Annotated in this window: 48 protein-coding genes and 1 pseudogene (1 of these 49 running past the window's edge); 21 read left to right on the plus strand and 28 right to left on the minus strand. The window is 55.8% G+C overall.

The features are described 5' to 3' along the window. Positions 1-131: 131 nt before the first annotated feature. The 11 genes and pseudogenes from ACZ3HH_RS10470 to ACZ3HH_RS10520 all read right to left on the minus strand — a co-directional run. The gene (locus tag ACZ3HH_RS10470) at positions 132-1,061 is read right to left on the minus strand and encodes a DMT family transporter (protein ID WP_465804348.1); all 930 of its coding nucleotides are present in this window, start codon (positions 1,059-1,061) and stop codon (positions 132-134) included. 32 nt (positions 1,062-1,093) lie between these two features. Beyond that, positions 1,094-2,107, minus strand: a complete 1,014-nt coding sequence (locus tag ACZ3HH_RS10475; protein WP_465804350.1) for a GlxA family transcriptional regulator — start codon at positions 2,105-2,107, stop codon at positions 1,094-1,096. A gap of 102 nt (positions 2,108-2,209) precedes the next feature. Continuing rightward, positions 2,210-3,208 (minus strand): 4-hydroxyproline epimerase, encoded by a 999-nt coding sequence (locus ACZ3HH_RS10480; protein ID WP_465804352.1) that lies wholly within the window; start codon positions 3,206-3,208, stop codon positions 2,210-2,212. 12 nt (positions 3,209-3,220) lie between these two features. Next, on the minus strand, positions 3,221-4,069 hold the full coding sequence (locus ACZ3HH_RS10485; protein WP_460146033.1) for an ABC transporter permease: 849 nt from the start codon (positions 4,067-4,069) through the stop codon (positions 3,221-3,223). After that, positions 4,066-4,914: an ABC transporter permease gene (locus tag ACZ3HH_RS10490; RefSeq protein ID WP_465804354.1), complete on the minus strand. Its 849-nt coding sequence runs from the start codon at positions 4,912-4,914 to the stop codon at positions 4,066-4,068. The genes ACZ3HH_RS10485 and ACZ3HH_RS10490 overlap by 4 nt, the downstream gene beginning before the upstream one ends. Next, on the minus strand, positions 4,911-6,029 hold the full coding sequence (locus ACZ3HH_RS10495) for a quaternary amine ABC transporter ATP-binding protein (protein WP_465804821.1): 1,119 nt from the start codon (positions 6,027-6,029) through the stop codon (positions 4,911-4,913). Before ACZ3HH_RS10495 ends, ACZ3HH_RS10490 begins: the two co-directional genes overlap by 4 nt. A gap of 74 nt (positions 6,030-6,103) precedes the next feature. Then, positions 6,104-6,955 (minus strand): glycine betaine ABC transporter substrate-binding protein, encoded by an 852-nt coding sequence (locus ACZ3HH_RS10500; protein ID WP_465804356.1) that lies wholly within the window; start codon positions 6,953-6,955, stop codon positions 6,104-6,106. A gap of 68 nt (positions 6,956-7,023) precedes the next feature. Next, positions 7,024-8,370 carry an NAD(P)/FAD-dependent oxidoreductase gene (locus tag ACZ3HH_RS10505; RefSeq protein ID WP_465804358.1) on the minus strand — a complete coding sequence of 449 codons (1,347 nt, stop codon included), beginning with the start codon at positions 8,368-8,370 and terminating at the stop codon, positions 7,024-7,026. After that, positions 8,367-9,884: an aldehyde dehydrogenase gene (locus tag ACZ3HH_RS10510; protein WP_465804360.1), complete on the minus strand. Its 1,518-nt coding sequence runs from the start codon at positions 9,882-9,884 to the stop codon at positions 8,367-8,369. The genes ACZ3HH_RS10505 and ACZ3HH_RS10510 overlap by 4 nt, the downstream gene beginning before the upstream one ends. Then, positions 9,877-10,788 (minus strand): dihydrodipicolinate synthase family protein, encoded by a 912-nt coding sequence (locus tag ACZ3HH_RS10515; protein WP_465804362.1) that lies wholly within the window; start codon positions 10,786-10,788, stop codon positions 9,877-9,879. The genes ACZ3HH_RS10510 and ACZ3HH_RS10515 overlap by 8 nt, the downstream gene beginning before the upstream one ends. Beyond that, positions 10,785-10,961: pseudogene (locus tag ACZ3HH_RS10520) on the minus strand (GntR family transcriptional regulator); the annotation flags it as partial. The pseudogene ACZ3HH_RS10520 and the gene ACZ3HH_RS10515, both read right to left, overlap by 4 nt. Positions 10,962-11,288: 327 nt before the next feature. On the opposite strand from ACZ3HH_RS10520, the gene ACZ3HH_RS10525 reads away from it, so the two are divergent. Then, entirely contained in the window at positions 11,289-12,524 is a 1,236-nt protein-coding gene (locus ACZ3HH_RS10525; protein WP_465804366.1) for an aromatic ring-hydroxylating oxygenase subunit alpha, read from the plus strand. A 114-nt stretch (positions 12,525-12,638) separates the two neighbouring features. On the opposite strand, the gene ACZ3HH_RS10530 is transcribed toward ACZ3HH_RS10525, so the two are convergent. After that, positions 12,639-13,592, minus strand: a complete 954-nt coding sequence (locus ACZ3HH_RS10530) for a LysR family transcriptional regulator (RefSeq protein ID WP_465804368.1) — start codon at positions 13,590-13,592, stop codon at positions 12,639-12,641. Between the two features lie 450 nt (positions 13,593-14,042). Here ACZ3HH_RS10530 and ACZ3HH_RS10535 point away from each other — a divergent pair, with 450 nt between their 5' ends. The 6 genes from ACZ3HH_RS10535 to ACZ3HH_RS10560 all read left to right on the plus strand — a co-directional run bounded on the left by ACZ3HH_RS10535 (position 14,043) and on the right by ACZ3HH_RS10560 (position 20,962). Next, complete coding sequence (locus ACZ3HH_RS10535) at positions 14,043-15,080, plus strand: quaternary amine ABC transporter ATP-binding protein (RefSeq protein ID WP_465804370.1); 1,038 nt, start codon at positions 14,043-14,045, stop codon at positions 15,078-15,080. A 48-nt stretch (positions 15,081-15,128) separates the two neighbouring features. Then, on the plus strand, positions 15,129-16,094 hold the full coding sequence (gene proW, locus ACZ3HH_RS10540) for a glycine betaine/L-proline ABC transporter permease ProW (RefSeq protein ID WP_056741621.1): 966 nt from the start codon (positions 15,129-15,131) through the stop codon (positions 16,092-16,094). Between the two features lie 67 nt (positions 16,095-16,161). Then, the gene (gene proX, locus ACZ3HH_RS10545; RefSeq protein WP_465804372.1) at positions 16,162-17,205 is read left to right on the plus strand and encodes a glycine betaine/L-proline ABC transporter substrate-binding protein ProX; all 1,044 of its coding nucleotides are present in this window, start codon (positions 16,162-16,164) and stop codon (positions 17,203-17,205) included. Between the two features lie 86 nt (positions 17,206-17,291). Further along, positions 17,292-18,641, plus strand: coding sequence for an MmgE/PrpD family protein (locus ACZ3HH_RS10550; RefSeq protein ID WP_465804374.1), 1,350 nt, complete (start codon positions 17,292-17,294; stop codon positions 18,639-18,641). Between the two features lie 48 nt (positions 18,642-18,689). Beyond that, positions 18,690-19,724, plus strand: coding sequence for a GlxA family transcriptional regulator (locus tag ACZ3HH_RS10555; protein WP_465804376.1), 1,035 nt, complete (start codon positions 18,690-18,692; stop codon positions 19,722-19,724). A gap of 86 nt (positions 19,725-19,810) precedes the next feature. After that, a complete protein-coding gene (locus ACZ3HH_RS10560; RefSeq protein WP_465804378.1) occupies positions 19,811-20,962 on the plus strand; it encodes an MFS transporter in 1,152 nt (383 codons plus the stop codon). A gap of 125 nt (positions 20,963-21,087) precedes the next feature. Here the strand turns inward: ACZ3HH_RS10560 and ACZ3HH_RS10565 are convergent, their stop codons facing one another. Together ACZ3HH_RS10565 and ACZ3HH_RS10570 are read right to left on the minus strand one after the other, a co-directional pair. Further along, positions 21,088-21,528 (minus strand): CBS domain-containing protein, encoded by a 441-nt coding sequence (locus ACZ3HH_RS10565; RefSeq protein WP_465804380.1) that lies wholly within the window; start codon positions 21,526-21,528, stop codon positions 21,088-21,090. A 104-nt stretch (positions 21,529-21,632) separates the two neighbouring features. Next, positions 21,633-22,640: an AraC family transcriptional regulator gene (locus ACZ3HH_RS10570; RefSeq protein ID WP_465804381.1), complete on the minus strand. Its 1,008-nt coding sequence runs from the start codon at positions 22,638-22,640 to the stop codon at positions 21,633-21,635. A gap of 240 nt (positions 22,641-22,880) precedes the next feature. Here ACZ3HH_RS10570 and antA point away from each other — a divergent pair, with 240 nt between their 5' ends. Genes antA through antC form a run of 3 tightly spaced genes read left to right on the plus strand, consistent with a single transcriptional unit; the run spans position 22,881 to position 25,806 of the window. After that, positions 22,881-24,266, plus strand: coding sequence for an anthranilate 1,2-dioxygenase large subunit (gene antA / locus ACZ3HH_RS10575; protein WP_465804383.1), 1,386 nt, complete (start codon positions 22,881-22,883; stop codon positions 24,264-24,266). A 1-nt stretch (position 24,267) separates the two neighbouring features. Further along, complete coding sequence (gene antB, locus ACZ3HH_RS10580; protein WP_095054953.1) at positions 24,268-24,756, plus strand: anthranilate 1,2-dioxygenase small subunit; 489 nt, start codon at positions 24,268-24,270, stop codon at positions 24,754-24,756. Positions 24,757-24,774: 18 nt separating this feature from the next. Further along, the gene (antC, locus tag ACZ3HH_RS10585) at positions 24,775-25,806 is read left to right on the plus strand and encodes an anthranilate 1,2-dioxygenase electron transfer component AntC (protein WP_465804386.1); all 1,032 of its coding nucleotides are present in this window, start codon (positions 24,775-24,777) and stop codon (positions 25,804-25,806) included. 81 nt (positions 25,807-25,887) lie between these two features. On the opposite strand, the gene ACZ3HH_RS10590 is transcribed toward antC, so the two are convergent. The 7 genes from ACZ3HH_RS10590 to ACZ3HH_RS10620 form a co-directional block, all read right to left on the minus strand. Next, positions 25,888-27,435: a methyl-accepting chemotaxis protein gene (locus tag ACZ3HH_RS10590; protein ID WP_465804388.1), complete on the minus strand. Its 1,548-nt coding sequence runs from the start codon at positions 27,433-27,435 to the stop codon at positions 25,888-25,890. A gap of 100 nt (positions 27,436-27,535) precedes the next feature. Then, on the minus strand, positions 27,536-28,483 hold the full coding sequence (locus ACZ3HH_RS10595; protein ID WP_465804390.1) for a SphA family protein: 948 nt from the start codon (positions 28,481-28,483) through the stop codon (positions 27,536-27,538). Positions 28,484-28,526: 43 nt separating this feature from the next. Then, positions 28,527-29,069: a flavin reductase family protein gene (locus ACZ3HH_RS10600; protein ID WP_465804392.1), complete on the minus strand. Its 543-nt coding sequence runs from the start codon at positions 29,067-29,069 to the stop codon at positions 28,527-28,529. Between the two features lie 25 nt (positions 29,070-29,094). Continuing rightward, positions 29,095-30,333: a styrene monooxygenase/indole monooxygenase family protein gene (locus ACZ3HH_RS10605; RefSeq protein ID WP_465804394.1), complete on the minus strand. Its 1,239-nt coding sequence runs from the start codon at positions 30,331-30,333 to the stop codon at positions 29,095-29,097. Between the two features lie 79 nt (positions 30,334-30,412). Further along, positions 30,413-31,198 (minus strand): SDR family oxidoreductase, encoded by a 786-nt coding sequence (locus tag ACZ3HH_RS10610; RefSeq protein ID WP_465804396.1) that lies wholly within the window; start codon positions 31,196-31,198, stop codon positions 30,413-30,415. A 10-nt stretch (positions 31,199-31,208) separates the two neighbouring features. After that, the gene (locus ACZ3HH_RS10615) at positions 31,209-32,453 is read right to left on the minus strand and encodes a dienelactone hydrolase family protein (protein WP_465804398.1); all 1,245 of its coding nucleotides are present in this window, start codon (positions 32,451-32,453) and stop codon (positions 31,209-31,211) included. A 17-nt stretch (positions 32,454-32,470) separates the two neighbouring features. Beyond that, a complete protein-coding gene (locus tag ACZ3HH_RS10620; protein ID WP_465804399.1) occupies positions 32,471-33,013 on the minus strand; it encodes a lecithin retinol acyltransferase family protein in 543 nt (180 codons plus the stop codon). Positions 33,014-33,433: 420 nt separating this feature from the next. Between ACZ3HH_RS10620 and ACZ3HH_RS10625 the strand changes: the two genes are divergently transcribed. The 4 genes from ACZ3HH_RS10625 (at position 33,434) to ACZ3HH_RS10640 (ending at position 40,690) form a co-directional block, all read left to right on the plus strand. Beyond that, on the plus strand, positions 33,434-34,459 hold the full coding sequence (locus ACZ3HH_RS10625; protein ID WP_465804401.1) for an AraC family transcriptional regulator: 1,026 nt from the start codon (positions 33,434-33,436) through the stop codon (positions 34,457-34,459). Between the two features lie 352 nt (positions 34,460-34,811). Beyond that, complete coding sequence (gene mexE / locus ACZ3HH_RS10630) at positions 34,812-36,065, plus strand: multidrug efflux RND transporter periplasmic adaptor subunit MexE (RefSeq protein WP_465804403.1); 1,254 nt, start codon at positions 34,812-34,814, stop codon at positions 36,063-36,065. A gap of 15 nt (positions 36,066-36,080) precedes the next feature. Then, the gene (locus tag ACZ3HH_RS10635; RefSeq protein ID WP_465804405.1) at positions 36,081-39,272 is read left to right on the plus strand and encodes an efflux RND transporter permease subunit; all 3,192 of its coding nucleotides are present in this window, start codon (positions 36,081-36,083) and stop codon (positions 39,270-39,272) included. Further along, positions 39,269-40,690, plus strand: a complete 1,422-nt coding sequence (locus ACZ3HH_RS10640) for an efflux transporter outer membrane subunit (RefSeq protein ID WP_217854848.1) — start codon at positions 39,269-39,271, stop codon at positions 40,688-40,690. Before ACZ3HH_RS10635 ends, ACZ3HH_RS10640 begins: the two co-directional genes overlap by 4 nt. Positions 40,691-40,898: 208 nt before the next feature. On the opposite strand, the gene ACZ3HH_RS10645 is transcribed toward ACZ3HH_RS10640, so the two are convergent. From ACZ3HH_RS10645 to ACZ3HH_RS10655, 3 genes are read right to left on the minus strand one after another with little or no spacing between them, the layout of a single operon-like run. Further along, a complete protein-coding gene (locus ACZ3HH_RS10645; protein WP_465804407.1) occupies positions 40,899-41,864 on the minus strand; it encodes an HlyD family secretion protein in 966 nt (321 codons plus the stop codon). A gap of 4 nt (positions 41,865-41,868) precedes the next feature. After that, positions 41,869-42,069, minus strand: a complete 201-nt coding sequence (locus ACZ3HH_RS10650) for a DUF1656 domain-containing protein (protein ID WP_038983381.1) — start codon at positions 42,067-42,069, stop codon at positions 41,869-41,871. Beyond that, positions 42,059-44,206 (minus strand): FUSC family protein, encoded by a 2,148-nt coding sequence (locus tag ACZ3HH_RS10655; RefSeq protein ID WP_465804409.1) that lies wholly within the window; start codon positions 44,204-44,206, stop codon positions 42,059-42,061. The genes ACZ3HH_RS10650 and ACZ3HH_RS10655 overlap by 11 nt, the downstream gene beginning before the upstream one ends. Before the next feature lie 210 nt (positions 44,207-44,416). Between ACZ3HH_RS10655 and ACZ3HH_RS10660 the strand changes: the two genes are divergently transcribed. Continuing rightward, entirely contained in the window at positions 44,417-45,316 is a 900-nt protein-coding gene (locus ACZ3HH_RS10660) for a bestrophin family protein (RefSeq protein ID WP_465804410.1), read from the plus strand. 76 nt (positions 45,317-45,392) lie between these two features. Next, complete coding sequence (locus ACZ3HH_RS10665; protein WP_465804412.1) at positions 45,393-46,448, plus strand: tetratricopeptide repeat protein; 1,056 nt, start codon at positions 45,393-45,395, stop codon at positions 46,446-46,448. Between the two features lie 148 nt (positions 46,449-46,596). Here ACZ3HH_RS10665 and ACZ3HH_RS10670 read toward each other — a convergent pair whose 3' ends face one another. The 4 genes from ACZ3HH_RS10670 to ACZ3HH_RS10685 all read right to left on the minus strand — a co-directional run bounded on the left by ACZ3HH_RS10670 (position 46,597) and on the right by ACZ3HH_RS10685 (position 52,775). Then, on the minus strand, positions 46,597-46,974 hold the full coding sequence (locus ACZ3HH_RS10670) for a response regulator (protein WP_038983388.1): 378 nt from the start codon (positions 46,972-46,974) through the stop codon (positions 46,597-46,599). A gap of 44 nt (positions 46,975-47,018) precedes the next feature. Then, positions 47,019-48,233, minus strand: a complete 1,215-nt coding sequence (locus tag ACZ3HH_RS10675; RefSeq protein WP_465804414.1) for a hybrid sensor histidine kinase/response regulator — start codon at positions 48,231-48,233, stop codon at positions 47,019-47,021. A 76-nt stretch (positions 48,234-48,309) separates the two neighbouring features. Beyond that, positions 48,310-49,125 (minus strand): CheR family methyltransferase, encoded by an 816-nt coding sequence (locus ACZ3HH_RS10680; protein ID WP_465804415.1) that lies wholly within the window; start codon positions 49,123-49,125, stop codon positions 48,310-48,312. A 158-nt stretch (positions 49,126-49,283) separates the two neighbouring features. Continuing rightward, positions 49,284-52,775 carry a response regulator gene (locus tag ACZ3HH_RS10685; RefSeq protein ID WP_465804417.1) on the minus strand — a complete coding sequence of 1,164 codons (3,492 nt, stop codon included), beginning with the start codon at positions 52,773-52,775 and terminating at the stop codon, positions 49,284-49,286. Between the two features lie 260 nt (positions 52,776-53,035). Between ACZ3HH_RS10685 and ACZ3HH_RS10690 the strand changes: the two genes are divergently transcribed. The 5 genes from ACZ3HH_RS10690 to ACZ3HH_RS10710 form a co-directional block, all read left to right on the plus strand. Further along, positions 53,036-53,401: a response regulator gene (locus ACZ3HH_RS10690; RefSeq protein ID WP_465804418.1), complete on the plus strand. Its 366-nt coding sequence runs from the start codon at positions 53,036-53,038 to the stop codon at positions 53,399-53,401. Between the two features lie 56 nt (positions 53,402-53,457). After that, a complete protein-coding gene (locus tag ACZ3HH_RS10695; RefSeq protein ID WP_465804420.1) occupies positions 53,458-54,750 on the plus strand; it encodes a glycosyltransferase in 1,293 nt (430 codons plus the stop codon). A 165-nt stretch (positions 54,751-54,915) separates the two neighbouring features. After that, positions 54,916-55,773: a phospholipase gene (locus ACZ3HH_RS10700; protein WP_465804422.1), complete on the plus strand. Its 858-nt coding sequence runs from the start codon at positions 54,916-54,918 to the stop codon at positions 55,771-55,773. Positions 55,774-55,929: 156 nt separating this feature from the next. Beyond that, positions 55,930-56,835, plus strand: coding sequence for an AraC family transcriptional regulator (locus tag ACZ3HH_RS10705; RefSeq protein ID WP_052963349.1), 906 nt, complete (start codon positions 55,930-55,932; stop codon positions 56,833-56,835). A gap of 318 nt (positions 56,836-57,153) precedes the next feature. Then, on the plus strand, positions 57,154-57,671 hold the 5' end (the start) of the coding sequence (locus ACZ3HH_RS10710; protein WP_465804424.1) for an ABC transporter substrate-binding protein. It continues 793 nt past the right edge of the window; only the first 518 of its 1,311 coding nucleotides appear in the window; its start codon is at positions 57,154-57,156; the stop codon falls past the right edge of the window.

A 57,671-nucleotide genomic window follows, 5' to 3' on the forward strand; every position in this document is an offset into this window, starting at 1 on the left:
AATACAAAACGCCCGATGCGGTGCATCGGGCGTTTTGAGACTGAAACAGGTGTAAACCTATTTCAGGACTAGACACCGTGCTCATCCAGGAAACCAACCACACATTGATTACTTCATACACTCAGGTACGTTCACACCTTTGCTTTAATCGCATACAGCCCACCGATAATCACCAACGTGGCTCCGACAACCACCCAGGTATCAGGGCGCTCGGAAAAAACGATCACACCAATCAACGTGGCGAACACCAGAAGCGCATAGTTGAAAGGCTGCAAGGTAGATGCGGTCGCATATTTCAGAGCTTGAATAAGCAGTATCTGAGCGACTACTCCCGTCAATGACAGGATCCCCATCAAGAGGCCCTGGACCGGAGTCGGAGAAACCCATGCGGGCAGCCCCACAAATGTGATCGTCAGGGCACCCACACTTGCCATAAAAAGCATGTTCGTCGCAAAGGAATCGTGCTGGCTAATCCGGCGCGTCAGTACATTGAACGCTGCGAACCCCAAAGCAGACAGCAGGGGAATCAGCGCCGCGAGTTCAAAGACGCCCGCGCCTGGTCGGAGGATGATCAGTGTGCCGGCAAACCCTATGGCAGCCGCTACCCAACGTCGTAGCCCGACAAACTCTCCTAGCAGCCATCCCGCCAATGCCAAGGTCATCAAAGGGAACACCGCATAGAGAGCGTGCATTTCAGCCAGGCCTAAATAACGCAGCCCGACTCCGAACAGTACTATTTCACCCACGGCTAACAACGCTCGAATGATTTGGAGCCAAGGGTGCTTGCTCCGGAACTGTTCCTTGACACTACCTTGGTAGGCGGCATATCCGAGGGCAAAAATGACAAACACCCAATAGCGCACCATGACCAGTTGGGCAACCGGGAAGTCTTTGACAAGTACCTTGGTTATTCCGTCCTGGCTCGCAAAGATAAGCATTGAGAGCAGGCACAGGAAAATCCCGAGTTGGGGCCTTGCGACCCCAGGACCAGCGGCAACGGTGGGCGTAGTTAAGTACGCCGTGTTTTTTGTTTGATCGTTCTTCAATCGCACTTCGGTCATGCCCTCCTCCTTAGCGTGTGAACAGGCGTTCTTTACTTCACCAGCCGCGTTTCTCTCGAAGGCCGGTAACCAAAATACGAGCTGTAGCATTTGCTGAAATGGCTCGGTGAAACAAAGCCGCATGCGACCAGCACATCAACCTGAGACAGCTCTGTGTGCTGAAGCAATCGCCGTGCTTCGGTAATGCGTAATTCCAGGTAATACCGTTGCGGTGTGCTACCCAGTTGTTCTTTGAACAAACGCTCTATTTGTCGACGGGAACGTCCGGCATAGGCCGCCAGTTGTTCCATTTGCAGCGGCTCTTCAAGGTTGGCGTCCATCAGCTTGACCACCTCTTTAAGGGGGGCGCTCAACGAGATGTTCTGCGTCGGTTTGATGCGCCGATACCGCGACTCTTCGAAAGAAAGAATATCCTCGATGCCCTCGACGAGTGCCTTGCCGTGCAGCCCCTTGATCCACTCCAGGGCCATGTGAAAAGCACCCGCTGGACTTGAAGCCGTGAGCCGGTCTCGATCCACGACAAATGCTTCGCTGGTGACATGCGTGACTTTTGAAATTTCTGCGAGCGCGGGTCGGTGCTCGGGATGAATCGCACAACGATACCCTTCCAGCAAACCTGACACGCCCAAAAACCACGCCCCATTCCACAGCCCGGCCAGTGTGATACCAAGCTCTGATGCTGTTTTGAGGAGGCTGATCAGCTCGTGATTAACTTTGAGTTCCGTGCGGTAGCCGCCGCATATGACCAACAAATTGAGGTCTTTAAGTGCTGCGACCTCCAGACGCGCATCAGGCCGAATGACCAGGCCAAGGTCGCTGGTGACCTCACCGTCTTGCAACCCGAAGGTTCGTGAAGAAAACGATGTGGGATGCAAAAGGTTGGCTGTGACAATCGTATCGAGCGCTTGCGTAAATGCAGGCAGCGAGAAGTGCTCGAGCAGTAAAAAACCGGCCCGCGCATGAGACGTCGGCGCTACCCGAATCTCCCCCAGATAACGGAGGTTTTTACCCTTCATGCACCCGCTGAAATCTCGTCGCTCGATCACTTTACGCCTCGCTTCTTTACTCTAACGAACGCAGACCTTATACAAATCACGGTTGAGTCCTCGCCGCCGAAGAATCAACCGCCGACGCCATGACCAAGCTGTTTATGCGAGCTGGAATCCGTGAGCCAGAGGGTCTTTGTCATCTACGAAAATGGTGTTATGGCCTATCACCTCAGCCCAGCCGCTGACACTTGGCTTCATGCCGTCGAAGCTTCCGACTTTCACCGACGCCTCAACCTTTCCTTCGTAGATCGTACCGATCAGACTTTCAAGTCGATAAATATCGCCGACGTTCAGTCGTCCCTTTCCAAAGAGCTGAGCCATCCGGGCCGAGGTACCGGTACCACCGGGAGAACGATCAATCGCTTTATCACCGTAGAACACTGCACAGCGGCCATGCACGGTTCTGCTTTGTGGTTTGTCACACCAGATAATGTGGTGAACACCACGGATTCTGCTGTTCTCCGGATGCACAGGGTCACAAATGTCCGAGAGCGCTGCGCGCAGTTTCTGGCTCAATCCCACGATGTCGGCCGTCGTCTGCCCTTCTAGTCCAGTCCAACATTCCTGTGGTTCGACCACCGCGTAGAAATTCCCGCCGTAGGCGATGTCCACCGTAAATGTTCCGACACCAGGAACTTCCACCACCACATCAGCGCTGTGCAGGTAGCTGGCGACATTGAACAAGCGAATCGACTCAACAAATTCGCCGCCCAGGGTGTATTCGACATCGACACGTCCTGCCGGTGTTTCAATGCCGAGTTTTCCCGCCTCGCGAGGTGTCACCAAGCCCTCTTCAATGACCACGGTCGATAACCCGATCGTGCCTGCTCCACACATCGGCAGGCAGCCGCTGACTTCAATAAACAACGCACCGAAGTCGCAGTCATCACGTACCGATGGATAGATAATGACGCCGGACATGATGTCGTGCCCCCGAGGCTCGAACATCAGTGCGGTGCGTACCCAGTCGTGGTCACGCACAAAAATATCGCGTCGCTCTGCCATCGATACGGAGGGCATCAGCGGTGCTCCGCCCGCTACAACCCGAACCGGGTTGCCACACGCGTGCGAATCAATGCAAAAAAAGCTGCGTCTCATGCTGATGCCCTTTCAAAGGAGTTTGCTGGGGGAGTGACGCTGCAACGCGCCCCGTGACAGTCGATCCAACAGCAGCGCAATAGCGACAATGGCCAGGCCCGCTCGAAGCCCCAAGCCCATCTCCATCCTGGAGAGGCCACGGGTCACTTCAGCCCCCAGACCGCCCGCCCCCACCAGACCTGCCAACACCACCATTGCCAACGACATGAGGATGCATTGGTTCAGGCCTACCAACAGCGTGGGTGCGGCAGTCGGCAGTTCAATTTTGAACAGAATGTCTTTAGGTGAAGCACCGGATGCCTGGCCCAGTTCAAGGAGATCCTTGGGAAGCTGTTTGAAGGCCAGGGTCGTCAATCTGAGCATCGGCGGGATGCCGTAAACAATCGTTGCGATGATCGCGGGCACCCGTCCCAAACTGAACAACATCACGGCGGGGATCAGGTAAACCCAGGGTGGCACCGTTTGCATGATGTTCAGAATCGGCAGCAACGCTTCATCGACACGCTTCACCCGGGCAGCCAGAACCCCCAGCGGGAAAGCGATGGACACCGAGATCAGGACGGCCACACTGACGAGCGCGATCGTCTGGATGGACGCAACCCAAAGGCCCGCGAACAAACAGAAAGCCAACATCACCGCGGCGAAAACAGCGACCCGCTTATTGGCAAAAAAGAACGCCGCAACGACGACAATACCGATGAATAAATACGGATGGGGAGCAAGCAGCGCTCCCTCCACTGCACCGAGTACCGCCTCAACGACCTGACTGATCCCTTTGAACAAGCCATGTAAATTCGTGTTCAGCCAATCAACGGCAGGCGCCAGGTAATCGCCTGGAGAAAATTGAATGTGCGTTGTCATTGAGAGGCTCCCACCCGCGTCTGTGCAGCGCTCTGCGCCAGACGATCCAGAATCATGGTCAGAATGACGATAGCGATGGCTGCGTTGATCGACTTGGCGATATCCAATGTACGAACGGACCCGTAAATCGCCTCGCCCAAACCGCCCGAACCTACAATGCCGGCAATGACGACCATGCCAAATGCCATCATCAGGCTTTGGTTAACACCGGCCATGATGCTGGGCATGGCGAACGGTAAGCGGATCTTGAAAAACATCTGCATTCCAGTCACGCCGCTGGCGTCTCCCAACTCGATGAACTCCTTGGGCGTCATGCGAATACCCAGGGATGTCAGTCGTAGAGCAGGGGGAAGCGCGACGATAAAAGTCGCCAACAGCGCCGTGGCGGGGCCATAGCCGAGCAGCGCAATGGCCGGTAGCAGGTAGATGTAGGGCGGCATCGTCTGGATCAAATCCAGACAAGGATCAACTACACGATCAAAGGCCGGCGCCAGACCCGCGACGACTCCCAGCGGAATGGCGACAGCCAGTGCCAACACGGTAGCGGTGAGCACCAATGCAAGCGTACTGACTGTTTCTGGCCACAAACCGATGATGTCGCAAAGCAACAATGCCAGACCTGAGAGAATCGCGAAGCGGACGCCAACAACTCGCCAGCCAATCAACGCCATGACAATCGCTACGACGTAATGCGGTGGATAAGCGATACACCACAGGACGCCTTGGTAAATGCCGTTCAGCACCGCATTGAAGGCATCGAACACGAACTCGCCATTATCCGAAAGCCATTCCAGCCCTGTATCAATGGATGCATCAAACTGACTGGAGAAGTCCGGCGTGCTCATGCGAACGCCTCCATCGCATTGGCAGCTGTTACGGGCGCCAATTCATTGGGAATACCTTGCACGCCCCGCAGTAGATCACGGGGGGTAATAACCCCCACCACTGTTCCTTTATCGACGACCGCAAGTGCGTCGCGCTCGGACTTCATCGTCAATCCGATAAGTTCATTGATGTCGGCGTCAAGCGAGGTTTTGCTGAGCCTGGAGATTTCGCACGTCGGGTGTGCTGCCTTGTAGGCCTGGACCGACGTCATGACCGAGTGAGCCTTCACCAGATGCAGTCGGGAAATGCCGGCGACAAATTCCGCCACGTAATCGTCAGCCGGATTGAGCACGATCTCCTCGGCGGTGCCGACCTGAATGATGGCGCCATCCTTCATGATCGCAATGCGGTCACCGATGCGGATGGCCTCGTCCAGGTCGTGTGTAATAAACACCGCGGACTTGCCCAACTCCTTGGTCAGCTGGCGGAACTCATCTTGCAACTGTCGGCGAATCAGCGGATCAAGTGCGCTGAAAGGCTCATCCATCAAAATGACTTCTGGATCGGCTGTCAGTGCACGTGCCAGTCCGACCCGTTGCTGCATGCCCCCGGACAGCTCGCTCGGATAGCGCGAAGTCCACTCGCTCAATCCGACCTTCGCCAGCGCCTGCTCGGCCACTTTGTAACGCTCAGCCTTGCCCACGCCTTGCACTTCCAGGCCAAACGCGGTGTTCTCAAGAACCGTACGGTTAGGCAGCAAGGCAACGCTTTGAAAGACCATACCGATGTGACGCGCCCTCACCTCCCGCAGTTGTGCCGGCGACAAGGATGAAACATCCTTGCCTTTGACCAGCACTTTCCCCGAGCTAGGGGTGATCAGCTTGTTCAGCAGCCTTATAAGGGTGGATTTGCCACTGCCGGACAAACCCATGATACAAAAGATTTCCCCCCGGCGAACCTGGAGACTGACATCGGAAACCCCGACCACGCAGCCGTAGTTTTGCAGGATCTGGGTCTTTGAAAGCCCCTGCTGGACAACCGCATCCATGGCTGCCGGTGCACTTTTACCGAAGATTTTCCAAACCGACTGGCAATCCACCAGCACTTCGTCAGTATTAATTGTGGCCATTGTCATTTCGCAATCCATCGAACCAGTTGTTTGCTGGTTTTTTAATTAATCAAAGGGCGGCAGTGGCAAACAAACAAAACTTAATAGTTCTTGATATTTCCCCAACGGTTTACAAGATCTGTATGGCTATCAATCCAGCCCTTGATAGCCTCGTCCATGGTCTTGCCATCCTTGACTTCAGCATTCATCGCGGTGATGTCCGTGATGGGTACATAAACACTGGCCATCAATTCACGCGCACGCGGATTGGCTTCAGCGAAGCCTTTGTGTCCGATCCAGTAATAACCCTGCAATGGCGGGAAGACCCCTTTTGGATCTTTCAGGAATTTGAGATCAAACTTCTTGGTCATCCACGAAGGATCCCAAACGGTTACCGCCACCCATTCCTTGCGGTCGACTGCCGACTTTAAAGCCGCGGTCATTGCGGAGGTACTGCCTTCCACCAGCTTGAGCTTGATGTCGTACGCTTTGACCACGTTGTTCGCGTCACTCATCAAACCCGAACCAGGCTCGATGCCGATGATTCTGTCACCCAACTTGTCCGCGTTTGCGTTCAGCTGTTCAATGGAGTCGATGTCCACGTAACTGGGTACTGCCATGCCCTGATACAGACCAAAGGAGACCGGTGACAGCTTCTCGATTTTGTTCTTGTTCTTTTTCCAATAATCGGCGGCGGCGTAATCAATCTGGGAGGCCAATACCTGAATATCCCCTTTGCTGAGTGCAGCATAGGCGATACCCCACTCGGAAAACTCCACCACTTTTACGGTATACCCAGCGTTCTCAAGTACCTTCTTGGTTATACCGGTAATGGGCACCAAATCCTCCCAAGACATGGTCCCCATTACGATGTTTTTTTCTTCTGCCTGTGCCTGCAAACTCATCATGCCTACAAGCGCGAGCGCGCAGAATGCCTTCCAAATATTCTTCATGGATTGTTCCGTTCTTATTAGTAACTTATTAAACGGCCTTAATAGGAAAAGCCGACAACTTAAACTTGTTAACCTTCTCGCCCGGCCCAAAATTCATGCCAACGAATGACCGAACTGACGCCCAGCTTCGTTATTATCTTGGGGGGTAGCCTGCTGGGTCCTGGTGCGTGACTGAGACTATCCAGAAAATCAGAACGTATACCCGAAGCCAATTCCGCCGCCATTACACCTGCCAAGGTGCTCTTGACTGTCCCCAACCCATTTTCGCAGCAAGCCGAATACAGGTTTTCTTCGATCTCGCCAAATGCAGCGGCGCTGTTACGACTCAAACACAGACGGCCGGCCCAGCTGAACTCCAACGCAGTGGATTTCAATTCGGGAAAGCGTGCATCCAGGGAATGTCGCTGTTCTTTGGCAACCGCAGCTACACGCTCCGGGGTGACCTGAATACTCGGGTCATAGGTGAACTTTGTCCGGATGACGATACGTGAGAGACCGTCTGAAGAAATCTTGCGAACAGTCGCTCCCATTGGATCCGCCGGCAACAATGCCCACCTGGCTTTGCCCGGTACATCCTTCCTGAATTCATCTTCTCTGTACGCAGCCGTCATGGAGGCGTAGGTAAACACGTGCAGCAGGCGTCCTTGATAATGACCGAAGTCTTCAATGTGGCCGTTGACCGCCAGAATGACCTTGGGTGCGCGCACCACCCCGTTATGAGACCGAGCAGTCCAACTGCTACCCTGCCTGGACAACTCGATAATGGGAGAGCGCTCATAGAGAGTGATTTCCCCTTCCAGCCCCGCTGCCAGGTCTCTGATGTATTGCGCAGGTTGAATCAACACTGCGCCGGGGGTATAGATCCCACCGTGGTAATAGGTGGACCCGGTGATTTCGCGCATTTGCGCTGCACCCAACATCTCGAACTTTTCGCCAATGCGCTCAAGGGATTTGGCGTAATTGACGTTCAGCTTCAATCCCCGCTCAGTGGCGGCAGCGTTGATCTTCCCTGAAGGATCGAAGGTGTCTGCGGACATGCCGTACTCGCGTGCCGCTTGTGCAGCGAAATCGATCGCAAAACGATTTTGCGTGATTTCCAGCGCCGTTGCAGACTCACTCGCCACGGAATACTCCCCGGACGACAGACTGTGCGGCACATCGATCATGAAGCCAGAGTTTCTGCCTGCCGGCCCCTTGGCGACTTCATGAGCATCGACCACGACAATGCTGTCACCAGGGTGTAACTGTGAAAGTCTGCGAGCGGCGGAAAGGCCGGCAAAACCGGCACCGATAATCAGCCAATCCGCCGTCACGTTTCCATCAAGCATGCGGACAGGCGCAGTGCGTGTGGAAATCGCCTCCCAACCTGAAACCCCGGTGTCTACCGGCAGACGCTTGATGGTATGGGTACTCATTTTTCGGTCTCTTCATCCGACCGATCAGACACATCGATCCAGATGGTTTTGATTTCGGTGTACTGGTCGTGAGCAAAAATGGATTTGTCCCGACCGCCGAACCCTGATTCCTTGTAGCCGCCGAAAGGCGTCGACGCATCGCCCTCGCCAAAGCAGTTCACGGTGACGATGCCGGCGCGGATTTCTCGCGACAATTTGATCGCCCGACGCAGGCTGCCGGTATAAACAGAGGCCGCCAGGCCGTACACCGTGTCATTGGCCAGCGCAATGGCTTCGGAGATCGTATTGAAGGTGGTCACCGAAAGAATCGGGCCGAAGATCTCTTCCTGGAACAGCCGGTTGTCTCGCCCGACACCGTCAATCACGGTAGGTTCTACGAAGGCACCGTCTTTGGTCGCGCCACCGTAAACCACTTCAAGCTTCCCGGCGGTGGCGTGCTCAAGGTACGACTTCACTTTTGCGAAATGCTCAGGGCTGACCAGCGACCCTACGCGGTTTTCCGGATCAAGTGGGTCGCCCATCTTCCATTCGCGGATGTAGGCACCCATGCGCTCCAGCAGCTCGTCTTTGACCGACGCATGGACGATCAGACGTGAAGTCGCGGAGCAGTTTTCGCCCATATTCCAGAACGCGCCATTGACGACATGCTGAGCGACGAGATCCAAATCCTGGGCATCGTCCATCACCACCGCAGGATTTTTCCCGCCGCACTCAAGGACGATGCGTTTCAGGTTCGAATCGGCTGCGTAATGCAGGAAGCGGCGGCCGGTCGCGGTGGAACCGGTGAAGCTCACCATGTCGACGTCATTGTGCAAGCCAATCGGCTCACCGACCTCTTTGCCCGTGCCGGTCACAATGTTCAGTACACCAGCGGGTATACCGGCTTCAAACGCCAGCTGAGCAACGCGCAACGTGGTCAGCGACGTTTGTTCAGCAGGTTTGACGATGACCGAGCATCCTGCGGCGAGCGCCGGGCCGATTTTCCAGGCCAGCATCAGCAGCGGGAAGTTCCAGGGCAATACGCAGCCCACCACGCCGATCGGCTCCCGAACTACCATCGTCAGCGCGTCGCTGCCCACTGGGGCGGTGTTGTCATAAATCTTGTCGATCAGTTCCGCGTGCCAGCGCAAGGTGTGGATCGTGTCCGGCACATCGACCAGCTGACACTCACTCACAGGCTTGCCGCTGTCGAGGCTTTCGAGGACGGCCAGTTCGTATTGATGACTTTCAAGCAGGTTCGCAAACTTCTGCAGAACAGCTTTGCGCTCCCTGGGAGAAATCGATCTCCAGCGTCCATCCTCGAAAGCCTCCTTGGCGTTACTCACCGCAAAGTCGACATCCTCGGATGAACAGGCAGCAACGTTAGTCAAAAACTCACCCGTCGACGGATTGTTCGTGGCGAACGTTTTGCCAGAGATCGCGGGCTTGAACGCGCCATTGATGAACGCCTTGGATGGCAACGAAATATCTTTGGCCAGAGCGGCATACTCGGCCTTGCTCAGAAGATCACCCATGGCTGGCTCCCGAAGTAATGTTGGCTACGTTGCGTTTCAGTTCGGCGATGACCGATTCAAGGCTTTGCTTTTCTTCTGCTTCAAGTGGCTGAAGCGGCAAGCGCACATCCCCTACTTTCAGTCCGGCAACTTCGCAACCGTACTTGATCGACTGCACGAACTTGCCGCCATCCAGGGCATTCATCAGCGGCATCATCGCCGACATGATTTGACGGCCTTTGTCGAAGTTCTTTTCGATCACGCAAGCTTCATAGAGCGCTACGTGTTCCTTGGGCAGGAAGTTGGACCCTGCACACACCCAGCTTCTGGCGCCCCAGGCAAAGAATTCGAGGGCCTGGTCGTCCCATCCGCAGGACAAGGCGATGTTGGGAAACTGCCGGGCCAGCATATGCACCTGGCCCATGTCGCCGGAACTTTCCTTGATGGCGATGACGTTTTTCGATTGGCTGACACGCGTGAAATATTCTTCATCCATCGAAACGCACATGCGCCCCGGATAGTTGTAAAGCATGATCGGCAAGTCCGCTGCGCGATCGATAGTGAGCGCGTGAATCGCGTTTTCCTGCGAGGTTGGCAACGCGTAAGGTGGGGACGTGACGAGAATGGCGTCCGCTTTGATCGATTTGGCATCCTTGGCGTACTGAACCGCATCTTCGGTGCGAATCGCCCCGGTGCTGACGATCAGTTGCACCCGAGTGCCGATCACATCTTTGGCGTAGGCCGCCAACTCGGTGCGTTCTTCCGAAGTCTGCGCATAATACTCACCGGTCGACCCACCGATAATAATGCCGTGCACCTTCGCCTCAATCAGCGACTCCAAAACTTCCGAGTACACATTCCAGTCAATCTCCCCATCAGAGTTATAAGGAGTTACTGCTGGCGTATAAATACCTTCAAATTTCAAGATAAATGCTCCGAATGCGAGTTAGGTGGAAGGTCAACTAGCGCGTCAGCTTTAATGCCTTGAGGCACGATAAAAATCTCCATGTTTTCACGGAACAGTTCCCAATGCTCAAACACCAGATCAACTACGGCACTTTCATCACGCCGTTCAATGGCTTCAATAAAAGCGTCATGAATTGAATCCAGACTGGCATGGGGCAATAGAGTGGTCAATAGCGTGTATTCCTCACACCTACATCTTTAAAGCGATATAGCGCGCAGGAGTGAAAATAATTTTCCATTTAGATTCAATTAGTTACGAACACTCGCTTAACGCCGAGTCATCAATCGATAACATTTGTTTATGCATTGATAAGCGTAAAAGTTTCTTGTTGAGGTGCGATTGCAGACGTAGTCTTTACAACAGCGATATTTTACCGGCGAAATGGCGTTACCCAATATCGAGATTGATGCAAACAATGGTCTTTTGTCGTCCCTTTGGTATTTTGGAGTGTGTTGACCGTGAGCACTAAATCGGCAGTTTCAAATCTTGTTGCGCAGCGCAAGCCTGACCATGCGCTGCCAGGTGCCCTCTACAGCGACCCAGATGTTTACAGGCAGGATCTGGAACAGATCTGGCACAAAAGCTGGATCTTCGCAGGGCACACATTTGAGCTGGAGAAGTCGGGTCAGTACCTGTCGCTGCAAGTCGGCGACTACCCCGTCGCGATCGTCCGCGGCGCAGATAAACAGATTCGGGCATTCCACAACTCCTGCCGCCATCGCGGCTCCAAGGTATGCCCGGAAGCAAGCGGCAAGGTCGCCAAGCTGGTGTGCCCTTACCACAAATGGACATTTGAGCTGGATGGCAAGCTGCTTTTCGCAGGGAACATGGGGGACGATTTCGACAAGTCTCAGCATGGTTTGAAACCCGTGCATTGTGAGGTCGTCGAAACCTACATCTATGTGTGTGTCGCTGACGTCGCCCCTGACTTTTCTTCATTCAGAAATTCCGTCACCCCTTTCGTTGCGCCTCATAACCTGGATGACTGCAAAGTCGCCTTTGAGTCGAACATCATCGAGAAAGGCAACTGGAAACTGGTTTTCGAGAACAACCGCGAGTGCTACCACTGCGACTGCACTCACCCGGAGTTGATGCACTCATTTGTGGACAACCCATCAGTGGGCGGCGCGGGCGGTGATGAGGATCTCGAACTCAAAGAGCATTGGGACCGCTGCGAAGCGGCAGGCTTGCCTAGCCGATTGGTCATGGACGAGGATGGTCGCTTCCGAATGACGCGCATCCCACTGTTTTCAGGGGCCGTCAGCTACACAATGGATGGCAAGCCTGCGGTATCAGGCCGGTTGGACACAACCGGTGAAGCGAACATCGGTGCTCTGCTTTATTTCAACTACCCATCGACCTGGAACCACTTTCTGGGCGATCACGCGTTGAGCTTCCGCGTACTGCCTATCGGCCCGAATGAGACACTGGTCACGACGAAGTGGATCGTTAATAAAGCAGCACAGGAAGGTGTCGATTACGATATCGAGCGTCTGACGAAGGTTTGGCTTGCAACCAATGACCAAGACCGCACCTTGGTGGAAGGTGCGCAGGTAGGGGTTAACTCTCCCGCTTACGAGCCAGGCCCGTTATCGGTGGCCAGCGAAATTGGCGTGTGCCAGTTTGATGATTGGTACTGCAAAACGATGCTTGAGCAGCTCAATGACACGATCCCGTTAAGGTCTGTCGGCTGAGTGCAAAACTGCCGGTGGTGAGAACCACGAATGATCACCACCGGCACACCCAAACCTCTCCCCTCCTCGCAGCCCGAGTCACTGCTCAGTCAGTACTCCTATCTTCTAAACAGCTCAGGAAAACTGGGCGAGAATCCAGTCGCGTAGCCGGCAACAGGCGTCGTCATTGATCCGGTCTTCTCGAAATGTCAGATAGTGCTGACTTTCATGGAGAACCACTTCCTCTTCGATCGGCCGAATCAACGTGCCGTTTTCGATCAGGTTTGCAACCAAGTGATTCCATCCCAGCGCTACGCCTTGGTGGGTTAACACCATGCTAATCACCAGGTTGTAGTCGTTCGCGTTGAAAACGTGAGGGCTGTCGTGGGGGCGTTTCTCGATATCAACATCGTGATAAGCCAGCCAAACGCCCCAGTCAACGTGCTCCGCTACCTGGGATCTGCCATAGGGACTGAGGTTTAGCAAAACCCCGTCGCGTATGCCTTCCAGGCTGGACAGTTCAGGGTGCTCCTCTTTGTAACGAGGCGTGCACACCGGGTAGATGACGTCATGAAACAACGGATAACTGCGGTAGCCATCCTGAACCCTGGCCATTTTGGTGATGAAGATGTCCGGTGTTACCCCAGGTTCCATCGACAAGAAATTTTGAGTGGTTACCAGATTAAGGTCGATGTCTGCGTTCTTGGTAAAAAAACCCGGCAGCTTCGCTGCGAGCCAGAGGGCTGAAAACGCGGGAGAACAGCAAAGTGTCAACGTGCGCTTGCCTGCATTGTTGGTGCGAATGCGCTCTGCCGCCTGGGAAATGTTGACGAAAGAAATCTGTGCAGCATCAAAAAAGATGGATCCGGCTTCCGTCAACTCGACTGCTCGTCCTACCCTCTTGAAGAGATCCACCCCAAGGTACGCCTCAAGTTCCCGAATCTGACGGCTAATTGCCGCTTGAGTAACGCACAGCGCTTCAGCCGCACGCGTAAAGCTCTGATATTTGGCGGCGGCTACGAATGACTTTACTGCTTTCAGAGACGGCATTTTCAGCAGCGTCATGTCTGGATCGATGTGCTTAACCATAACCTAGAGTATTGAATATCCGGTTCGGGGCCCTTTGGAGGGCCGTTAGGGACGAGATCGGCAAGAGGGTTTCCACCTAGAGCCTAGGCTGGAGCGTAGCTGAAACAGAGGGTCTAAGACAGGGCCAGCGGCAGTTGCCTTCGCAACCAGCACTGTCGCAGTCGTAAATTGATACGACTAATTAATTGATAACATGACGTTATTGATTGGCCGGAAGAAATGTTGTTAGACGCTGACTCTATAAGGTAATAACTTGGGTCTCAAGGAACTGATTAATTCAGCGCCGAAAAAAACAAGAATAATAAACATCACATAATAAAGAGGATGGTCACAATGACTAACTCCCAACCTTTCTCCCAGCTTGACTGCCCCCATAAGCACCGTCTTAACTGATTAAGATACGTATATCTAAACTCTTGATCTTACGTCGTATTTGCAGCAGGAGGGGTTATGAGTCTTGGTGACGAGATACTCTCGGTAAAAAACATTTACAAAGTCTTTGGTACTCAGCCAAAGCTCGCGATGGAGATGCTGGCTCGCGGTGCTGATAAAAGTGAAATTTTCAGCAAAACCGGTCAAGTCGTTGGCGTTTTTGATGCCAGTTTCTCCGTAAAACGTGGAGAGATTTTCGTCATCATGGGGCTTTCCGGTTCAGGGAAGTCGACGATGGTCCGGTTGTTCAATCGACTGATCGAGCCAACCTCCGGAACGATCCATCTGAACGGACAAGAAATCACTGGTCTGTCGGACGCCGATCTTCTCAGCGTTCGTCGCAAAGACATGAGCATGGTGTTTCAGTCGTTTGCCCTGATGCCCCACATGAGTGTTATCGACAACGTTGCTTTCGGCCTGGAAATCTCGGGTGTCGAGGAAAGTGAACGGCATAAACGTGCACTCGAGGCACTTAAACAGGTGGGGCTCGATGGCCACGCCTACAGCTATCCGCACCAACTGTCCGGCGGTATGCAGCAGCGGGTAGGCCTGGCCCGAGCGCTGGCCAACGACCCCGCCATCCTGCTGATGGACGAAGCCTTCTCGGCACTTGACCCGTTGATCCGCCACGAAATGCAGGGCGAGCTGATCCGCCTGCAGGCAGAACAGCATCGCACCATCATCTTCATCTCCCATGACATTGACGAGGCGATTCGCATCGGCCATCGCATTGCGATCATGGAAGGTGGCCGGGTAGTACAGATCGGTACCCCGCAAGAGCTGCTTTGCAACCCCGCGAACGATTACGTCAAAGCGTTCTTCAAAGGTTTTGATGCCTCGAAGATCCTCAAGGCTGGTGATGTTGCCAAAATCTGCGCAGAGCACCCGTACGCCATGGATCAATCCACGCCTACGCTGCGCGACGATGTACTCCTTCAGGACGTCTTTCACATCGTTGCGGATGCAGTTAATCCGGTTGCCGTGCTGGATCGCCAGGGTGTGTTCAAAGGCACGATATCCAAGAGCCTACTGCTCCAGACAATGAGCCGTCACTAATAGGCTCTACTCGCTGGCTTGCCAGGCTCGGACATTCAGGTGATTAGCATGAACGAATTCAGTTTTTTAGACCCGTTTCAATCCATCAACGTCCCTTTGGGGCAATGGGTAGAAGTTGCCCTGAATTATATGGTCCATAATTTCCGCGAGATATTTCGCTCGATAAGATGGCCTATCGACCAGGTACTTAATGGTATTCAGTACGGATTGCTGGCTATTCCTCCGTCAATATTCATTATCATCGCGACGCTCTTTGGCTGGCAGGTAGGAGGGAGAAAAATAGGTATCCTTTGCTTCGTTACTCTCACTTTATTAGGCGTGATCGGTGTGTGGAATGACGCCATGATTACCCTCGCCCTGGTGCTCACTTCACTGTTTTTCTGCGCAGTTATTGGCATACCGCTGGGTGTCCTGTGTGCCCGTAGTGACCGACTGGAGATGCTCCTGCGTCCGGTACTCGACGCCATGCAAACACTGCCTGCATTTGTTTATCTGGTACCCGTCGTGATGCTGTTCGGTATCGGCAACGTACCGGGTGTACTGGTCACGATCATCTTTTCGGTAGCCCCACTCGTCAGACTCACTAATTTGGGAATTCGCCAAGTGCCGGAAGATAAGGTTGAGGCCGCCCGGGCTTTCGGATGTACCCCACGCCAGATGCTGAGGCGAGTTCAACTTCCTTTAGCTGCACCGACAATCATGGCGGGTCTGAATCAGGCGTTAATGTTGTCGCTTTCCATGGTGGTGATCGCGTCAATGATTTCGGTTGGCGGGTTGGGGATGATGGTACTTCGCGGGATTGGCCGCCTTGATATGGGCTTGGCAACCGTCGGTGGTTTGGGCCTGGTATTGCTGGCGATTTTCCTCGACCGGTTGACTCAGGCAATGGGCGAACGCAGTAACAGGGCAACCAAAGGTGAGCATTGGTATCAGACCGGCCCGGCGGGTGTCATTTATCGCCTGAAGAGAAAAAACACAGTTACAAAAATAGAAGTTAGTCCCAAAGAAAGTTAACCCGCCTAGCGGCGTGTCGGGAATCAAAAGAACTGCCAACATCTTAACCAAGCCAAGGTAAACGATAATGAACTTCACAACATTCGGAATAAAACAGAAATTCATTCATTCTGTGGCGCTTTTAGTTTTAGCGGTATCACCTGTGTTCGCATCGGCTGCAACGACGCAGGAGCCCGGAAAAGGGGTATCAATCACCCCGATCTTTCCGTCAATCGCCGAAGAGCGATTCCGCGGAGAGATTGCAATGGCGGGTCTCAAGGAATTGGGCTACGACGTTGAGACACCCAAGGAAACCGAGTACTCCACCATGATGGTAGCGATTTCCAATGGTGACGCTGATTTCTCGGTACATCTGTGGGAGGAGCTGCACAAATCTTTCTACGAGAAGGCCGGCGGCGATGAGACGATGGTGAAAACCGGCGCTATCATGCCGGGCGTGTTGCAGGGCTACATGATTGACAAAAAAACGGCCGATGAACACCACATCACCAATATCGATGATTTGAAAAAGCCAGAAATTGCCAAGCTGTTCGATAGTAATGGCGACGGTAAAGCCGACCTGACAGGTTGCAACCCCGGTTGGGGCTGTGAGCTGATCATTGCCCACCATATGAAAGCCTATGGCCTGGAAAAAACCGTCACAAATAACCAGGGCTCCTACTTTGCATTGATGGCGGACACCATCGCTCGTTATAAACAAGGTAAGCCGATTCTCTATTACACCTGGGTACCTCAGTGGATCTCCGGTGTTCTGGTCGAAGGTAAAGATGTTGTGTGGTTGACCGTGCCGCGTACGGATCTTCCAGGTGGCAAAAACGATACCAACACGACTTTCAATGGTAAAAACCTTGGCTTCGCGGTAGACAGTGTCAGAGCGGTTATCAATAAAGAGTTCGCCGAGAAAAATCCGGCTGCGGTGAAGTTCCTGTCTGAAATGCAGATCACTACCGACGATGAAAGCGCGCAAAATCTCAAGATGCACAATGGTGAAAAAAGTGCAGCTGACATTACTCGTCACGCCAAAGAATGGATTGCGGCCCATCGTGCGAAATACGACAGCTGGCTGGCAGACGCACGAGCCGCGGCTAATACAGCCACCGCAAAAAAATAGTCCCTTCATTTAAATCTGCATAAAAGGTTGCCCTGCCCCGGGCAACTTTTTATCCGTTTCGGCGTTCATTATTCAGGAATCATGAAATGCAGTTGTATTCATTCGTCCAGAATTTCAGTTACAAGGACGCGCCCCTGCATACACGCGAGTTGGTTAAAACTTGCCTGCTCGACATCATTGGCGTGGCCGCCGGAGCCCGCAACAATCAAACCAGCGTTATGCTCAAAACTTACGCTGACGCCCACTACTCTGCCAATAAACTGTCCAGCCGCCTTTGGTTCGACGGCAGAGCCGTACATCCATTGGGCGCCGCGTATGCAGGCGGTTTCAGCGTAGATAGTCTGGATGCACATGAAGGTCACTTCACATCCAAAGGGCATGCGGGTGCAACCGTTGTCCCGGCCATTGTTGCATTGGTAGACGCGTATCGCAGTCAAGGCAAAGACATCAGCGGCGAGGAGTTCCTCAGCGCACTGTGCATTGGTTATGAGACGGCATTGCGTGCAGGCCAGGCATTAATGGCCACTGCCCCGGAATATCATGCCTCAGGTGCATTTTCCGGAATCGGGGTCGTTTGTGCGGGAGCCCGTCTGCTGAAACTGGACGAAACGACGTTTCGTCACGCGCTGGGTATCGCGGAATATTTTGGCCCGAGGTGCCCGATGATGCGCCTGGTGAGCTTTCCTACGATGTTGCGTGATGCCCATGGCGCCGGAGCGTATGCCGGACTGAACGCACTACTGATGGCACAGACAGGTGTCACTGGCGCTCCAGCCGCCACTGTTGAACCTTTGGAGATTTCAACTTTCTGGCAGGACATCGGAACCCGCTGGGAGATCGATGAGCAATATTTCAAACCGTGGCCGGTATGTCGCTGGGCGCAACCGGCACTCACAGCCATGACCGATTTGATGCGAGCGCATCCAGTCATCACTGCTGAGTTGATCGAAGCCATAGATGTCGAGACATTCCACGAGTCTGTGTGCTTGCAGGGGCATTTCCCGAAGAATGCGGACGAGGCCCAGTATGCGCTAGCGTTCCCACTCGCTGCTTTGATCGTTCGCGCAAAGCTGGGTCCTGACGAAGTCACCGGGGATTCCATTCATTCGCCAGACATTTTAAGCATCAGCGAAAAAATAACCCTTCATGAGGCGCCTGACCTGTCCGCCAGATTCCCGGAGGAAATTCTCTCTCGCGTGACCGTTACCCTGAAAGACGGCACACGCCTTACCAGTCCAACTGCGACAGCCAAGGGCGACCCCGGTAATCCCATGTCGAGTGACGAACTCACCGCTAAATACCATTTACTGGCTGATGACAGCTTGGGCATTACGCTCAGCAATGCCATCAAGAACAATATTGAAGCACTGCCTCTCTGTGACGATTGCCAATCATTCTTTGATTTGCTGCTGTCCGCTCCAAAAAGCGCTGTCTAGATTGCGCAGCGGTTTTTTAGCTATTCGTTCAGGTGTCAAAGAGGATTTATGCCATTCGTATTCGAGAGCGTGCTTAAAGACAAGAATATGGGGTACTCCTATACGGCCGAGAAACCACTGAAGCCACAAGCGGTGACTCGTGTAGCTTTCGTGCTTTTAAACAATTTCTCGATGATGTCATTCACCGGCGCTATCGATGCGCTGGTGACCGCAAACCTGATTAGCGAGACACCAGCGTTTGAGGTGTTGACTGCCGGCATCAAGAGCCGCCTGGTAATGAGCGATCTGGGAATTGCGATTTCAGCAGACCTGGAGCTATCACAACTTCCGGATCGTATCGACGTTCTCATCGTCGCCGGTGGTTTACGGGTCAAACTTATCAGCGACCCGCTATTACGGCGCAAGCTACGTAACGTCGCCTCTCTCGGCGCGACCATGGGGGGATTGTGGAACGGTGCATTTTTCCTGGCGGAAGCTCAGCTAATGGACGGTGTCGAGTGCGCCTTCCACCCAGATGGGCGAGCAATGATGGAGGATGTTTTCCCCAAAGTCCTGGTCTCTTGTCGAACTCACGTAATAGACAAAAACCGTATCACGTGCGCCGGCGCCAGCAGCTCGCTACGAATGATGCTGGAGCTCATCACCGCTAAACAAGGGGTGTCACTTACCCATGCTGTCGAGGAAATACTCAGTTGCGATCAGAGCTCTGAAGTTTCTGGGATATCGACTGTCATCGTTGACTCTGACCCCACCTTGCCACAAACCCTAAAGCTCGCTTTAGAGCTGATGCAAAAGAACATCGAAGAGCCGTTATCGATCGATGAACTGGCTGAGTGTGTGAACATTTCCCGACGACAATTGGAGCGTCGCTTCTGTCGTTTCGTGGGCGCCACGCCCACACGTTATTACCTTGAGCTGCGCTTGACTCGAGCGCGACAGCTTATTTTGCAGAGCAATCGACCGATCACCGATATCGCGATTGCGACCGGCTTCTGTAGTTTCGCCAACTTCCATATGCGCTTTCGTGACTTCTTCGGCGTAGCGCCGAGTAGTTATAGAGCGACGTATGAGCGCAGGCGTTAGTTTTCCGAAACGCAAGCACGCAAAAAACCAAAGAAATCCGCCAGGTCTAAGCCGGACAACATCATCGATAAGGATTACCGAGAATTATGAATGCTCCATCGTCAGTGTTAATACCGACGGCTAACTACAGCGAACGGATGTCTACACGCATTGCCTTCCTCATCGCGGGCTTACTCATGTCCGCTTGGGCACCTCTGGTGCCATTGGTAAAGGCACGTGTCGGTTTGGACGATGGTGGCTTGGGGTTGCTGCTTCTCGGCCTTGGCGGTGGATCTATTGTAGCCATGCCCTTTGCTGGATATCTCACTGCGCACTATGGGTGCCGACCGGTCGTCATCTGGGCAACTATTGCACTGTGTGCCGTTCTTGTGCTTTTGAGCACCGTGGTGTGGCTGCCTGGCCTGGTGATTGCTGTCATTATCTTCGGCGCCAGCATGGGCATGCTTGATTGCGCCATGAACATACAGTCCGTCATCGTCGAGAAGAACAGCGGGCAGGCACTTCAGTCTGGCTTCCATGGCCTTTACAGCGTCGGAGGTATATTGGGCGCCGGGGCGATGACCGCTTTACTGACCTTCGGCCTGGATCCACTGATGGCTGTGCTCTGCATCGTTGCCACGGTTTTGGGATCACTTTACAAGGCTGCACCTGCTTTGCTGACTTATGGCACTGAACGGGGTGGGCCATTGTTCGCGGTGCCCAGGGGTATCGTGCTGTTTTTAGGGACGCTCTGTTTCATCGTATTCCTCACTGAAGGTGCAATGCTTGACTGGAGCGCGGTCTTCCTTGTCTCGAACCGAGGGTTAGAGCCGAGCATCGCCGGATTGGGCTATGCATCCTTCGCCGCTGCAATGACAGTGGGCCGTCTGACAGGGGACGCCATCGTCAGCAAACTAGGCGGCGTGCGCGTAGTTGCACTAGGCGGGCTCTGCGCAGCCGCAGGCATGTTCGTTTCACTTGGAATCGATGGCTGGCCCGCGTCCCTGATCGGCTACGCCCTGGTCGGGGCTGGCTGCTCGAACATTGTCCCAGTGATCTTTACCGCTGTAGGCCGGCAGCAACGTATGCCACAGGCGGTAGCCATCCCCGCTGTCATCTCAATGGGCTACGCAGGAATTCTGATAGGTCCCGTATTTATTGGGGCGGTTGCCCATCTAAGCACCTTGTCATTCGCACTGGGCTGCCTGATTGTTCTGCTGGTTTTTGTCAGTGCAACAGCTCGATTACTTCGCAATTAACCGAATCTTTTCAGGCGCGATATCGCTCCACTTCATCCTGGAGAGACCCAATAAGAATTGCTTCAGCGTCACTCTGGATCTTGTTACGCGACGCGCCAGGGCAACTGGTAGAACTCGAAGCGTCTTTAATGCCCGCGGATATAGCTTTCCAATTGCTGTATCAGGTCGGCTTGTTCTGCAATAGCAGCCTTTACCAGATCACCAATTGATAGCAAACCAAGCAATTCTTCGTTTTCCACGACTGGCAAATGACGAAGATGACTATCGGTCATAATGCCCATGCAATCCTCAATGCTCTGCCGAGAATCTACCGTTATGACGGGAAAACTCATGATATCCCTCACGGCAGTACCCGCCGAAGAGCGGCCCTGCAGTACCATCTTCCGTGCATAGTCTCGCTCACTGACAATACCGATAACACGCCCACTCTCTACGACAGGAAGAGCACCGACGTTTCGCTCGGCCATAACTCTGATCGCTTCCAACACCATTTGATCGGGTGCAACGGTGTGAACTTTTTGATTATGCACGGGCTTTAAACACAGTAACTGGGCAACTGTTTTCATGATAATTCTCTCTTATTTTATTTGAATACAAGCGCCTGCTAACCAGCCCAAGATCTTTAACCCTGCACTTCAATAAAAGCTTAGCGCCAAGTTTCTACCAAACCTCAATGACTGCGACTTTGTTCAACCGTCTTCGATGGAACTTCCAAGAACATTTTTTTGTAATCGGAAGAGAAACGTCCCAGATGATTAAACCCCCACCGCATCGCTACCGCCGTGATGTTTTCATTACAACCACCCTCCAGCAGCGCCTGTCTGACCGCTTCCAGCCGGAATCGCTTCAAATATAAAGCGGGGGAAATACCGAAGTACTTCTTGAAGTCCTCAGCCAGTTTGAAACGCGATACGCCGGCCGCCCGACTGATATCATTCAGATTCAGTTCCTCGCTGGCATTTTCATGCATGAACTGCTTGGCCTTCAACAAATACGTAGGGCAGCGTGTTTGCGCACCACCCTCCAATTCACTTGAGTAATTATTGGACTGCGACAAAATCAAACCTTTTATCAAGGCCCGCTCAATATCACGAACAATGGAAACATGACCAAAAAAGTTTCGCGCCTGATCCAACTCCATTAGCAGATATTTTACCAGCCGCCACCATGCGGCGGAGGCTCCCTGATTGGTACTTATCCGTGTTTCGAAGACAATCGGTTGTTCGGCGGACCGCTGTAGTAACTCCTCCAATACCTGACGCATTGCTACACACTTGATCGCCACCTGTATCTTCCGGCAGTTACCGGCAATGGTGAGTTCTTGCTGATCGTAAGGCGACACAATAAGTCCGTTACTGCTATCGGACATCAAACAACCATTTGGCTTTCGCAGTTCCTGTTGCCCGCTGACGGGAAGACTGATGCTGTAACTGCTGAGTACCGACGCATCAATATCGATCGTGACATCGGTACCGTATTCGATATACCCAATCACCGTAGACATCGACTTCAGGACGTTTGCGTCATGTTGAAAATGAAGACGTTGAGGAGAAGAGGTCTTTAGTTCGTGGGGACCGCAAATGTTCTCCATCCAGGCCTGCGCACTCTGCAGGTCATGACGTACCGCATGGATGTCTTGAAATTCAGCATCAGCCCGAGCATGAGTTTGCAGATTCATCACAGCACCACAAGGGTTACAGATTAGTTGTAACCATACTTTTTGCCCCCACACGCCCGCTATCCACATAGTGCAAAAACAATCAAAAAAACGCGAAAAGAAGCTTGCCTGCGCAGCGCTCAACCAAATCGATCCCCTCCCCCAAGAAACGGACAGATATCGCCTCGAATCCGGATAGCTGCACTGCACAGAAAGGCTTTCAATCGGGTTGTGCCAAAAACTACAAAAAGGGTGTACCTGATGAACAGCACTAGAAGCATTGCACAGTGGCAAGAATACATTCAGGGCTGCCTGGATTTCCGGCCGGCTGAAGGCATCTATCGTATCGCCCGTGACATGTTCACAGAGCCGGAACTGTTCGACCTGGAGATGGAGCTGATCTTCGAAAAGAACTGGATCTACGCCTGCCACGAGAGTGAAATCGCCAACCCCAATGACTTCCTGACGATGCGCGCAGGTCGTCAGCCGATGATCATCACCCGGGATGGAAACAATCAGCTCCACGCGCTGATCAACGCTTGCCAGCACCGGGGCGCGACGCTGACTCGCGTCAGCAAAGGTAACCAGTCAACCTTCACCTGTCCGTTCCACGCCTGGTGTTACAAAAGTGACGGCCGCCTGGTCAAGGTCAAGGCACCGGGGGAATACCCGGAAGGTTTCGACAAGGCAACCCGCGGCCTGAAGAAAGCTCGGATCGAAAGCTACAAGGGCTTCGTCTTCATTAGTATGGACGTCAACGGCAGCGACTCGCTGGAAGACTACCTCGGTGATGCCAAAGTGTTCTTCGACATGATGGTCGCGCAGTCTCCCACTGGCGAGCTGGAGATACTGCCCGGCAAGTCGACCTATAGCTACGACGGCAACTGGAAACTGCAGCACGAAAATGGTCTGGACGGTTATCACGTCAGCACCGTGCACTACAACTATGTCTCCACGGTACAGCATCGCCAGCAAGTCAATGCCGCTAATGGCGGCGGCTCCGACACACTGGACTACAGCAAACTGGGCGCCGGCGATGCCGAAACCGACGACGGCTGGTTCTCGTTCAAGAATGGTCACAGCCTCTTGTTCAGCGACATGCCCAACCCGGCTGTACGCGCCGGTTATGCCACCGTCATGCCGCGTCTGGTAGAAGAATACGGCCAGCAGCAAGCCGAGTGGATGATGCACCGTTTGCGCAACCTCAACATCTACCCCAGCCTGTTCTTCATGGATCAAATCAGCTCACAGCTGCGTATCGTGCGCCCGGTGGCCTGGAACAAGACAGAGATCACCAGCCAATGCATCGGCGTCAAAGGTGAGTCCGACGCGGACCGCGAAAACCGGATTCGCCAGTTCGAAGACTTCTTCAACGTTTCAGGAATGGGAACCCCCGACGACCTGGTGGAGTTTCGTGAAGCCCAGCGCGGATTCCAGGCACGCCTGGAGCGCTGGAACGAAGTGTCCCGCGGCAGTGAAAAATGGGTCGAAGGCCCCACTCCCAACAGCGAGGTTCTGGGCATCAACCCGGTACTGACCGGCACCGAGTTCACCCATGAGGGGCTCTACATTAATCAGCACGGTTCCTGGCAGCGCTTCCTTCTGCAAGGCCTGGAACAAAAAGCCCTGAAGTTGAAGGAGGTGTGAAATGAGCGCACTACAACATTCCGTCGAGCAGTTCCTTTACCGTAAATCCGAGCTGTGTGATCAGCAGGACTGGGACGCCTACATCGCTCTCTTCGATGAGCAGAGTGAATTCCATCTGCCGCAATGGGAGTCGGAGCATGTGTACACCACCGATCCCAAGCGCAGCATGTCGCTGATTTACTACTCGAACCGGTCTGGCCTTGAAGACCGGGTGTTTCGCCTGCGCACCGGTAAGTCGGCGGCCTCAAATCCGATGCCGCGCACCCTGCATCAAATCAGCAATGTACGAATCAAGGAGCTCGATCATGGCTTGCTTGAAGTCAAGGCAGCCTGGGTCACGCTTTACACCCGTCAAGGATTGTCCGAGCAGTTTTACGGCCATGTGACCTACCACCTTAAAGCGGTCGCAGACAGCTGGAAGATCACTCGCAAGCACATCGTGTTGCTCAATGACACGATCAATTCTGTGCTTGATTTCTATCACCTGTGAGCTGCGGGGCACCTTGTCATGAACCATAAAGTCGCTTTCAGCTTCGCAGACGGCAAGACCTCGTTCTTCGAGGTCAAACCAAACGAACTGCTGCTCGACGCCGCGCTGCGCAATGGCGTGAACATTCCGCTGGATTGTCGCGAAGGCGTCTGTGGCACCTGCCAGGGCCGCTGCGAATCAGGTCAATTCACTCAAGATTATGTCGATGACGAGGCTTTGTCCGAACACGATCTGGCGCAACGCAAGATGCTCTCCTGCCAGACCCGAGTGCAATCGGATGCCTCGTTCTATTTCGACTTCGATTCGAGCTTGTGCAACGCTGGGGCAACCCAATTATTGCAAGCGGTGATTACCCGTGTGGAGCAGGTTTCAGCCACTACCGCGATACTTCATATCGACGCTGGCGCCAGCCCGCAGCAACTGGATTTTCTTCCAGGGCAATACGCACGACTGCATGTACCGGGAACCAGCGAGTGGCGCTCCTACTCATTCGCCAACCGGCCCAATCCCACTAACCAGCTACAATTTCTCATCCGGCTGCTGCCTGACGGAGTGATGAGTAACTTCATCCGTGAGCATTGCCAACCCGGTCAACTCATCGAGTTCGAGGCCCCTCTGGGTAGTTTCTATCTACGCCAAGTGACCAAGCCTCTGGTATTGGTGGCAGGTGGAACCGGTCTATCGGCTTTTCTCGGGATGCTGGATAACATCGCGGAAAAGGGTGGCTGCGGACACCCGATCCAGCTGTTCTATGGTGTCACGCAGGACAATGACCTCTGCGAAACCCAACGGTTGGCGGGCTATCGCGAACGCATCGCTGATTTCGACTACCACCTTATCGTGTCGAAGCCATCAGAGCAGTGGAAAGGGAAAACCGGATGGATTCCTGATCACTTTGATCGGAATGCGTTTGAGGCTGATCCATTCGACATTTATCTGTGCGGCCCTCCTCCAATGGTCGAAGCGGTCAAGACCTGGTTTAACGTGCAGCAAATCGAAAAATTCCAGATGTTTTACGAGAAGTTCATCGAGAGCAATTCAAAACATTAAGAACCCTGGGGAGTATCTGGAATTAACCAGATACTCCCCTGCTGTTTTATCACCCCCGCTCAATTCCCCTTCCCTAAAAACTCAACGATCAAAACGCTCCGCCAGATTTCGCAGCGCCTCGGCCTGAGTTTTCAAGTCCTCACCAATTCTTTGACCATCCAATGCCTTGTCGACACTTTGCGTCGACAGCTCAGCCACTTGCAAAACCTGCTGTGACAAGCTCTCTACTACTTGAGACTGCTGCTCCATGGCAGAGGCGATCTGCATGCTCATGCCCGATATCTGGGTCAGTGAAAAATTCACACCAGCCAGGTTGCCCTGGACAGACTCCACTTCACGAGTGCTGTGTCGCGCGAACTCTCGGCCCTCATCGGTCAGTTGAACGGTGCGTTCAGTGGCATTACGCAGTTGCAGCAAGAGCGGTTGTATTTGCTGGGTTGCTTCCTGAGTGCGTGTTGCCAGTTGCCGTACCTCGTCGGCAACAACACTGAACCCCCTGCCCGCTTCGCCGGCGCGAGCAGCCTCAATGGCAGCGTTCAACGCCAGCAAGTTAGTTTGTCCAGCAATCGAACTGATAATGTTGGTGATTGCGCCGATGGACTCGGTGGAACTGGCCAACTGTTGAACCGCCACTGCAATATCCCCGACGGATGTGCTGAGTTGCTGCATCGCATCAAGACTCTTGCCGGACAATTGCTCGCCATGATTGGCGAGCCTGACAGCTTCTTGGGTGGCCAGATTTGTTGCCTGAACATTACTGGCGACCTCTTGGATAGTGGCTGCCAATTCGCTGAGGGCGGTTACTGATAAATCGGTTTCATCACGCTGACGTTCAAGACGCTGAGTCTCGGCCTGGATCAACTGCGCAAGCTCGACCACCCGCTGCTCAACGACGCCTCCGGTCGTCCCGATTCGCGACAACGCGCTTTGCAAGCGGCTTTCTTCCGCAATCAGGGCCATTTCCATTAACGCTGCAGCACCAGGCGCATTACTGTAAATATTGGCGGTTAACGCGTCGGCAAAGGCTTTGGGATGGGCAACAAAAATCTGCTTGACGGCACGGGACTGTCGCCAGTCCTGGATACCCGCCATCACGGCCAATCCCGCCACCACAACAGCACTCTGGGCCCAAAAAGAATCCAGCTGCCAAAGACCTGCCGACAACAATAATCCAAGAGGCAGGCTCGGTAATGCAGACCCCAGCAGTCGATTGAGACGAGAGCCCCAGTGAAGAATTACCCCACCAGAAACTAACCGCGAATAGAGCTTCTCTGCACGCTTGGTTTGCGCTTGCGATGGTGAGCTATAGACAGCCCCATAGGCCTCAATCCCATCGACGCCGAACACCGGTTTTATGTAGACATTCAACCAATAGGTTGAGCCATCCTTGCGCCGATTCTTCAACAGCCCCATCCAGGGCTTTCGTTGTTGCAGCGCACTCCACAGGCTACTGAAAATGGGTGCGGGCATATCTGGATGTTTAAGAAGACTGCTTGATTGTTGCAGCAGTTCCTGACTCGTATACCCGCTAAGTTTGATAAAAGCTTCGCTACCGTGGGTGATGCGCCCCTGTAGGTCGGTTCGACATATCAAGACAGCATTGCCAGAGGAAGTACGAGGTACGGACATGACTAAAAGGTTCCAAAAAGGAAAAAAAAAGCCTGCCCCATAAGGGCAGGCAGAAGACCAAAGTAGAAGGAAGCTACGGAGCACGATGACTGCGGCGGTCTTAAAAGTGATGGACGTAGCGCATTTGCACGCGACTACCCTCTGGACGGTTCTCGACGTCCTGTTCGAAGTAGGCGTTCAAAAAAACATGATCGTCCTTGGAGAAGCTGTACATCGCCCCCGGTCCTATGGCCCATACCTTTTCACGACGGCCGGAAACCTCATGACCATCGACTTTGGTATCGGTGATTTGTTTTAGCCAATAGCCGTTGATCCCCAGCCGCAGCTTCGGTGTCACTGCATACTCGGTCGCAAAGTTTGCATGCAGGGCCTGGCCAGCTTGAACATCATCGGCGCCACCAAACGCCGGGCCCGGATCATCATTCTTGCCGTTATAAAGATAGTGAGCTCGAACCGACGCCGTCCACTTTGGGGTAAACCAATAAGTGGCCGCCCAATAAGGGTCAAACGACCAAGCGTTAGCGCCCGGGTTGATGTCATGCTTATTGTCGTATTTGCCGGTCGGCACATTGACCTGTAACTCGATGCGGTGAGCGAAACGCGGCCCATCCGGCCCCATGATCGGATCAAACTGGATCATCGGGCCTAACAGAAGATCACCCAGACCGCTTTGAGCCTTTATCGCCGCATTATTCAGCCCGTCATCAACATCCATGCTGGTCACAAAAGGCAGCACAGCGTTCATGCCCAGAGTTGCATTACCCAAGCGAAGATCGGAAAAATAGCTGACTTGAGTCACTGCGACCTGATAATCCAGTTCTTGTTTGGGCAAACCCAGTGCCTTGCCATTTTGATCTCGAAAACGATTAGCGCTGTAGTTCTGGAAGTATTCCTGAAAGTACCAACCCGGTCCGGCTGGCGGGGCGCCGTCGAGGAAACTGGTCAACCCCAGATTGACCACCGGCAAGTCATACGCCTGCGCCGGTTCAACTCCCAAGAGGCCAGGGCCCAGCACGCACACCGATAGCAGTTTTATTTTTGTTTTCATAACGCTCTCCACTTGCAGCAAGGCTAAAGGCAAGACTCCTGACTTATCGACTCAACCCGGGATGCTCTGCGGCCACTCGATACTGCCCGCAGTGAAACACCAGCGGTTCCCCTGCACCGTGGCGGTAGTGTTCGATTTGCCCAAGGAAAATCAGATGGTCACCGCCCTCGTACTGAGTGACATTGCGGCAGACCAGCGTGGCGATTACACCCTCGAGAAGCGGTACCCCGGCCTCTCCGGCCGTGAAGGCCACACCGGAGAACTTGTCGGGTGCAGGTCGTGCAAAACGTCCGGAAATATCGTGCTGATCAGCCCCCAAAACATTGATCGCAAAATGGCTGCACGACAGGTAATCGACCAGACTCGGAGCGTTGCGAGAAATGCTCCAAAGTATCAGGGGAGGATCGAGCGAGACCGACGAAAACGAATTAGCAGTCATGCCAACATTGCGCCCATCGGTGGTGCGCGTAGTGATTACGGTAACACCCGTGGCAAATTGCCCGAGGAGATTACGCAGTTCACGTGGATCGCAATCCTGCGCGTTGACCAGATCATGCTCGATGGATTCTGCGGTAAGTGCATTCATGATGAACTCCTGGCTCGATGGCGGCTCAAGCGGCCTGACGAGTCTTTTTCTGAATAAAGGCCTGGCAAGACTGGGCGTCGAACCACCAAGGTGCAAAAGTGCGCGGGTCATCGAAACCATTGGCGATGGCCGATGCCAGAGGTTGTGACTGGCTCGCGGCACCCAGCAGTTCCAGCAGATGCTGAGGCGGTGGCGTCAGCATGGTGTTGGTCCACTTGACCACATGCTGGGCATAGCTCCAGTACTGCTCGAACGTGTCGTGCATCCAGTCAGGACCAAAGTCTTGCGCGCCACGCGCGACAATCGCGTCCAGGTAAACCTTGCTGCACTTGGCGGCATTGTTCGAACCCTGGCCGGTAATCGGGTCGTTGACGACCAGGGCATCGGCCATGCCAAAGACCTTGCGGCCAGACGGCAGCGTCAATACCGGTTTGCGCACCATCGGCGTGAATCTGCCGGACAAGAAGCCCTTGTCATCGGTCATTTCCACGGAGCGGCAGCGTTCGGCTTCCCAAGGGACGTAGCGATTGACCAGCTCCAGGCTTTTCTCGAGATGTTGCTCGGCAGATGTAATCCCCTGCCAGCAGTCCATCGGCCCGCCCGGAATCCCTTCGAAGACCATGATTTCGCAAGGTCCGGTGGTTGTCAGGCACGGAAACACAAAGTACTCACCTACACCGGGAATCAGGTTGAAGCTGACCCGGGAAAACGGCGACATCGGTGTCATGCCCTTCACATAGGTCAATGACAGCGCCCTTTGCGGTTGCTGAAACTGAGTCCGCTCGGCATCTTTTTCAAACAGATTGACGATTTCGCCCTTACCCGCCGCCAGCAGTACCAGGTCATGGCTGGTCGACAGAAGCTCCAACTCGGCCACACCGACATCCTGGATAATGACCTCGCCGCCACGCTTCACGACCTCGTCCATCCACACTGGCATTTTCAGACGCTGATCAACTGATTGGGCGTAGCGATCCAGCCGGGTACTCCAGCTGAACAGTGGTTCATTCGGCTTTTCTGGGTCAGGCACTGCCAGACCAATACCTTCTACGGCCGGGCACTGGTCTTCCCAAAAGTTGAGGCCCAAATCACGCTCACTTTGCAGAGCAGCGTTGAACATGCACTGACTGGACATCACTTTACCGTTGCGAATGTCCTCGCCATTACGATTAGTGGCCAGGGTCACATGGTAGCCCTTGGCGAGCAGGCCTAGAGCGAGTTGCAGGCCGGCTTGACCGGCTCCGACGATGGCGATTCGACGCATTGTTATTCTCCTGGTTATCGACGGTTACAGGTGCAGCATTCGGCAGTCGCCGAACAGGGTTTCTTGTTAGTGTTCTGTGTTATTCAGCAAGCCTTGGTATCGCCGGCAGGTTCTGTTCCGGCCCCATGACCGAGTAGCCTCCATCGACGGCATAATCCGCACCCGTCACAAAGCTGGCGGCTGGCGAACATAGAAACGCCACCACATTGGCCACTTCGCCGGGTTCTCCCAGGCGGCCCAACAGGTGATAGGAAGCGGCGACCGCATCAGCCTTTACGCGGTTACCGCCACTGGCTTGGTCGATCACCCGCGACCAGGTCCAGCCAGGCGACACCGAATTAACGCGGATACCGTCGGCGGCCAGGTCCATAGCCATGCAGCGAGTCAGCTGCACCATGGCGGCCTTCGAAACGGGGTAGAGCCAACGACCGGTCTGGGCACACTTGGCCGAGATGGAAGTGAAATTGACAATCGCCCCACGTCGGGCTTTAAGGTCCTGATGCACCGCTTGAGTCAATGCCACGGCCGAAACCAGGTTCACATCAAGCGCCTGCAACCAATCCTGGCGACTGGAAGCAAAGCCTTGGTCGCTGTAAGTGCAGGCCAGATTAATCAACAGGTCGACCCCACCAAAACGTGCCCGAACTTCTTCGACGGCATGCGCAATGAGTTCGTCATCCGTTACATCGAGATGAAAAAATGCGGCTCGCTCACCGAGCTCGGAAGCGGCCCTGAGACCTGCTTCTCGATCGATATCGAACAGCGCGACGCTAGCGCCGGCATCCATCAGCGCTCGAGCGACGGCGGAACCAATCAGGGTTGCGCCACCGCTGATCACGGCGACCTTATTCTGTAGATGAGACATGTCGTTCCCCTTACACCGGTTTGTCGGCGCTGGAAGCCCAACTTGGCATCAGCGTGTTGGAGGGCAGTGACTCATCAAGTAACTTTTGCGCAGTCACCACACCCGCCACGGGTAGCCCGGTCGGATCCAGCAGACCGATCTGAACCAGCACGCTGGCCTGATCCCAGTAGATGTGTTCGTGATAGAGCTTCGGCCCGCGGAACTTGACTACGCCAAGCATCGGGATCTCGACGTAGCGCCCGGTGGGTGCCACCCCGGGAAGCATCCAGTCGATCTCGGAGTCATGGGTGAAGCTCATGATGAATTCATCGACGATCTGTGACGCACCGACCGTGCGAGACAGTGGCGTCAACGCCATATCCTTGGGATTTCCATGGACGAAGTGATGCTGGTAGAAGCGGCTCAACTCTTTAGCACCCACGCCGCCGGTCATGGTCGGGATGTGGTTGACGTAAGGTTCAGCGACCATGGTAGCCATGGTGGCGGGTACGTCCCGGGTATCGAACTCGTGACGTACGTGCTCGTCCCACAGGTCAGAGAGGTTGTAGTCTGGCCCTAGCTCCCGGCGTAATGCAGCAACAGTCCGCTCGTGGGCCAGAAGCGCTGATGGCTTGTGGTAGTGATGACCGCTGGGGCGAGCAAACGCGTGATCAACGCCCGGATAAACGTAGAGTTCAACACCCTTTTTATCGCAAAGGGCCTGCTTGATCGCGAAGCGGGCCTCTGCTGGACAGAACTGATCCTGTTCGGCCATATGAAGCACCAGACGCCCTTGAAGTCCTTCAATTTCCGAGAGCGCGGTTTCAATCCCTACGCCGTAGTAGCCAACGGCACAGGCCACCTCAGGCAATCGACAGGCCGCCAGGTAAGCCAGTTTGCCGCCCAGGCAATAGCCGACAACGCCCAGGTCCCCCGGCTTGCATTGGGGCAATGACTCCAAAGCCTTCAGAGTGGCACGGATATCATCAATGCCCAGTGCCTCGTCGAAACCCTGGTAGAGCGCATAGGCACGACCAAACTCCGCTTCGGTGTAACCTAAATCGACACCGGGCTCTTGGCGCCAGTACAGGTCCGGAACCAGCACCGTATAACCTTCCTCGGCCAACAGGTCGGCAACTTCACGCATTGCCTGGTTAACGCCGAAGATTTCCTGACAAAGCACCACACCCGGACCGCGACCATCGATAGAGGTCGCAAGGTAAGCCTGGAACTGACCGCCGGACGGAACCGGCACGCTTATATATTGGCCTTTCATCTCGAATCTCCAAGGGCTCAGGAACGTTGGATGTGATATTGGGCACCTTCTGCTGCACCGACTATCCGCTGAGTGCAACGCTTGTCCGAGGCCTGCAGGAAGTTATCCGGCAGGCTTTGCAGCACCAACCGCAGCAGTGCCAATGGATGGGTCATGAAGCCGCGAACCTGTTCGCTGCTGCTTTTGCCGTACAGGCACCAGTTACAGAAGTGCTCGCAATTATTAGTCAGCAACCGGTAGCGATTTTCCCCCAGGCGCGAGAGTGCCCGGCGTATCACCTCCCCACCGTCAAACTGAGACAAAGGGGCATCGTCGACCCACACCTGTTGCCCACAAGCAAAACGGTCCAATGCCAACACTTCGACCGGACCGACCTGAAAACCTTTATGAAAGCCTGCGTAGTGCACGACTCGATGCCCGCCCAGATAAATTCCATGGTGGTAGTAACGACGTCTTGAAGTGATGAGATGACTGCCGGGTTGAACGTCGGCGTTTTCCAAGTCATCCCAGTTGCGCCATTGATGATTGCCCGGGGTTGGCGGTGTATGGGTAATGTTCATGGCGTTCACCTCCCGTCTGGCGGCTTCAACGAATCAACAAGCGTTGAAGTCATGGTGCGACCCTGCCCTTGTCGGCACTATCCATCTGATGCTGTCGTTGTCCGGAGGCTGCGAAAATGTATCAGCGCCTTTGCCACACTCACCGGACAGACATGCCTCAGCCCTCCTCAAAAAAGTTGGACGCCCAGTGTTTACGGGAGGATTCTAAGAATTACCGACTACGCCACGCTCCGTCAGAGTGCCTCTGTCGTCGCTTGGCACACCAATTGCTCGCTTAGGCAGACAGCCCAATAAGGGCACAAAAAGAAACGGACATGCACACGGGTTATCCGGATAACGCAGCGATCATCCAGATCCTGCAAAACTGCGGTAACACCACCGTGCGACATGCCTTGAATCGTGCATGCAACTGAGGTGACCATGAGTCAGAATCTCATCGCACAGCGCTGCGCCAGCCTTTTCGACAGTGCGTCGCTGTTCACCCCGGAAAACCAATTATTTCTGCTCAATGATCTGGAAGGCATCCGCGAAGGCGTCAGCGGCGTCTTCAAAAACCACGAACTGCGCTGCATCGACAGCACCGAGCGGGTCAGCGCACGGATGCACCATATCAACCGTGGACGACTGTCCCTGAACCGATTGGAATACGGCGTCAACGTCTTTATCGATCCAGGTCGCCTCGAGGATTTTTTCCTGATCCAGGTACCCATCAAGGGACAAGCACGCATTCAGTGCGCAGGACATGACTTCATCTCCACGCCGGAACGGGCCTCGCTGATCTCCCCCAATCTGCCGTTATCGATGAGCTGGGACGCCAACGCGCCACAATTGGCCTTGAGGATCGAGCGCAGTGAAGTCGAATACCATTGCGTCCAGCATCTGGGACACAATTTGGAAAGACCGTTGGAGTTCGATCCAGAACTCGACCTGACCACACCTGGAGGTCACTACTTTCTCCAGCTAATCGGCATTCTGGCGGACGCAATCAAGCTGGATAACCATCCACTGCACCATTCGCTGGTACTCAAGCAGTTCGAGTCAATGCTGATCAATGCTCTGGTTTACGGCCAGCCGAACAATCTTCGAGAACGCCTGGACTGTGCCAGCAACAGACCGCCTTTACCCCACTTCGTCAAAAGAACCGAAGAGTTCATGCGCGCTCACGCCGACCAACCGCTGAGCATCGAGCAATTGGCCGAACATGCAGGTGTGAGCGTTCGCACGCTATTCGCCGGCTTCCGCGACTTTTGCGATACCACGCCCATGGCCTATTTGCGCAACTTACGGCTGGAACAAGTGCACCTTGAACTGAGCCGTCAGCAACAAGAAGATTCGGTCACAGATATCGCCTTCAAATGGGGTTTTGCTCATTTGGGGCGATTCGCACAGGAATATAAAAGACGCTACGGCGAAGCCCCCTCAACAACGCTCAGATTCCGTAGCTGAGCTCAGAGCACAGGCAGAGTTGACCGAACCTGCGAGGCTGGTTTGATTTCTGTTTTGGGGCTGATGGCCTCTTCGCGGGCAAGCCTCGCTCCTACAGAAGAACGCGATCTAACGTGGGAGCGAGGCTTGCCCGCGAAAGCCGTGACACGGTTTCGGGCCAATCCCTTACACTCCCTGCAACACTGATTTGTCATCATTTCATTTGATAGCCCACTAATGGAAGGTGCATGCTAGAGGGCTCGCTTTGAGCTTATATCATTCCGAATGATAGTTACCTTCGGTTCATTCGATTCGTGCCATACCACCCCGCCAAGCATCATCCGTCCATCTCAATACATTGGCGGATGCATCCATGGAACAGTCACTCAAACATTTGCGCTTCCCCTTGGCCCTGTTGGCCGTGCTGGTGATGAGCGCTTGCGGCAAGACTCCGGACGCTGCCGCCACCATGCCCGCAGCCAAAGTCAGCGTGGCCAAGGTGCTGGAACAACCGGTCAACGAGTGGGACGAATTCACCGGGCGCCTTGAAGCGCCGGAAACGGTAGAGATTCGTCCACGGGTTTCCGGCCAGATCGATGACGTGGCCTTCACCGAAGGCGCGCTGGTCAAGAAAGGCGATCTGTTGTTCCAGATCGACCCGCGCCCCTTCCAGGCTGAGGTCCGCCGCCTCGAAGCCCTGGTTGCCCAAGCTCGCGCCACCGCCACCCGCAGCGAAAACGAATCCCAGCGCGGCGAACGTCTGCGCACCAGCAACGCGATTTCCGCCGAACTCGCCGACTCGCGCACCAGCGCGGCTCAAGAAGCCCGCGCGGCCGTCGGCGCCCTCCAGGCCCAACTGGACCTGGCCAAACTGAACCTGAGCTTCACCCGTGTCACTGCGCCTATCAGCGGCCGTGTCAGCCGTGCGGAAATCACCGCCGGCAACCTGGTGACCGCCGATACCACCGCGCTGACCAGCGTCGTTTCCACTGACAAGGTGTACGCCTACTTCGACGCTGACGAACGTGTATTCCTCAAATACACCCAGCTCGCCCGTCAGGGCAAACGCGGTGCAACCACCCCGGTTTACCTCGGTCTGTCCAACGAAGACGGCAACCCGCACCAGGGCGTGATGAACTTCGTCGACAACCAGGTCAACCCGAAAACCGGCACCATCCGCGGTCGCGCTGTCTTTGATAACGCCGACGGACAGTACACCCCTGGCCTGTATGCCCGTCTGAAACTGGTCGGCAGCGGCACTTACTCCGCGGTGTTGATCAACGACGAAGCGGTCGGTACCGACCTGGGTAAAAAGTTCGTGCTGGTGATGGATGCCGACAACAAAACGGCTTATCGCCCTGTGGAGCTGGGTCCGAAGATCGAAGGTCTGCGCATCGTGCGCAGCGGCCTGAACAAAGACGACACCATCATCGTCAAGGGCTTGCAACGGGTTCGCCCTGGCTCACCGGTCACGCCTGAAGTGATCCCGATGGCCAGCGAACAAACCCTCGCGGCCCTCGCACAACAACGACAAGCGCTGGAAGCCAGCAACCTGCCTCAAGTCGCACCGGCCAAGGTCGCGCCGGGTGCGGTTGTGAAAGTGGCTGCTGCCACTCCACGCGGTTAAGGGACAATTACTCCGATGAATTTTTCCCAATTCTTCATTTCACGGCCGATCTTCGCAGCGGTACTGTCGCTGCTGATCCTGATCGCTGGCGCCATCTCGCTGTTCCAGTTGCCGATCAGCGAATACCCGGAAGTCGTGCCACCGACCGTTGTGGTCCGTGCCAACTTCCCGGGCGCCAACCCTAAAGTCATCGGTGAAACCGTGGCCGCTCCGTTGGAGCAAGCCATCACCGGCGTTGAGAACATGCTGTACATGTCCTCGCAGTCCACCGCTGACGGCAAGATCACCCTGACCATCACCTTCGCCCTGGGCACTGACCTGGACAACGCGCAGGTGCAGGTGCAGAACCGCGTGACGCGCTCCGAGCCCAAGCTTCCCGAGGAAGTGACGCGCATCGGTATCACCGTCGACAAGGCTTCGCCCGACCTGACCATGGTTGTGCACTTGACCTCGCCGGACAAACGCTACGACATGCTCTACCTGTCCAACTACGCCTTGCTCAACATCAAGGATGAGCTGGCGCGTCTGGGCGGTGTCGGTGACGTGCAGCTGTTCGGCATGGGCGATTACTCGCTGCGGGTGTGGCTCGATCCGAACAAGACTGCTTCGCGCAACCTGACCGCCACCGATGTGGTTACCGCGATTCGTGAACAAAACCGCCAAGTGGCGGCCGGTGCCCTGGGCGCCCCGCCAGCACCGAATGCCACGGCATTCCAGCTGTCGATCAACACGCAAGGTCGTCTGGTTTCCGAAGAAGAGTTTGAGAACATCATCATTCGTTCCGGCGAAAATGGTGAAATCACTCGCCTGAAAGACATCGCCCGCGTCGAACTCGGCTCTAGCCAATACGCCCTGCGCTCCTTGCTGGACAACCAGCCGGCGGTGGCGATCCCGATCTTCCAGCGCCCTGGCTCCAACGCGATCCAAATCTCCAACGACGTTCGGGAGAAAATGGCCGAGCTGAAGAAGAACTTCCCGGAAGGCATGGACTTCAGCATCGTCTATGACCCGACGATCTTCGTGCGTGGCTCCATCGAGGCGGTGGTTCACACCCTCTTCGAAGCGCTGATCCTGGTTGTGCTCGTGGTGATCCTGTTCCTGCAAACCTGGCGCGCCTCGATCATCCCGTTGGTGGCGGTGCCGGTTTCGCTGATCGGTACGTTTGCCGTGATGCACCTGTTCGGCTTCTCATTGAACGCCCTGTCGCTGTTCGGGCTGGTACTGGCCATCGGTATCGTGGTCGACGATGCGATTGTGGTGGTGGAGAACGTCGAGCGAAACATCGGGCTCGGATTAACCCCTGTAGAAGCCACCAAGCGTGCGATGCGCGAAGTGACCGGCCCTATCATCGCGACGGCGCTGGTGTTGTGCGCGGTGTTTATCCCAGCTGCGTTCATCTCCGGCTTGACCGGGCAGTTCTATAAACAGTTCGCCCTGACGATTGCGATCTCGACCGTGATCTCGGCCTTCAACTCGCTGACCTTGTCGCCGGCTCTGGCTGCGGTATTGCTCAAAAGTCATGACGCGCCGAAGGACCGTTTCTCCAAGGTTCTGGACAAAATCTTCGGTGGCTGGTTGTTCCGCCCGTTCAACCGTTTCTTTGACAAGGCCAGCCACGGCTATGTCGGCACCGTGGGCCGGGTTATCCGCAGCAGCGGTATCGCCCTGCTGCTGTACGCAGGCCTGATGGTATTGACGTTCTTCGGTTTCTCCAACACCCCGACCGGTTTCGTACCCGGCCAGGACAAGCAATACCTGGTGGCCTTCGCGCAACTGCCGGATGCCGCGAGCCTGGACCGTACCGAAGACGTGATCAAGCGCATGTCCGACCTGGCCCTGAAACAACCTGGTGTGGAAAGCGCGGTGGCCTTCCCGGGTCTGTCGATCAACGGATTCACCAACAGCCCTAACTCCGGCATCGTGTTCGTCACCCTGAAACCGTTCGACGAACGTAAGGATCCGAGCATGTCCGCCGGTGCGATTGCCGGTGCATTGAACGGCCAGTACGCCGGGATTCAGGAAGCCTATATGGCGATCTTCCCGCCGCCGCCGGTACAAGGCTTGGGGACCATTGGCGGTTTCCGCCTGCAGATCGAAGACCGGGGCAACCTGGGCTACGACGAGCTGTACAAAGAAACCATGAACATCATCACCAAAAGCCACAGCGTGCCGGAGCTGGCTGGCCTGTTCACCAGCTACACCGTGAACGTGCCGCAGGTCGATGCCGCCATCGACCGGGAAAAAGCCAAGACCCACGGCGTTGCCGTCAGTGACATCTTCGACACCCTGCAGATCTACCTGGGTTCGCTGTATGCCAACGACTTCAACCGCTTCGGTCGCACCTATCAGGTCAACGTTCAGGCTGAGCAACAGTTCCGCCTCGAATCGGACCAGATCGGTCAGCTGAAAGTGCGTAACAACCGGGGCGAGATGATCCCGCTGGCGACCTTCATCAAGGTCAGCGACACCTCGGGGCCGGACCGCGTGATGCACTACAACGGCTTCATCACCGCTGAAATCAACGGTGCAGCAGCCCCCGGCTACAGCTCCGGCCAAGCCGAGAAAGCCATCGAGAAACTGCTCAAGGACGAATTGCCCAACGGCATGACCTACGAGTGGACCGACCTGACCTACCAGCAGATTCTGTCCGGCAACACCGCGCTGTTCGTGTTCCCGCTCTGCGTACTGCTGGCGTTCCTGGTGCTCGCGGCGCAATACGAAAGCTGGAGCCTGCCACTGGCGGTGATCCTGATCGTACCGATGACCCTGCTGTCGGCCATTACCGGTGTGATTGCCTCGGGCGGCGACAACAACATCTTTACCCAGATCGGCTTGATCGTACTGGTGGGACTTGCGTGTAAGAACGCGATTCTGATCGTCGAGTTTGCCAAGGATAAACAGGAAGAAGGCCTCGGCCCGCTGGCCGCGGTGCTGGAAGCTTGCCGTCTGCGTCTTCGGCCGATTCTGATGACCTCCTTCGCGTTCATCATGGGTGTTGTGCCTCTGGTTTTCTCCAGCGGTGCCGGTGCCGAAATGCGTCATGCCATGGGTGTGGCGGTGTTCTCGGGGATGCTCGGGGTGACCTTCTTCGGTCTGTTGTTGACGCCGGTGTTCTACGTACTGATTCGCAACTTTGTGGAGCGCGGTGAAGCGCGCAAAGCGGCCAAGGCGCTGAAATTGGAAAAGCAACTGGAGGCGCAACAATGAGCCTGAAAGCCTTCCTGCCGAGCCTTCTGGTACTGGCCCTGAGTGCCTGCGCCGTCGGCCCGGACTACAAAACCCCAGCGACGGAGGCGGCCAACATCACGGCCGCCACCGATGGCAGCGCCGGTCAGAAGAACTTCGACCGGGCCCGTTTCGAAGGCATCTGGTGGCAGCAGTTCGAGGATCCGACCCTCAACCAGTTGGTGACGCAATCCTTGCAAGGCAACCGCGATTTGCGCGTGGCTTTTGCCCGCTGGAAAGCGGCCCGGGCGATTCGCGATGACGCCAGCAATGACGCCATGCCGACCATCACCAGCCGCGCGAGCAGTGATTTGGCCAAAGGACAGATTCCCGGCCAAACCACTAAACGCGTCAGCAGTGAACGCTATGACCTGGGCCTGGACATGGCCTGGGAACTGGACTTGTTCGGTCGCATCCAGCGCAACCTGGAATCCAGCGACGCCGAACAGCAGGCGGCCGAAGCCGATCTTTACCAACTGCAAGTCACCATGATTGCCGAACTGGTGGACGCCTATGGCCAGCTGCGCGGTGCGCAGTTGCGGGAAAAGATCGCCCTGGCCAACCTGAACAACCAGCAAGAGTCGCGCAAGATCACCGAAAGCCTGCGTGATGCCGGTGTCGGCGATCAGCTGGACGTGGTTCGCGCCGATGCGCGCCTGGCCTCTGTCGAAGCCAGCGTGCCGCAACTGCAGGCAGAACAGGTGCGTCAGCGCAACCGCATCGCCACCCTGCTGGGTGAGCGTCCGGACAAGCTCACCGTCGACCTGAGTCCAAAAGACTTGCCGGCAATCGCCAAGGCCCTGCCGATCGGTGATCCGGGCGAACTGCTGCAGCGGCGTCCGGACATCCGCAGCGCCGAACGCCAACTGGCGGCCGCCACCGCCCGTATCGGCGTGGCCAAGGCTGATTTGTTCCCACGTGTCAGCCTCAGCGGCTTCCTCGGCTTCACCGCCGGGCGCGGTTCGCAGATCGGCTCCTCGGCGGCCAACGCCTGGGCACTGGGCCCAAGCATTACCTGGGCGGCATTCGACCTGGGCAGCGTGCGCGCGCGTTTGCGCGGCGCCGATGCTGAAGCCGAAGGCGCTCTGGCGACCTACGAGCAGCAAGTCCTGCTGGCGCTGGAAGAGTCGGAAAACGCCTTCAGCGATTACGGCAAACGTCAGCAACGCCTGATCTCGCTGATTCGTCAAAGCGAGTCAAGCCGCGCCGCTGCCGATCTCGCCGACATTCGCTACCGCGAAGGCACCGTGGACTTCCTGGTGCTGCTCGATGCTCAGCGCGAGCGCCTGGCAGCCGAAGACACCCAGGCCCAGGCCGAAGTCGATTTGTATCGCGGCATCGTCGCGATCTACAAAGCCCTCGGCGGCGGCTGGCAGCCAGAGACGGTCGCCAGCAAGTAACGTTTCAAAGAGCTCCTTTGGTTGGCCGCAACCAACCAATTCTTTTGCCCCGCGCCTCATTCGGTCGCGGGGCTTTTTTTTGTCTGCACGCCATAACTCAAACACCACAATTCCCTGTGGGAGCGGGCTTGCCCGCGATGACGATTGCACATTCAGCATTGACGTTGGCTGACCCACCGTCATCACGGGCAAGCCCGCTCCCACAGGGTTAGCGGTGTTCTTGAGTCTCGCGGCTTTCCAGGACTGTCACGGTAGCCGTGGTCCCGGCACGCAGGCGGTTTTTAGCGACATAGTCAGCATCGATCTGAATCCGCACCGGTACCCGTTGCGCCAGCTTGACCCAGGTGTAACTGGGGTTGATGCTGGCCAGCAGACGACTGCCGGGGGAGTTCTCGCGGTCGGCTATAGCAAAAGCGATACTTTGCACGGTGCCGCCGAAGGTCTCGCCGCTCATCAACTCGATCCTGACCCGGTCGCCCTCCTCGATTCGCGGCAGCTTTGTTTCTTCAAAGTAGCCGCTGACATAAAACGAGTCGCTGTCCACCAGCGCTAACAACGCCCCCCCGGCGGTGGCGTAATCGCCCTGACGAGTTAGCAGGTTGGTCACGTAACCGCTGACAGGCGCTGCGACCCGCGTGCGCTGCAAGTCCAGTTCGGCCTGGGTCAATGCGGCAATCGCCAGTTGCACATTGGCTTGGGCCAGGCCCAGATTGGCCTGATTGCGCAACAGCTCCGCCTGCGCCACAGCCACTTCGGTACTGGATTTTTCCCATTCTTCGCCAGAGATCGCGAAACGCTGTTTGAGGGTTCGCCGGCGATGCTCTTCACTTTGACGCTGCCTGAGCAGTGCTTCGCTGGCGACAATCGTCGCTTCGGACTGGCCCAGCGTGGCTTTTGCGACTTCCACCGCACGCTTGGAATGCTCCACTGCCAGCGTATAACGCGACGGGTCGATCTCCAGCAGTAACTGGCCTTTCTCAACATGCTGATTGTCTTGAACACCCAGGCTGACGATGCGCCCCGAGACATCGGCAGACAAAGTCACCACATCGGCGCGAACCCGCGCATCCCGAGTCCAGGGCGCGCGGGTGTAATGTTCCCAGGCGAACCAGCCGACCACGAAGGCCAGCAATACCACCGCCACAGTCACGAGTCGGGCAAGGATCCTCTTCAAGGCATCAAGCTCCCATCACCAGAATCAGCGTCGCGCAAACGCAGGCGTACAACGCGCCTTCGAACAAGGCCTCATGCCAGACAAAACGCAGCACGCCAAAACGGCGCAAGATCCAGTCCAGCAGCAGGAAAATCGGCAGGGCCAGCAGTAACGCCTGGGCAATCGGCGGCAAGTAGACGCCGCCCAATTCAAAATCAATGGGCAAGAGCTGGCTCTCCCTCCGCTTGGGCGGGTTGAAAGTATTGGCGATGTCGCTCCAGAAACGACACCACGATCAACAACGCCACGCGCATTCTGAAAACCGACCACAGGTGTTCATGAACGTCTAAATGCAAGTCGTCCATTTCATCGCCCAAGACACGCAAGTTTCCGAGCAGCTGCTCAAGGTCAATCCCGGGCCGCCCGGAGATCAATCGGCCTGTCTCACGCACGGCAGCCAGCAAACGGTTTTGCTGGTCTGTGCTCAGCAACGTGTTGCTTTGCCCCTGTTGCCTGAGCTGGTTCAAAGCCACACCCAGCGCCATGCACCCAAGGCTGACTTCGAACAGCTCGCTGGAGCGCTTGTCGTTGGTAGCCGGCAATAATCCCAACATCATGGTCAGGCGATCGACCATACGGCTTTCAAACGCAAATTGTTGTTCATCGGTGGCCGGCGTCTTCAGCAAAGCGTAGACCTGCTCGCAGTTTTCATTGAACAGTCGACGCATCCGCAAAACGGGCCTGAAGGGGAAGATCAAGGCGTAGACACTGAGCGCCAGCGCGGAGGCGCTGATATACGCACCGGCAAACTCGAACCACTGAATGGCACTGTTCTGGCCGCTTCCTGTGTTTTGCGGGCCCAGTAACAGGATTGTCGTTAGCCCAAGACCGATGCCTATGCCAGTCGTTGGCGGACTGGCCAGCCCCACCGCGACGGCATACAGCAATGGGGCTAGCAACAAGGCGAGCAACTCGAAACTACTGATCATCGGTATCAGCATGAACAGATAGAACGCCGACACCACCAAGGCCAGACCCAGCCCCCTGGCAAAGCTTTGTGCGGCCAGCAACGGCCGCGGAAAAGTCGCCATCAGCGAACAGAGAATCCCCACCACAATCATCCCGCCACGAGCCCCGTCCCAAGCGGTCTCGATCCAGATCAATCCGGCCACCAGCAACGCGAAAAATGCCCGGATTGCATTCATTGCCGCCAACGTGAAGTCCAGATGCAGCGGATTTTCCTGGCCACGGAACACACAACTGGCTTCACGCCCTTCCTGGATCGCGTCGCTTAGCTCCAGAATCTGCGCCAGTTGCTCTAGCATCCGTGCCTGCTCCCAACGCAGAGCCCAGGCCAATGAACGCAGGGTGGCAGGCATCGTCTCGGTGAGTTGTTCGGCCTTGTAGGCCTGGTCATCGAAACGCTGTTGCAGCGCCGCGAAATGGTGCCGCGCCTCGCTCGACAACGAGCGCCCTTGCTGGGCCAGTTCATCGAGAAACACCAGTTCTTCGGCGCGCAAACGCTGTATCTCTTCCGGCAACGCGCCTTCCCAGCGTTCGGTGAGCAGTAGCCGCTGGTGACGCAAGGCCGTTAACCGCGAAGTCAGCAGCACCAGCTGATTGCCCAGCAGTTGCACCAGACCATTGGCGCTGCGCAACCGTGGCGCATCGTAATATAAATGCCGACGTACCCCCTCCAGAGCACTGATTGCGCCGAGCAGCTGCATCTGCCGCCGATGGAAATCGGCTTCGCTTTCTTCGGTTCGGATGACGGCAGCAGCGTGGGTCGCGAGCAGCTTGATGACCTGATCGATCTTGGCGAAGTAATCCCGCGCCACAGCTTCCGGCCGCGCCGTGAGAAGGCTGACCACGCACACGCATGCCACCGCCAAAAGCGTCTCGGTCACACGAGTGACGGCCAGCAGGAACGTGCCTTCCTGGTCGGGCACCGCCAGCAGCGCCACGACCACCGCTGTGTACCCGCTCAGAACAAATGCCTGAGAACTGGTGTAGCGCAACAAGGTGCCGCCAGCGGTACAGAATGCCAACCACAAGGCCAGGGTGAGGATGAAAGGCAGGGGCGCCTGAGGGAAGATCGCCATGATCAACACCGCCACCACCGCTCCTAGCGTGGTGCCGATGACCTGGCCGAAACTTCGGGCCAGGGCCATGCCGCCCAATGGCTGGCTGACGATGACCACCGCCATGATCGACCATTTGGGCTGCTCAAGGTCGAACAGGAAGGCCAGATACAATGTCAGCAGCCCGGCCACAATGGTTCTCAGGGCGAACAGCAGCACCTCTCGTCCGGGGTTGAGTATCGCCTTGAAATATTGAAGCAGCGGTTGCATGGGAGCGCTCATTAAGTCATCTCCAGCAAGCGTAGTCATTGCTTCAGTGCCTCGACAGGTTTCAGTGTCGACAAAACCTGTAGGCAAATTCGCCGATGGACACGCTTACTTTGATAGAGCCTGTCGATTACCTCGTCAGCCATAGCAATTGGACAGCCCCCCCGCCGCCCCTTAGGCTGACACTGCTGCGAAAGCGCCACTCTCTATATAAAGTTGCTGCCCATGATTGTGCGTCCCAAGCCGAATCTGATCGGCATGCTGTTTTCCCTTAAAGGCTCGATTGCCAAGCGTATTGCCTTGCGCAGTCTATTGGTGACGCTGCTCGCGTCGGTCATTGTGTTGGTGGAGACTTGGCACCCGGCCTATTTCTCCAAGGTCAATGCCACACCCTTCACCCTGCTGGGGTTGGCACTGTCGATCTTCATGAGTTTTCGCAACAATGCTTGCTACGACCGTTGGTGGGAGGGTCGCAAGCAACTGGGGCAACTGGTCATCGAAGTACGTTCGTTGATTCGCGAAACCCAAGGGTTGATGGCGGCGGCCGAACGTGAGCTTTTGCTGCGTGAACTCTGCGGTTTCGCCCATGGCTTGATCGCCCGCCTGCGTTTTGAAAACGAGATGAACGCGATCAAACCGTGGACGCAAGAAGCCGTAGACGCAAAGCACCCGAACATCACTGATGCACTCTTGCAGCGAATTGGTGCTCGGTGTTCAGCGCTGGCCGAACGCGGTCAGATCAGCGAGTGGCGTTACACCCAACTGGAAACTCGACTGGTCAGCCTCAGCCAGGTGCAGGCCTGTTGCGAACGAATCAAAAGCACGCCGCTGCCCTTCCCTTACACCCTGCTGCTGCACCGCACCATTTACCTGTTCTGCATCCTGTTGCCATTTGCCATGGCCGAACCCCTTGGCTGGCTGACGCCGGTGATCACCGCCATTGTCAGTTACACCTTTTTTGGCCTCGACGAAATCGGAGACGATCTGGAAGACCCTTTCGGCTTCGATGAGAACGATCTGCCGTGCAATGCGATTGTGCGCATGCTGGAGCGTGAAGTGCTGGCAGCGCTGGGGCAAACCGCGTTGCCACCCGCCCTTGAGCCTGTCGACTACGTGCTGACCTAAGCTTGGGTTTGACTCACAGCCCGGCCTGACCGAAGCTGGTGGCTTTGCAAAAGCCTGCCAGCTCCCGGATTCCTGCATGCCTCAGTCCCGCCGCTACTTGCTCATCAGCCTCTGCGTATTATTTGCCCTCGCCCTCGCCTGGTTTTTCCTGCGTAGCACGACGCCCGTGGTGCCGGCGGCGATCAAGCATGGCTACAGCGAAGCGCTGGCCCAGGCACGCGCGGGTCAACCGGGGGCGGCGCGGGTGCTTTACCAGCAATTGGGTCGTCCTGACCTGTCGACCAAGCGCCGTATCTGGCTGCATGCCGAACTGCCCAATTACCCGAGCCCCCAGGCCCTGAAGCTCGCGGATGCGGACCTGCAACATCCATCGGCGGAGGTGCGTATCGCAGCGATCAAAAGCATCAATGGGCTGGTGCCCAGTGGGCAGCGCAGCCTGTTGCTGGGGCCCTTGCTCGATGACAGCGACCCGAGCGTCCGGTTTGCGGCGGTCAATGCCTTATTGGGTCTGACGCCGGATGAGCTGGGCTTGTACTTCGGCCCCTTGGAGCAAGCCATCGATGTCTGGGAGCAGCTCCTCAAGGGTCAACCGGAAAGCGCCGAAACCCAATACCAAATCGCGCGCCTGCACTTGCACAATGCCGAGCTGAAGGACGCGCAGCAGGCCTTGGAGCGCACGTTGCAACTGGCGCCCGGCAACCTGCCGGCACTGGTGATGCAGATCGAAGTGTTGGATAGACAGGGCCAAAGCGATGCCGCCAGGCAATTGTTGGCGAAACAGTTAAAGTCCCAGCCTGACTCGGCCTATCTGCAACATGCGCTGGGGCTCTGGTTGCTGCATCACGGGCAAAGTGAGTTCGCCCTGCTCGGGTTGTCCAAAGCCGTGGAGCTTGAGCCGGACAACAAGGATTACCGCTACGACCTGGCCACCACGCTGCATGGTGAGCAAGAGCTGGAGGCTGCACAGAACCAGTTGCAGGAAATCGTTCAACGCCACCCGGCCGATCGCAAGGCGCGCGTGCTGCTGATCAACTATTGGAAGGAAAGCGGACAGTTGCAGAACGTGCAGATCCTGTTGGCGCAGCTTGAACAACTCAATCCGGATGATCCGGCGTTGCAGCAAGGGCTTTAATCAAGATCAAAAGCTCGCGTTCCCTGTAGGAGCTGCCGCTGGCTGCGATCTTTTGACCCTGGGCCGTCACGCGATGCAAAAAAAGGTCAAAAGATTGCAGTCTGCGGCAGCTCCTACAGGGGCGGTGTAGTCAACCGCCGACGCAGCTTCAGGACAGCATGTCCTGCATGATCTGTTGCAACACATCCAGATCGAACGGCTTGGCCAGGATCGGCGCTTTGCGGGTGATCGGGCTGTCAGTCTCGCGAATCTCCTGCGGATAGCCGCTGATGAAGATGACCTTGAGCTCCGGTCGCAGCTTCACGGCGGGTTCGGCGATCTGCACGCCAGAGATTCCCCCCGGCAAGCGGAAGTCGGTGATCATCATGTCCAGATGCGGTTTGCTCGCCAGAATTTCAAAGGCCTGCTCGCCGTTTTCGGCTTGCAGCACCCGGTAACCCTCACCCGACAAATAAGCAGACAGCACCATCAAGATCGAAGGGTCATCCTCGACGATCAGTACCACATCTTGTGCATCTTCACTCATGGAAAGCCTTTGTTCGATCAATAGCTGCTGATACGACCGTGCGGTCACTCAGAGGTTGCGTTTAACTGGCTGTTTTCCTGCAGCGGCAGACAAACGCGAAACAAGGCGCCTTCGCCAATCCGGCTCTCGACGGTGATGGAGCCACCGTGGGCGGCGACAATCTGCTCCGAAATAAACAGCCCCAGGCCCAGCCCGGCTACAACGGCCTTGGCGCTAACCCTTTCGAACTGCTGAAAAATGCGCTGCTGATTCTCTTCACTGATCCCGATACCGCGATCCTGAACCTCAACCCACGCTTGCCCGTCCTGATTGTACACGCGTACGTCGATCTGGCTCTTGGCGCCATAACGCAGCGCATTGGTCAACAAGTTGGAAATCACTTGTTCGATACGGAACTCGTCCCAGTGGCCCATCACGGGCTGGTTGGCCGTCAAGGTAACCGACGACTGCGCGGCCTCGACCTGCGGTGCAAAGTTTTGCAGAAGGTTGTTCACCAGTTGCACCAAGTCAAACCGACTGGGGCGAATCGACAGCTTGCCGGTGCGGATCCGCGACACGTCGAGCATGTCTTCGATCAGACGGATCAGGCTTTTGATTTGCCGCTCGTCGCGGTCGACCATCGCGTGCATCTTGTCCAGCGTGAATGCCGCGGCGTTATCCCGGGCCAGGTGCATTTTGCGCAACTGGGTTTCGAGAATCAGGCCATTGAGCGGCGTACGGACTTCGTGAGCCACGATAGACATGAAGTCATCACGCATACGCACCGCTTGCTCCAGCTCATTCTGGGTGTTCTGCAACTGTTTGAGCAGCGCCTCCTGCTCCCGGCGACTTTGCTCCAGCGCTTCGACCTGATGCTTCATCGCTTTGCTCTGGCGATACAAGTCGACGAAGACATTGACTTTGCTCTTGACCGCGTGAACGTCCAGCGGCTTGTGCAAAAAATCTACCGCCCCGCTTTCGTAGCCCTTGAACGCGTAATTAAGCTCGCGGCCGGCGGCACTGACGAACACAATCGGGATATTTTTGGTTTTTTCCGTGCCGCGCATCAACTCGGCCAGCTCGAAGCCATTCATGCCGGGCATCTGCACATCAAGAATGGCCATGGCGAACTCGTGTTGCAGCAATAGCGACAGGGCTTCGTCGGCGGACAGGGCTTTGTAGACGATACGGTCTTCACGCCTGATCAAGGCTTCGAGCGCCAGAAGGTTCTCCGGCAAATCGTCGACGATCAGTAATTTGGCCTGGATATTCCCTAACATGCGATTCCTTCCAGCCTGATAAGCAGACGGCCGATGCCGCGAAGATCCAGCCGATGAGTATCCAGCACTGCCCTATTCATGATTTGCGGTATATCCGTTCGGGTTTGACCAATGCTTCAAATTGATTGCCATAGACCGAGAAGTCCAGGGTCTCCTTACTGCCCAGTGCCAGAAAACCCCGATGACACAGGGATTCATGAAACAAGCCAAACGCGCGACTCTGAAGTTTTTTATTGAAGTAAATCAATACATTACGGCACGAAATCAATTGAGTTTCCGAGAAAACACTGTCGGTGGCCAGGCTGTGATCGGCGAAGGTCACGTTGTCGCACAGGCTCTTGTCGAAAATGGCATAACCATAGGCCGCCGTGTAGTAATCGGCGAACGAACGCTGCCCACCTGCCTGTTGGTAGTTGTGAGTGTAGGCCCGGACATTCTCCAGGGAAAAAATCCCCTGTCGGGCTTTATCCAGCGAACGCGGGTTGATGTCCGTGGCATAGAGGATGGTGCGATCCAGCAGGCCTTCTTCGCGGAGCAGAATCGCCATCGAATAGACCTCTTCGCCGGTGCTGCAACCAGCGATCCAGACCTTGATCGATGGATAGGTCCTGAGCAGCGGCATCACTTCCTGACGCAGCGCCAGGAAGTGTGAAGGGTCGCGGAACATTTCGCTGACCGGGATCGTCAGCAATTGCAGCAGTTGCATGAATGCGGTCGGATCGTACAGAACCTTCTCTTGCAGCGCCGAGATGGTTTTGCACTCGAACTGATTCAAGGCGTGATTGACCCGGCGTTTGATCGACACGCTGGAGTAATCGCGAAAGTCGTAGCTGTACTTGAGGTAAATCGCCTCAATCAGCAAGCGTAATTCGATATCGGTATTGCGCTCCACTAGTGTCCTGCCTCGCGAGTATGTCCCTTTTTGGGGAGTGGCTGATGTTGCCAGACAAGGCGCCGCGACGAGTCATAGCTGGCTATGGCGAGGAGCGGCAGCGCAGTATGGCGACAACAGACGCCGCCAAAAAGGAACATACTTGCGAGGCAGGACACTTATATCCGTTCCATCTTCGGCAGCCACACACGAATCAGCGAGAACAGGCGATCCAGGTCGAGGGGTTTGGACAGGTAGTCATTGGCGCCGGCCTGCAAGCAGCGCTCCTGATCGTCCTTCATGGCCTTGGCCGTCACCGCAATGATCGGCAGCTTGCGCCAGCGCGGGTCCTTGCGGATTTTGAGGGTGGCGTCAAAACCATCCATCTCCGGCATCATCACGTCCATCAGCACCAGATCGATGTCCTCGACTTCATTCAATTTTTCGATCGCTTCACGGCCGTTACGGCCAATGACCACGATAGCGCCCTTCTGCTCCAGCGCACTGGTGAGGGCGAAAATGTTGCGTACATCATCGTCCACCAGCAGCACTTTACGCCCCTCGAAAACCTTGTCGCGGCTGCGAGCGGTCTTGAGCATCGTCTGGCGCTCCTGGGACAAACGGGATTCGACCTTGTGCAGAAAGAGTGTCACTTCGTCCAGCAACCGCTCGGGGGAGCGCGCGCCCTTGATGATGATCGAGCGAGAATACTTGCGCAGCTCGGCCTCTTCGTCCCGGGTGAGGTTACGTCCGGTATAGACGATCACCGGCGGGAACGAGCAGATATCCTCGGAGGACATGCGTTTGAGCAAGTCGTTGCCGAGCATGTCGGGCAATTTCAGGTCGATGATCATGCAGTCGAAAATCGTACTGCGCAGCAGGTCGAGCGCATCCTGCGCCAGGCCGACAGCGGTGATTTCGATGTCCTCGTCGCCGATCAGCCGGGCGATGCTGTCGCGCTGCACATCGTCATCTTCGACCAGCAATACCCGTTTGACCTTCTGTGTCAGTTTGGCTTCGAGGCGGGCAAACACAGCCTTGAGTTCCTCACGCGTGGTGGGCTTGACCGCATAACCGATGGCGCCCATATGCATGGCGGCCTCGACGCGGTCTTCGACCGAAATCACGTGTACCGGGATGTGCCGGGTTTCGGCATGCTCTTTCAAACGCTGCAATACCGTCAGCCCGGAATGATCCGGCAGGCGCATGTCCAGCAAGATCGCATCGGGAATGAACTGCCTGGCCAGGTCGTAGCCTTCGTCGGCGCCGTGGGCTACCAGGCACTGATAACCCAGTTCATGGGCCAGGTCGTAGAGAATGTGCGCAAAGTTTGGCTCATCCTCCACGACCAGAATGCAGCGAGTGGCGAATGGCGCCTTGTTGCGATCATCGTCGAAACGCGGAATGTCGATGTCGGCAATCCGCGGCACAGGCGCAGTCACCACGGCGCTTTTGGGCATGACCACCGGCGTGGCTTTCATCGCCTCGACAGGTGCGTCGCCCGGCTCGACGTAGTGCTGCGGCAACACCAGGGCGAACACACTGCCCTGCCCAGGCGTACTGGTCACACTGATGGAGCCGCCCAATAACGTGGCCAGATCACGAGAGATCGACAGGCCCAGGCCGGTGCCGCCGTAACGACGATTGGTGGTGCCATCGGCCTGACGGAAGGCTTCGAAAATGCTCTCCTGCTGATCCGGGGCAATACCGATGCCGGAATCTCGGACAATAAAGGCGATACCGTTGTCCGGCTGAGCAGCGACGCTCAGGTTGACCATGCCCTTTTCGGTGAACTTCACCGCGTTGGACAGCAGATTCTTGATCACTTGCTCCAGCCGCTGGCGGTCGGTGAACAGCATCAGCGGTGCATCGGCCTGTAACTGGACCTGGAAATCCAGGTTCTTTTCCGCAGCCATTGGCTGGAACATGCCACGCAGGCCTTCCACCAGACGCGCAACACTGGTGTTCTCCGGTCGTACCTCAAGCTTGCCGGCCTCGACCTTGGAAATGTCGAGAATGTCGTTGATCAGGTTAAGTAAGTCGTTGCCGGCGGAGTAGATCGAGTCGGCGAACTTGACCTGCTCGGCGCTGAGGTTTCCCTGCGGATTTTCCGCCAGCAGTTTGGCCAGGATCAACGAACTGTTCAGTGGCGTGCGCAGCTCGTGGGACATGTTGGCAAGGAATTCGGATTTGTACTTGCTGGAGCGCTGCAGCTCTTCGGCGCGCGCTTCGAGCTCAACCTGAGCCAGATTCAGTTCAGTGTTCTTCAGGTCCATGGCATCGCGCTGTGCGGCCAGGATCTGCCCCTGCTCGGCGAGTTGTTCGTTGGTTTGCTCCAGCTCGATCTGCTGGGTTTGCAGGTGAGTCTGGGACTCCTTGAGAATCCGCGACTGCTCTTCCAGCTCTTCGTTGGCGGTCTTGAGCTCTTCTTGCTGAACTTGCAGCTCTTCGTTGAGTTGCTGGGCTTCGGCCAGCACCTCCTGCAAACGCTGGCGATAGCGGGCGGCCTCGATCGAGGTACCGATGTTGCCGGCAATCAATTCGAGCAGTTCGACATCACGATCCGTCAGCGACCGCAGGAAACCCAGTTCGATCACACCGTTGACCCGATCGTCGTCGCTGGTCGGCACCACCAGCACGCTGTGCGGTAAACCTTCACCCAAGCCGGAGCTGACTTTGAAGTAGTCGCCCGGGACGTCATCAAGACGAATCAAGCGCGCCTGTTGCGCCACCTGGCCGACAATCCCTTCACCACTGTAGATCTGCTGTTCAAGCGCTTCCTGTTCCCGGGAGAAACCGTAAGACGCGATGCGTTTCAGGCCACCATGGTCCTCACGGACATAGATTGCCGCGACAGCCGTCCCTAAATATTGGGCGCAGAACTGCAGAATGTTGCGCCCCAACAGATTGAGGGATAGCTGCCCCAGGACTTGCTCTGCCAGTTCGGTCTGACCGTTGCGTAACCAGGCTTGCTGTTCCAGGCGCCGGGCACTGGCCTGTTGCCCAGCGAGGTTGGCGCTGTAGCTTTGGGACAGTTTGAGCAAGTCCCGACGGCCAATGTAGGCCAGCAATCCGCTGATACCGGCCACGAACAACAGATAAAGGCCGATGCACCAGATCGTGGTTTGGCGCACTTCCTCGTTGCGAGTGGCGCGCAACTGCTGTTCCAAATCGATCACATCTTCGAATTGCTTGCGGATCTCATCGGTCAGCCGCTTACCGCGCCCGGCCTTGACGGCGCCACGGTAGTCACCGCTGGCACGCTGCAAATCGATCATCGATTGCGCGTAATTGGCCCATTCCGTCTGCAAGGCCTGGAGCCGGCGCAGACGATCGGTCTGGACCGGATTATCGGCGGTCAATTCGAGCAAGGTATCGAGAGCGACGGCGATTCTCGGCTTGGCCGTCTCGTAGGGATCAAGGAAATGTTCGTCGCCGCTGAGCAAGAACCCGCGCATGCCGGTTTCCAGATCGACGGTCAGCTTTATTGCCTCATTGGCATTATTGATCACCCGGTCGGTGTGCTGGACCCACTGAATCACCGACAGCAGATAGGTAATCAGCGAAACGAAGAACACCGCGCTGATGACACCGACGCCCAATGGCAGGCTGACGTTGCGGCTCAGGAGTTTACGGAATCGTTGCTCATCAACCGAGGACGCAGAGGTCATGGGAAAGCCTTGTCGTACTGTTGAAAAGCATCGAGTCTGCCCCAAAACGGTCGAGCTCATCCATTTTTCTGACATGTTTCGCGGCAAAAACCTGCATTTAGCTGCTCTGGGACAAAGGAGCGGTTATTCTCTGCAGCTCTTGTGCGGCTATTGTTTTTGTAGCATGTCGGGAACTTGTCGTGATTCGTCACTTACCCATGCAAGCGCCCGGCGGTTTCGATCGACCGGCAACCGCGAATTCAACCTTTGAGAGCCCCACTATGCCCACCCACGCCTCCACCATTCTCGTCGTCGAAGACGATGCCATCGTGCGCACGCTGATCGTCGATGTGCTGGAGGAATTGGAATTCCGGGTGCTTGAGGCGGATGGCTGTGAAATGGCGCTGGAGTTGATCAACGATGAAGACCAAGACATTGATTTGTTAATGACGGATGTGGGATTGCCGATCATGGACGGTCGTGAACTGGCCAAGCAGGCGCGCATGCTGCGTCCCGAATTGCCGATCCTGTTCGCCAGCGGCTATGCCGAGAGCATTGAGGTGCCTGACGGCATGTATCTCATCGGCAAGCCGTTTTCCATTGATCAGTTGCGGGACAAGGTCAAAGACATCCTCGTCCAGGCCTGATTTTTCTCGCGTCCCGATTCTCTCCACTCTCTACCCGTTTCAAGGAATACCCGTCAATGAGTCAGCCCCGCGCAACCAAAGTCCTGGTGATTGGTTACGTCTGGCCCGAGCCCCGCTCTTCTGCGGCCAGTGGGCATGTGATGCAAATTCTCGATACGTTCCTGCAGCAAGGCTGGGAGATTACCTTCAGCAGCCCCGCCGGCACCGGTGAGCACCGTGCGGACCTGACTGCGCTGGGCATTCGTGAAGTACCGATCGAATTGAACAACAGCAGTTTCGACACGTTTATCAGTGAACTGGCACCGGATATCGTGTTGTTCGACCAGTTCATGATGGAAGAACAGTTCGGCTGGCGAGTAGAGAAACACTGCCCCGATGCTTTGCGTGTGCTGGAGACCTCCGACCTGCAAAGCCTGCGACATGCCCGGCACCAGCGGCTCAAGGACCGCTTGAAGGCCAATGATGACAGCAATGACTTCAGTGAGTTGTTCGCCCCGGCATTGCCTGAAGAGTTCGAGCTCATGGCCGATACCGATCTGGCAAAACGAGAGATCGCCGCGCTGTATCGCTGTGACTTGAACCTGATGATCTCCGAAGTGGAGATCGAACTGCTGGTCGAGCAGTTCAAACTGCCACGCAACTTGCTGCACTGGTGTCCGCTGATGGTCGATGCGCCGAGTGCGCCGCCGCCAGCCTTTGAAGATCGTGCGCATTTCCTCAGTATCGGTAACTTCCGGCACGCGCCCAACTGGGATGCCGTGCTCTGGATGAAAACCACGATCTGGCCGCTGATCCGTGCGCAGTTGCCAGAGGCGCAACTGCATATCTATGGCGCCTATACGCCGCCCAAAGCCACCGCGCTGCACAATGCGGCCCAAGGGTTTCATGTGATGAACTGGGCAGAAGATGCCTTGCAAGTCATGTCCGCGGCCCGGGTGTGCCTGGCGCCCCTGCGCTTTGGTGCCGGCATCAAAGGCAAAATTGTCGACGCCATGCTCTGCGGTACGCCGAATGTCACCACACCGATTGGCGCAGAAGCGATGCACGGCGAACAGCCGTGGCCGGGCGCCGTTACCCGAACTGCGCGTGAGTTCGCCGATTGTGCCGTGCAGCTTTATACCGATAAGGTTTGCTGGATGAAGGCCCAGGAAAATGGGCAATCTCTGTTAGCCAATCGTTACCAGCAATCCGTTCATGGGGCCGCTCTAATCGAAAAACTGCTTTATAGCCAACAGCATCTCGCACACATCAGAAGAGATAACTTTACTGGCGGCATGCTGCGCCACCATCAACATAAAAGTACGCAATATATGGCGCAGTGGATTGAAGCGAAAAATCGAAATCAATAAGCACTCACTTTCAATCGGCGCGCCACAGCCTAATAACATTATTTGCATAACGTTTTTTATTGGCTGTTTCGCTCGCCTCCCTTATAAATATCACCCGCCTTCTTACAGACACTAAGCGCGGTACTTTTTTATTATCACCTTTTAACCCATGCAAGGATGCATACAATGAACGATTACACTTTTAGCCGTTGGATGGCGAACACACCTGGCATTGACTCAATGACACTCAACGAGTTGATCCTGCCTGGCGCCCATAACGCTGGCGTAGACAAAAAGGCAACTTACGTGACGCCCGGTGTTTCTCACTGGGCTGCTTGCCAAAACAACTCCTTTTACGACCAATTGAATAACGGTGCACGCGCGCTTGATGTAAGAGTCGAATACAACCTCGACGCCAGAGGGGTTGGCACATTCTGGTTCCAGCATAACGGCTTCCGATCATCCCGGTCGCTGGAAAACCTGGTCATGCAGGTGAGTCGTTTTCTTCAGGAGAACCCCGACGAATTCGTCTTGCTCGATTTCCATGAATTGAAATCCGCCAATGCCCCCTTTGACTACAAGGAGTTCAACCGATTTCTCCTGACACATCTGGACCAGAGAATCATCCCGTTTCGTAACCGATACATGAACCTCGGTCAACTGAAGCGGGACAGTCGTACCCAGCGGGTATGGATTGCTGCCGAGTACCATCCGGATCTGGATCAACACTGGTTACTCTCCAGCATTCAACACGAATGGAGCGGTGAATCGCTGACCAGTGTCGAGGAGGTGCGAGCGCTTATCGCTCGCGTGACGAAAAATCCTCCGTCATCCTGGGTGCCATGGTCACTCTCCGCAACCAGTTATACGGCACCCGGTGGCCCCACAGACATCAAGGAGCACCTTGATCGATGGTTCGACCCCGCCCCCGACAGCTGGATCTTGAAATGCAGCATTATTAACGCGGACTTCTTTGAAGAATCGAAACTCGTGTCCAATTGCCGCACCGCTAACATAATCAAAGCCCAGGCGCTCAATAAATAGATGCCTCTAGGGGTTGTGTCAGACGTGCTGGATTTTCACGCACTGGGCGATGGGAGCAAGCCCTTTGTAAGCCACCCAGCGTGCGATCGCTACACTGGCGTTCCGCACTACGAAAGAGGCATGATCAACGGGCGATAACAATAAAAGTGCCCTGATATGAGCCGACCAGCCAGAGTTACCGACCCTTCCTACGAATTGATGGACGACCACAACGGGTTGTCCATCATCTATCGTCAGCACGGCTTCCCCTGCCCTTTGGTGCGCTGGCATTTCCACAAGGAATACGAACTGCACTTGATCGTCGCCAGCTCCGGCAAGGTGTTCATCGGTGACTACATCGGTAACTTCTACCCGGAAACGCTGTTCCTGACCGGACCCAACCTGCCCCACAACTGGATCAGCCAGGTGGCCGAAGACGAAGTGGTGCCCAAGCGCGACATGCTGGTCAATTTCACTGACGAACTGTTTGAAAGCGGCCATCAGGTGTTCGCCGAACTCAAGACGCTCGCCCCCTTGTTGGAGCGCGCGCAGTACGGCATCGAGTTTCGCTGCAAGCGCACGATCCGCCAGGCCATGACCTTGATGCAGCGCATCGCTGATACCAAGGGCATGACCCGGCTCGGGCATTTTTTCATTCTGCTGGAGTTGCTGGCGGCGTCCGATGACTATCAGTTGCTGTCCGGTGCCACGACGCCGCAATTGGCCGATGAACACAATATCGACCGCACCAACCGGGCGGTGGATTACATCTTTGCCCATTACGCCCGGGAACTGCCGCTGGAAGAAGTCGCCGAGCACCTGGGCCTGAAGCCGACCTACTTCAGCCGAGTGTTCAAACAGGCCACCGGGCGCTGCTTTATCGAATTCGTCAATCGCCTGCGCATCAGCAAATCCTGCGAGCTACTGGCCGATGGCGACAAAACGGTGACCGATGTGTGTTTCGAATCGGGCTTCAATAATATTTCCAACTTCAACCGGCGTTTCCAACAGCTCAAGGGCATGACGCCGTCGCACTACCGGCGGTTGGCGGTGCAGCGTTTGACTGAACAAAACCACGGTTAAAAGCAGGATCAAAAGATCGCAGCCTTCGGCAGCGCCTACAGAATCACGCGATCCTGCAGGCGCTGCCGAAGGCTGCGATCTTTTGTTTTTCGGCCGTATAAACCTGTACGGATTCAATCGGGGTTAACCGCTAAAACACCGTTCTCTGCGTTTCCCGCATTGAACCCCAGTGCAAAAAAGTATCGGTCACAGTGCAATGGATGATTTGTCAGCCCATCCATTGAAGGCTGTAATCAGTGCACATTCTTCCTGCCTCGGAAGACACAAAAACAATAACTGTCCTTCTGTAACCCGCCGGGTGCAGAAAAGGAGTGCACGATGCAACCTTCGGTAAAAGCTCTGCTTGCTCTCACCTGCATGACCCTCAGTAGCGTCAGCCTCGGCGCCCAGACCCTGACCATTGCCACCGTCAACAACAGCGACATGATCCGCATGCAAAAACTCTCGAAAACCTTCGAGGCCGAGCATCCGGACATCAAGCTCAATTGGGTGGTGCTCGAAGAAAACGTCCTGCGCCAACGCCTGACTACCGACATCGCCACCCAGGGCGGGCAGTTCGATGTGTTGACCATCGGCATGTACGAAGCCGCACTCTGGGGCGCCAAGGGTTGGCTGGAACCGATGAAGGACTTGCCGGCCAGCTATGCCCTCGACGACGTGTTCCCTTCAGTGCGTGAAGGCCTTTCGGTCAAGGGCACGCTCTATGCCCTGCCGTTCTACGCGGAAAGCTCCATCACCTATTACCGAACCGATCTGTTCAAGGACGCCGGGCTGACCATGCCCGAACGCCCGACCTGGACTCAGATCAGCGAATTTGCCGGCAAACTCACCAACAA

Source organism: Pseudomonas sp. PME37.24/025 (assembly GCF_055556615.1).

What these genes read in the sequence shown, in the direction of transcription:
- ACZ3HH_RS10490 (WP_465804354.1), bottom strand. Translation starts at nt 4,914, where the DNA reads ATGAGCACGCCGGACTTCTCCAGTCAGTTTGATGCATCCATTGATACA.
- ACZ3HH_RS10495 (WP_465804821.1), bottom strand. Translation starts at nt 6,029, where the DNA reads ATGACAATGGCCACAATTAATACTGACGAAGTGCTGGTGGATTGCCAG.
- ACZ3HH_RS10485 (WP_460146033.1), bottom strand. Translation starts at nt 4,069, where the DNA reads ATGACAACGCACATTCAATTTTCTCCAGGCGATTACCTGGCGCCTGCC.
- ACZ3HH_RS10510 (WP_465804360.1), bottom strand. Translation starts at nt 9,884, where the DNA reads ATGGGTGATCTTCTGAGCAAGGCCGAGTATGCCGCTCTGGCCAAAGAT.
- ACZ3HH_RS10690 (WP_465804418.1), top strand. Translation starts at nt 53,036, where the DNA reads ATGCCCACCCACGCCTCCACCATTCTCGTCGTCGAAGACGATGCCATC.
- ACZ3HH_RS10555 (WP_465804376.1), top strand. Translation starts at nt 18,690, where the DNA reads ATGCCATTCGTATTCGAGAGCGTGCTTAAAGACAAGAATATGGGGTAC.
- ACZ3HH_RS10635 (WP_465804405.1), top strand. Translation starts at nt 36,081, where the DNA reads ATGAATTTTTCCCAATTCTTCATTTCACGGCCGATCTTCGCAGCGGTA.
- ACZ3HH_RS10535 (WP_465804370.1), top strand. Translation starts at nt 14,043, where the DNA reads ATGAGTCTTGGTGACGAGATACTCTCGGTAAAAAACATTTACAAAGTC.
- ACZ3HH_RS10560 (WP_465804378.1), top strand. Translation starts at nt 19,811, where the DNA reads ATGAATGCTCCATCGTCAGTGTTAATACCGACGGCTAACTACAGCGAA.
- ACZ3HH_RS10595 (WP_465804390.1), bottom strand. Translation starts at nt 28,483, where the DNA reads ATGAAAACAAAAATAAAACTGCTATCGGTGTGCGTGCTGGGCCCTGGC.
- ACZ3HH_RS10700 (WP_465804422.1), top strand. Translation starts at nt 54,916, where the DNA reads ATGAACGATTACACTTTTAGCCGTTGGATGGCGAACACACCTGGCATT.
- ACZ3HH_RS10605 (WP_465804394.1), bottom strand. Translation starts at nt 30,333, where the DNA reads ATGCGTCGAATCGCCATCGTCGGAGCCGGTCAAGCCGGCCTGCAACTC.
- ACZ3HH_RS10505 (WP_465804358.1), bottom strand. Translation starts at nt 8,370, where the DNA reads ATGAGTACCCATACCATCAAGCGTCTGCCGGTAGACACCGGGGTTTCA.
- ACZ3HH_RS10500 (WP_465804356.1), bottom strand. Translation starts at nt 6,955, where the DNA reads ATGAAGAATATTTGGAAGGCATTCTGCGCGCTCGCGCTTGTAGGCATG.
- ACZ3HH_RS10660 (WP_465804410.1), top strand. Translation starts at nt 44,417, where the DNA reads ATGATTGTGCGTCCCAAGCCGAATCTGATCGGCATGCTGTTTTCCCTT.
- ACZ3HH_RS10665 (WP_465804412.1), top strand. Translation starts at nt 45,393, where the DNA reads ATGCCTCAGTCCCGCCGCTACTTGCTCATCAGCCTCTGCGTATTATTT.
- ACZ3HH_RS10610 (WP_465804396.1), bottom strand. Translation starts at nt 31,198, where the DNA reads ATGTCTCATCTACAGAATAAGGTCGCCGTGATCAGCGGTGGCGCAACC.
- antC (WP_465804386.1), top strand. Translation starts at nt 24,775, where the DNA reads ATGAACCATAAAGTCGCTTTCAGCTTCGCAGACGGCAAGACCTCGTTC.
- ACZ3HH_RS10685 (WP_465804417.1), bottom strand. Translation starts at nt 52,775, where the DNA reads ATGACCTCTGCGTCCTCGGTTGATGAGCAACGATTCCGTAAACTCCTG.
- ACZ3HH_RS10550 (WP_465804374.1), top strand. Translation starts at nt 17,292, where the DNA reads ATGCAGTTGTATTCATTCGTCCAGAATTTCAGTTACAAGGACGCGCCC.
- ACZ3HH_RS10655 (WP_465804409.1), bottom strand. Translation starts at nt 44,206, where the DNA reads ATGAGCGCTCCCATGCAACCGCTGCTTCAATATTTCAAGGCGATACTC.
- ACZ3HH_RS10695 (WP_465804420.1), top strand. Translation starts at nt 53,458, where the DNA reads ATGAGTCAGCCCCGCGCAACCAAAGTCCTGGTGATTGGTTACGTCTGG.
- ACZ3HH_RS10600 (WP_465804392.1), bottom strand. Translation starts at nt 29,069, where the DNA reads ATGAATGCACTTACCGCAGAATCCATCGAGCATGATCTGGTCAACGCG.
- ACZ3HH_RS10480 (WP_465804352.1), bottom strand. Translation starts at nt 3,208, where the DNA reads ATGAGACGCAGCTTTTTTTGCATTGATTCGCACGCGTGTGGCAACCCG.
- ACZ3HH_RS10470 (WP_465804348.1), bottom strand. Translation starts at nt 1,061, where the DNA reads ATGACCGAAGTGCGATTGAAGAACGATCAAACAAAAAACACGGCGTAC.
- ACZ3HH_RS10530 (WP_465804368.1), bottom strand. Translation starts at nt 13,592, where the DNA reads ATGGTTAAGCACATCGATCCAGACATGACGCTGCTGAAAATGCCGTCT.
- ACZ3HH_RS10590 (WP_465804388.1), bottom strand. Translation starts at nt 27,435, where the DNA reads ATGTCCGTACCTCGTACTTCCTCTGGCAATGCTGTCTTGATATGTCGA.
- ACZ3HH_RS10670 (WP_038983388.1), bottom strand. Translation starts at nt 46,974, where the DNA reads ATGAGTGAAGATGCACAAGATGTGGTACTGATCGTCGAGGATGACCCT.
- proX (WP_465804372.1), top strand. Translation starts at nt 16,162, where the DNA reads ATGAACTTCACAACATTCGGAATAAAACAGAAATTCATTCATTCTGTG.
- ACZ3HH_RS10615 (WP_465804398.1), bottom strand. Translation starts at nt 32,453, where the DNA reads ATGAAAGGCCAATATATAAGCGTGCCGGTTCCGTCCGGCGGTCAGTTC.
- ACZ3HH_RS10565 (WP_465804380.1), bottom strand. Translation starts at nt 21,528, where the DNA reads ATGAAAACAGTTGCCCAGTTACTGTGTTTAAAGCCCGTGCATAATCAA.
- ACZ3HH_RS10620 (WP_465804399.1), bottom strand. Translation starts at nt 33,013, where the DNA reads ATGAACATTACCCATACACCGCCAACCCCGGGCAATCATCAATGGCGC.
- mexE (WP_465804403.1), top strand. Translation starts at nt 34,812, where the DNA reads ATGGAACAGTCACTCAAACATTTGCGCTTCCCCTTGGCCCTGTTGGCC.
- ACZ3HH_RS10570 (WP_465804381.1), bottom strand. Translation starts at nt 22,640, where the DNA reads ATGAATCTGCAAACTCATGCTCGGGCTGATGCTGAATTTCAAGACATC.
- ACZ3HH_RS10675 (WP_465804414.1), bottom strand. Translation starts at nt 48,233, where the DNA reads ATGTTAGGGAATATCCAGGCCAAATTACTGATCGTCGACGATTTGCCG.
- antB (WP_095054953.1), top strand. Translation starts at nt 24,268, where the DNA reads ATGAGCGCACTACAACATTCCGTCGAGCAGTTCCTTTACCGTAAATCC.
- ACZ3HH_RS10640 (WP_217854848.1), top strand. Translation starts at nt 39,269, where the DNA reads ATGAGCCTGAAAGCCTTCCTGCCGAGCCTTCTGGTACTGGCCCTGAGT.
- antA (WP_465804383.1), top strand. Translation starts at nt 22,881, where the DNA reads ATGAACAGCACTAGAAGCATTGCACAGTGGCAAGAATACATTCAGGGC.
- ACZ3HH_RS10625 (WP_465804401.1), top strand. Translation starts at nt 33,434, where the DNA reads ATGAGTCAGAATCTCATCGCACAGCGCTGCGCCAGCCTTTTCGACAGT.
- proW (WP_056741621.1), top strand. Translation starts at nt 15,129, where the DNA reads ATGAACGAATTCAGTTTTTTAGACCCGTTTCAATCCATCAACGTCCCT.
- ACZ3HH_RS10705 (WP_052963349.1), top strand. Translation starts at nt 55,930, where the DNA reads ATGAGCCGACCAGCCAGAGTTACCGACCCTTCCTACGAATTGATGGAC.